At 68.0% G+C, this 55,448-nt stretch carries 52 protein-coding genes, 4 tRNA genes and 2 pseudogenes (1 of these 58 running past the window's edge); 29 read left to right on the top strand and 29 right to left on the bottom strand.

Going from position 1 to position 55,448, the window contains the following annotated elements; genetic code table 11:
* From A3AG_RS0118975 to A3AG_RS0118990, 4 genes and pseudogenes are all read left to right on the top strand, one after another.
* Positions 1 to 379 (top strand): annotated as a pseudogene (locus A3AG_RS0118975) (allantoinase); the annotation flags it as partial.
* Positions 376 to 894, top strand: coding sequence for a 2-oxo-4-hydroxy-4-carboxy-5-ureidoimidazoline decarboxylase (gene uraD / locus A3AG_RS0118980; protein WP_018006953.1), 519 nt, complete (start codon positions 376 to 378; stop codon positions 892 to 894). The pseudogene A3AG_RS0118975 and the gene uraD, both read left to right, overlap by 4 nt.
* Positions 895 to 1,074: 180 nt before the next feature.
* The gene (locus tag A3AG_RS0118985) at positions 1,075 to 2,142 is read left to right on the top strand and encodes a porin (RefSeq protein WP_018006954.1); all 1,068 of its coding nucleotides are present in this window, start codon (positions 1,075 to 1,077) and stop codon (positions 2,140 to 2,142) included.
* 240 nt (positions 2,143 to 2,382) lie between these two features.
* Entirely contained in the window at positions 2,383 to 2,628 is a 246-nt protein-coding gene (locus A3AG_RS0118990; RefSeq protein ID WP_012352285.1) for a hypothetical protein, read from the top strand.
* Between the two features lie 103 nt (positions 2,629 to 2,731).
* Here A3AG_RS0118990 and A3AG_RS0118995 read toward each other — a convergent pair whose 3' ends face one another.
* Together A3AG_RS0118995 and A3AG_RS0119000 are read right to left on the bottom strand one after the other, a co-directional pair.
* The gene (locus A3AG_RS0118995) at positions 2,732 to 5,053 is read right to left on the bottom strand and encodes an NADP-dependent malic enzyme (protein WP_018006955.1); all 2,322 of its coding nucleotides are present in this window, start codon (positions 5,051 to 5,053) and stop codon (positions 2,732 to 2,734) included.
* Positions 5,054 to 5,437: 384 nt separating this feature from the next.
* Entirely contained in the window at positions 5,438 to 6,064 is a 627-nt protein-coding gene (locus A3AG_RS0119000) for a DUF4136 domain-containing protein (protein ID WP_026164306.1), read from the bottom strand.
* A gap of 285 nt (positions 6,065 to 6,349) precedes the next feature.
* Here A3AG_RS0119000 and pepN point away from each other — a divergent pair, with 285 nt between their 5' ends.
* From pepN to A3AG_RS0119015, 3 genes are all read left to right on the top strand, one after another.
* Positions 6,350 to 9,061, top strand: coding sequence for an aminopeptidase N (pepN, locus tag A3AG_RS0119005; protein WP_018006957.1), 2,712 nt, complete (start codon positions 6,350 to 6,352; stop codon positions 9,059 to 9,061).
* A 99-nt stretch (positions 9,062 to 9,160) separates the two neighbouring features.
* Positions 9,161 to 10,177, top strand: a complete 1,017-nt coding sequence (locus tag A3AG_RS0119010; RefSeq protein ID WP_018006958.1) for a class 1 fructose-bisphosphatase — start codon at positions 9,161 to 9,163, stop codon at positions 10,175 to 10,177.
* A gap of 144 nt (positions 10,178 to 10,321) precedes the next feature.
* Positions 10,322 to 10,397: transfer RNA gene (locus tag A3AG_RS0119015), tRNA-Thr, on the top strand.
* 40 nt (positions 10,398 to 10,437) lie between these two features.
* On the opposite strand, the gene A3AG_RS33525 is transcribed toward A3AG_RS0119015, so the two are convergent.
* From A3AG_RS33525 to A3AG_RS0119025, 3 genes are all read right to left on the bottom strand, one after another.
* Positions 10,438 to 10,701: a hypothetical protein gene (locus A3AG_RS33525; protein ID WP_081610755.1), complete on the bottom strand. Its 264-nt coding sequence runs from the start codon at positions 10,699 to 10,701 to the stop codon at positions 10,438 to 10,440.
* A 68-nt stretch (positions 10,702 to 10,769) separates the two neighbouring features.
* Positions 10,770 to 11,687 (bottom strand): polyphosphate kinase 2, encoded by a 918-nt coding sequence (ppk2, locus tag A3AG_RS0119020; protein ID WP_018006959.1) that lies wholly within the window; start codon positions 11,685 to 11,687, stop codon positions 10,770 to 10,772.
* Positions 11,688 to 11,807: 120 nt separating this feature from the next.
* Positions 11,808 to 13,196, bottom strand: coding sequence for an FAD-binding oxidoreductase (locus tag A3AG_RS0119025; RefSeq protein ID WP_018006960.1), 1,389 nt, complete (start codon positions 13,194 to 13,196; stop codon positions 11,808 to 11,810).
* Positions 13,197 to 13,421: 225 nt separating this feature from the next.
* Between A3AG_RS0119025 and A3AG_RS31785 the strand changes: the two are divergent.
* Positions 13,422 to 14,532, top strand: a pseudogene (locus tag A3AG_RS31785) (CapA family protein).
* A 270-nt stretch (positions 14,533 to 14,802) separates the two neighbouring features.
* Here the strand turns inward: A3AG_RS31785 and A3AG_RS0119035 are convergent.
* The gene (locus A3AG_RS0119035) at positions 14,803 to 16,416 is read right to left on the bottom strand and encodes a DUF342 domain-containing protein (RefSeq protein ID WP_018006961.1); all 1,614 of its coding nucleotides are present in this window, start codon (positions 16,414 to 16,416) and stop codon (positions 14,803 to 14,805) included.
* Positions 16,417 to 16,603: 187 nt separating this feature from the next.
* Between A3AG_RS0119035 and A3AG_RS0119040 the strand changes: the two genes are divergently transcribed.
* Positions 16,604 to 17,446: a class I SAM-dependent methyltransferase gene (locus A3AG_RS0119040; protein ID WP_018006962.1), complete on the top strand. Its 843-nt coding sequence runs from the start codon at positions 16,604 to 16,606 to the stop codon at positions 17,444 to 17,446.
* On the opposite strand, the gene A3AG_RS0119045 is transcribed toward A3AG_RS0119040, so the two are convergent.
* Positions 17,447 to 18,058, bottom strand: coding sequence for a DUF1415 domain-containing protein (locus A3AG_RS0119045; protein ID WP_035849272.1), 612 nt, complete (start codon positions 18,056 to 18,058; stop codon positions 17,447 to 17,449). It lies immediately after the preceding gene.
* Positions 18,059 to 18,148: 90 nt separating this feature from the next.
* On the opposite strand from A3AG_RS0119045, the gene A3AG_RS0119050 reads away from it, so the two are divergent.
* On the top strand, positions 18,149 to 19,432 hold the full coding sequence (locus A3AG_RS0119050; protein WP_018006964.1) for a TIGR03862 family flavoprotein: 1,284 nt from the start codon (positions 18,149 to 18,151) through the stop codon (positions 19,430 to 19,432).
* Here the strand turns inward: A3AG_RS0119050 and A3AG_RS0119055 are convergent.
* Positions 19,429 to 21,054, bottom strand: a complete 1,626-nt coding sequence (locus tag A3AG_RS0119055; RefSeq protein ID WP_018006965.1) for an NAD(P)/FAD-dependent oxidoreductase — start codon at positions 21,052 to 21,054, stop codon at positions 19,429 to 19,431. The genes A3AG_RS0119050 and A3AG_RS0119055 overlap by 4 nt on opposite strands.
* A 67-nt stretch (positions 21,055 to 21,121) precedes the next feature.
* On the bottom strand, positions 21,122 to 21,493 hold the full coding sequence (locus A3AG_RS0119060; RefSeq protein ID WP_018006966.1) for a hypothetical protein: 372 nt from the start codon (positions 21,491 to 21,493) through the stop codon (positions 21,122 to 21,124).
* Between the two features lie 176 nt (positions 21,494 to 21,669).
* Here A3AG_RS0119060 and A3AG_RS0119065 point away from each other — a divergent pair, with 176 nt between their 5' ends.
* Positions 21,670 to 23,106, top strand: coding sequence for an aminotransferase-like domain-containing protein (locus A3AG_RS0119065; RefSeq protein ID WP_018006967.1), 1,437 nt, complete (start codon positions 21,670 to 21,672; stop codon positions 23,104 to 23,106).
* 194 nt (positions 23,107 to 23,300) lie between these two features.
* Positions 23,301 to 24,812 (top strand): sensor domain-containing diguanylate cyclase, encoded by a 1,512-nt coding sequence (locus A3AG_RS0119070; RefSeq protein WP_240619891.1) that lies wholly within the window; start codon positions 23,301 to 23,303, stop codon positions 24,810 to 24,812.
* Between the two features lie 25 nt (positions 24,813 to 24,837).
* On the opposite strand, the gene A3AG_RS0119075 is transcribed toward A3AG_RS0119070, so the two are convergent.
* The 4 genes from A3AG_RS0119075 to A3AG_RS0119090 all read right to left on the bottom strand — a co-directional run bounded on the left by A3AG_RS0119075 (position 24,838) and on the right by A3AG_RS0119090 (position 27,228).
* Positions 24,838 to 25,113 carry a putative hemolysin gene (locus A3AG_RS0119075; protein ID WP_018006969.1) on the bottom strand — a complete coding sequence of 92 codons (276 nt, stop codon included), beginning with the start codon at positions 25,111 to 25,113 and terminating at the stop codon, positions 24,838 to 24,840.
* Between the two features lie 68 nt (positions 25,114 to 25,181).
* Positions 25,182 to 26,084 (bottom strand): lipid A hydroxylase LpxO, encoded by a 903-nt coding sequence (lpxO, locus tag A3AG_RS0119080; protein ID WP_018006970.1) that lies wholly within the window; start codon positions 26,082 to 26,084, stop codon positions 25,182 to 25,184.
* 162 nt (positions 26,085 to 26,246) lie between these two features.
* A complete protein-coding gene (locus A3AG_RS0119085) occupies positions 26,247 to 26,558 on the bottom strand; it encodes a hypothetical protein (RefSeq protein ID WP_018006971.1) in 312 nt (103 codons plus the stop codon).
* Between the two features lie 226 nt (positions 26,559 to 26,784).
* Positions 26,785 to 27,228: a carboxymuconolactone decarboxylase family protein gene (locus tag A3AG_RS0119090; protein ID WP_018006972.1), complete on the bottom strand. Its 444-nt coding sequence runs from the start codon at positions 27,226 to 27,228 to the stop codon at positions 26,785 to 26,787.
* Between the two features lie 162 nt (positions 27,229 to 27,390).
* Here A3AG_RS0119090 and pdxR point away from each other — a divergent pair, with 162 nt between their 5' ends.
* Together pdxR and A3AG_RS0119100 are read left to right on the top strand one after the other, a co-directional pair.
* Entirely contained in the window at positions 27,391 to 28,839 is a 1,449-nt protein-coding gene (gene pdxR / locus A3AG_RS0119095; protein WP_018006973.1) for a MocR-like pyridoxine biosynthesis transcription factor PdxR, read from the top strand.
* Between the two features lie 154 nt (positions 28,840 to 28,993).
* Positions 28,994 to 29,302 carry a hypothetical protein gene (locus A3AG_RS0119100; protein ID WP_018006974.1) on the top strand — a complete coding sequence of 103 codons (309 nt, stop codon included), beginning with the start codon at positions 28,994 to 28,996 and terminating at the stop codon, positions 29,300 to 29,302.
* Positions 29,303 to 29,360: 58 nt separating this feature from the next.
* On the opposite strand, the gene A3AG_RS0119105 is transcribed toward A3AG_RS0119100, so the two are convergent.
* Positions 29,361 to 30,044, bottom strand: coding sequence for a Fe2+-dependent dioxygenase (locus A3AG_RS0119105; protein WP_026164308.1), 684 nt, complete (start codon positions 30,042 to 30,044; stop codon positions 29,361 to 29,363).
* A 149-nt stretch (positions 30,045 to 30,193) separates the two neighbouring features.
* On the opposite strand from A3AG_RS0119105, the gene A3AG_RS0119110 reads away from it, so the two are divergent.
* On the top strand, positions 30,194 to 30,475 hold the full coding sequence (locus tag A3AG_RS0119110; RefSeq protein WP_018006976.1) for a hypothetical protein: 282 nt from the start codon (positions 30,194 to 30,196) through the stop codon (positions 30,473 to 30,475).
* Positions 30,476 to 30,613: 138 nt separating this feature from the next.
* Here the strand turns inward: A3AG_RS0119110 and A3AG_RS0119115 are convergent.
* From A3AG_RS0119115 to A3AG_RS0119130, 3 genes are all read right to left on the bottom strand, one after another.
* Positions 30,614 to 30,689, bottom strand: a tRNA-Met gene (locus A3AG_RS0119115).
* Positions 30,690 to 30,829: 140 nt separating this feature from the next.
* Entirely contained in the window at positions 30,830 to 31,090 is a 261-nt protein-coding gene (locus A3AG_RS0119125) for a hypothetical protein (protein ID WP_018006978.1), read from the bottom strand.
* 191 nt (positions 31,091 to 31,281) lie between these two features.
* A tRNA-Arg gene (locus A3AG_RS0119130) sits at positions 31,282 to 31,358 on the bottom strand.
* A gap of 159 nt (positions 31,359 to 31,517) precedes the next feature.
* On the opposite strand from A3AG_RS0119130, the gene greB reads away from it, so the two are divergent.
* Positions 31,518 to 32,081, top strand: coding sequence for a transcription elongation factor GreB (gene greB / locus A3AG_RS0119135; protein ID WP_018006979.1), 564 nt, complete (start codon positions 31,518 to 31,520; stop codon positions 32,079 to 32,081).
* Between the two features lie 15 nt (positions 32,082 to 32,096).
* Here greB and A3AG_RS0119140 read toward each other — a convergent pair whose 3' ends face one another.
* The 4 genes from A3AG_RS0119140 to A3AG_RS0119155 form a co-directional block, all read right to left on the bottom strand.
* On the bottom strand, positions 32,097 to 34,511 hold the full coding sequence (locus A3AG_RS0119140; RefSeq protein WP_026164309.1) for a RelA/SpoT family protein: 2,415 nt from the start codon (positions 34,509 to 34,511) through the stop codon (positions 32,097 to 32,099).
* A gap of 205 nt (positions 34,512 to 34,716) precedes the next feature.
* On the bottom strand, positions 34,717 to 34,920 hold the full coding sequence (gene rpoZ / locus A3AG_RS0119145; protein WP_006578656.1) for a DNA-directed RNA polymerase subunit omega: 204 nt from the start codon (positions 34,918 to 34,920) through the stop codon (positions 34,717 to 34,719).
* A 105-nt stretch (positions 34,921 to 35,025) separates the two neighbouring features.
* Positions 35,026 to 35,712: a guanylate kinase gene (gene gmk / locus A3AG_RS0119150; protein ID WP_018006981.1), complete on the bottom strand. Its 687-nt coding sequence runs from the start codon at positions 35,710 to 35,712 to the stop codon at positions 35,026 to 35,028.
* A 22-nt stretch (positions 35,713 to 35,734) separates the two neighbouring features.
* Entirely contained in the window at positions 35,735 to 36,670 is a 936-nt protein-coding gene (locus tag A3AG_RS0119155; RefSeq protein WP_018006982.1) for a YicC/YloC family endoribonuclease, read from the bottom strand.
* A 228-nt stretch (positions 36,671 to 36,898) separates the two neighbouring features.
* On the opposite strand from A3AG_RS0119155, the gene A3AG_RS0119160 reads away from it, so the two are divergent.
* The 5 genes from A3AG_RS0119160 (at position 36,899) to hemW (ending at position 41,621) form a co-directional block, all read left to right on the top strand.
* Positions 36,899 to 37,951, top strand: coding sequence for a serine/threonine protein kinase (locus tag A3AG_RS0119160; protein WP_018006983.1), 1,053 nt, complete (start codon positions 36,899 to 36,901; stop codon positions 37,949 to 37,951).
* A 71-nt stretch (positions 37,952 to 38,022) separates the two neighbouring features.
* On the top strand, positions 38,023 to 38,937 hold the full coding sequence (locus A3AG_RS0119165) for a PP2C family protein-serine/threonine phosphatase (protein ID WP_018006984.1): 915 nt from the start codon (positions 38,023 to 38,025) through the stop codon (positions 38,935 to 38,937).
* A 102-nt stretch (positions 38,938 to 39,039) separates the two neighbouring features.
* A complete protein-coding gene (gene rph, locus A3AG_RS0119170; protein ID WP_018006985.1) occupies positions 39,040 to 39,759 on the top strand; it encodes a ribonuclease PH in 720 nt (239 codons plus the stop codon).
* Between the two features lie 15 nt (positions 39,760 to 39,774).
* Positions 39,775 to 40,392 (top strand): RdgB/HAM1 family non-canonical purine NTP pyrophosphatase, encoded by a 618-nt coding sequence (gene rdgB, locus A3AG_RS0119175; RefSeq protein WP_018006986.1) that lies wholly within the window; start codon positions 39,775 to 39,777, stop codon positions 40,390 to 40,392.
* Positions 40,389 to 41,621, top strand: a complete 1,233-nt coding sequence (hemW, locus tag A3AG_RS0119180; protein ID WP_018006987.1) for a radical SAM family heme chaperone HemW — start codon at positions 40,389 to 40,391, stop codon at positions 41,619 to 41,621. The genes rdgB and hemW overlap by 4 nt, the downstream gene beginning before the upstream one ends.
* 79 nt (positions 41,622 to 41,700) lie before the next feature.
* Here the strand turns inward: hemW and A3AG_RS0119185 are convergent, their stop codons facing one another.
* A complete protein-coding gene (locus tag A3AG_RS0119185; protein ID WP_018006988.1) occupies positions 41,701 to 42,210 on the bottom strand; it encodes an outer membrane lipoprotein in 510 nt (169 codons plus the stop codon).
* A gap of 284 nt (positions 42,211 to 42,494) precedes the next feature.
* Between A3AG_RS0119185 and A3AG_RS0119190 the strand changes: the two genes are divergently transcribed.
* Positions 42,495 to 42,584 (top strand) — tRNA-Ser (locus tag A3AG_RS0119190).
* Between the two features lie 45 nt (positions 42,585 to 42,629).
* On the opposite strand, the gene A3AG_RS0119195 is transcribed toward A3AG_RS0119190, so the two are convergent.
* The 5 genes from A3AG_RS0119195 to A3AG_RS0119215 form a co-directional block, all read right to left on the bottom strand.
* Positions 42,630 to 43,004, bottom strand: a complete 375-nt coding sequence (locus A3AG_RS0119195) for a hypothetical protein (protein WP_018006989.1) — start codon at positions 43,002 to 43,004, stop codon at positions 42,630 to 42,632.
* A 62-nt stretch (positions 43,005 to 43,066) separates the two neighbouring features.
* Positions 43,067 to 44,242 carry an osmoprotectant ABC transporter ATP-binding protein OsmV gene (locus A3AG_RS0119200; protein ID WP_018006990.1) on the bottom strand — a complete coding sequence of 392 codons (1,176 nt, stop codon included), beginning with the start codon at positions 44,240 to 44,242 and terminating at the stop codon, positions 43,067 to 43,069.
* Positions 44,239 to 44,889, bottom strand: coding sequence for an ABC transporter permease (locus A3AG_RS0119205; RefSeq protein ID WP_018006991.1), 651 nt, complete (start codon positions 44,887 to 44,889; stop codon positions 44,239 to 44,241). The genes A3AG_RS0119200 and A3AG_RS0119205 overlap by 4 nt, the downstream gene beginning before the upstream one ends.
* A 10-nt stretch (positions 44,890 to 44,899) precedes the next feature.
* Positions 44,900 to 45,835, bottom strand: coding sequence for a glycine betaine ABC transporter substrate-binding protein (locus tag A3AG_RS0119210; protein WP_026164311.1), 936 nt, complete (start codon positions 45,833 to 45,835; stop codon positions 44,900 to 44,902).
* Positions 45,836 to 45,863: 28 nt separating this feature from the next.
* Positions 45,864 to 46,580 carry an ABC transporter permease gene (locus A3AG_RS0119215; protein WP_018006993.1) on the bottom strand — a complete coding sequence of 239 codons (717 nt, stop codon included), beginning with the start codon at positions 46,578 to 46,580 and terminating at the stop codon, positions 45,864 to 45,866.
* A 278-nt stretch (positions 46,581 to 46,858) separates the two neighbouring features.
* On the opposite strand from A3AG_RS0119215, the gene A3AG_RS0119220 reads away from it, so the two are divergent.
* From A3AG_RS0119220 to A3AG_RS0119250, 7 genes are all read left to right on the top strand, one after another.
* Positions 46,859 to 47,197 carry a hypothetical protein gene (locus tag A3AG_RS0119220; protein ID WP_018006994.1) on the top strand — a complete coding sequence of 113 codons (339 nt, stop codon included), beginning with the start codon at positions 46,859 to 46,861 and terminating at the stop codon, positions 47,195 to 47,197.
* A gap of 64 nt (positions 47,198 to 47,261) precedes the next feature.
* Positions 47,262 to 48,188, top strand: coding sequence for a pirin family protein (locus tag A3AG_RS0119225; protein ID WP_018006995.1), 927 nt, complete (start codon positions 47,262 to 47,264; stop codon positions 48,186 to 48,188).
* A gap of 428 nt (positions 48,189 to 48,616) precedes the next feature.
* Positions 48,617 to 50,179 (top strand): ABC transporter ATP-binding protein, encoded by a 1,563-nt coding sequence (locus tag A3AG_RS0119230; protein WP_018006996.1) that lies wholly within the window; start codon positions 48,617 to 48,619, stop codon positions 50,177 to 50,179.
* Complete coding sequence (locus A3AG_RS0119235) at positions 50,172 to 51,281, top strand: ABC transporter permease (RefSeq protein WP_018006997.1); 1,110 nt, start codon at positions 50,172 to 50,174, stop codon at positions 51,279 to 51,281. Before A3AG_RS0119230 ends, A3AG_RS0119235 begins: the two co-directional genes overlap by 8 nt.
* Before the next feature lie 18 nt (positions 51,282 to 51,299).
* A complete protein-coding gene (locus tag A3AG_RS0119240) occupies positions 51,300 to 52,220 on the top strand; it encodes an ABC transporter permease (RefSeq protein ID WP_018006998.1) in 921 nt (306 codons plus the stop codon).
* A gap of 53 nt (positions 52,221 to 52,273) precedes the next feature.
* Positions 52,274 to 53,419, top strand: coding sequence for a BMP family ABC transporter substrate-binding protein (locus tag A3AG_RS0119245; protein ID WP_018006999.1), 1,146 nt, complete (start codon positions 52,274 to 52,276; stop codon positions 53,417 to 53,419).
* Positions 53,420 to 53,774: 355 nt separating this feature from the next.
* Positions 53,775 to 54,068 (top strand): YkvA family protein, encoded by a 294-nt coding sequence (locus tag A3AG_RS0119250; protein ID WP_018007000.1) that lies wholly within the window; start codon positions 53,775 to 53,777, stop codon positions 54,066 to 54,068.
* Positions 54,069 to 54,136: 68 nt separating this feature from the next.
* On the opposite strand, the gene A3AG_RS0119255 is transcribed toward A3AG_RS0119250, so the two are convergent.
* Both A3AG_RS0119255 and A3AG_RS0119260 read right to left on the bottom strand, forming a co-directional pair.
* Positions 54,137 to 55,114, bottom strand: a complete 978-nt coding sequence (locus A3AG_RS0119255) for a quinone oxidoreductase family protein (protein WP_018007001.1) — start codon at positions 55,112 to 55,114, stop codon at positions 54,137 to 54,139.
* A gap of 50 nt (positions 55,115 to 55,164) precedes the next feature.
* Positions 55,165 to 55,448 carry the 3' portion of a methylglyoxal synthase gene (locus A3AG_RS0119260; protein WP_018007002.1) on the bottom strand. 115 nt of this gene lie beyond the right edge of the window, so only the last 284 of its 399 coding nucleotides appear in the window; its start codon lies beyond the right edge, outside the window; its stop codon occupies positions 55,165 to 55,167.

Below are 55,448 nucleotides of genomic sequence, written 5' to 3' on the forward strand. Positions count from 1 at the left end.
CGACCTGCCGTTCTGGACCGAAGTGGAAGTCAGCGGCGGCGAGAAGAAGCCGCACCTGGTGGTGCCGTACACGCTGGACTCGAACGACATGCGCTTTGCCACGCCGCAGGGCTTCAACACCGGCGAGCAGTTCTTCCAGTACCTGAAGGACGCGTTCGACGTGCTGTATGAAGAAGGCGATCCCGCAGGGCTGGACAGCCCCAAGATGCTGTCGATCGGCATGCACTGCCGCCTGCTCGGCCGCCCGGGCCGCTTCCGCGCGCTGCAGCGCTTCCTCGATTACGTGCAGGGGCACGACCAGGTGTGGATCTGCCGCCGTGTCGACATCGCCCGGCACTGGGCCGCCACCCACCCCTACACTCCCCGGAATCAAGCATGAGCCAGACCTACACCCTCGCCCAACTCAACACCATGCCGGTCGCGGAATTCGTGCAGGTGCTGGGCGGCATCTACGAACATTCGCCGTGGTTTGCCGAGACCGCCGCCGCGCAACGGCCCTTCGCCGATGCCGCCGCGCTGGCGCAGGCGCTGCGTCGTGCCGTCGACGAGGCCGGCGAAGCGGCGCAGCTGAAGCTGGTGCGCGCCCACCCCGAACTTGCCGGCAAGGCCGCCGTGCGCGGCGAGCTGACCGCCGAGTCGACGCGCGAGCAAAGCGGCGCCGGCCTGAACCAGTGCACGCCCGAGGAGTTCGACCGGCTGCAGTCGCTCAACGCCGCGTACAACCAGAAATTCGGCTTCCCGTTCATCCTGGCGGTGCGCGGCTACGATCGCCACGGCATCATCGCCGAGTTCGCGCGCCGCATTGAAAACACGCCGCAGCAAGAGTTGCAAACTTGCATCAACCAGATCCATCGCATTGCACAGTTCCGTCTTGACGACTTAGTATCCGCCTGAGCAAAAAAGCGTCACCTGTATAACAAAAAAACGCTGTACCCCGATGCTGCCGGCCCCCATGCAACACCACACCGAGCCCCGGCCAGGCGGCACGAACAAAAGCACAAAGACATGACAAGAACCCGTCAGGGACCCAGTACACAACGTTCCAAGCAGGATCAAAACCACGGAGGTCTAACAATGCAGAAGCAGTACAAGCCGGCGCTCAAGCTGGCGGCGGTAGCGGCTACCCTTTTTTCCGGCGCAGCCATGGCCCAGTCCAGCGTCACGCTGTACGGCCAGGCTGACATGTTCGTCGGCGGCGTGAAGAGCCCGGGCTCGGGCGAGCGCGCATGGGTGGCCAACTCGGGCGGCATGCAGACGTCTTACTGGGGCATCAAGGGCACCGAAGACCTGGGCGGCGGCACCAAGGCCATCTTCGACCTGAACGGCTTCTTCCGCACGGACGCCGGCCGCAGCGGCCGCTTCGACGGCGACTCGATGTTCAGCCGCAACGCCTATGTCGGCCTGCAGAACGACAAGGCCGGCACCATCAAGCTGGGCCGCAACACCACGCCGTACTTCATTTCGACCATCCTGTTCAACCCGCTGGTCGACTCGTACGTGTTCTCGCCGACGATCTTCCACACCTACTTCGGCGCGGTCAGCGGCGCCGTCGCCGATCCCGGCATCATCGGCGATTCGGGCTGGAACAACTCGGTGGTGTACAGCACGCCGAACTTCGGCGGCCTGACCGCCAACTTCATCTATGGCTTCGGCGAGCAGCCGGGCGCCGCCGGCAAGCAGAAGTTCGGCGGCAACGTCCTGTACTTCAACGGCCCGTTCGCCGCGACCGTGGCCTACCAGCAGGTCCGCTTCAACAGCGTGCCGACCGACATGTCCGCCCTCGGCCTGTCGCGCCAGGACGCCGCCCAGATCGGCCTGTCCTATGACTTCAAGGTGGTCAAGCTGTTCGCGCAGGGCCAGTACATCAAGACCCGCGCCACCACCGCGCCGTCGGGCGACATCAAGCACGTCGACGGCCAGTTCGGCGCGTCGGTGCCCATCGGCGCCGGCAACCTGCTGGCGTCGTACGCCTACGGCAAGGTCGACAACTCGCTGGGCGACTTCAAGCGCAATACCTTTGCCGTCGCCTACGACTACAACCTGTCCAAGCGCACCGACGTGTACGCCGCCTACTACTACGACAAGATCACCGGCATCGAGCACGGCGATACCTTCGGCGTGGGCGTGCGCCACAAGTTCTGATGCGCTGAGCGCGTCACCGCCAGCACTGGAGCCCGCCTTTCCGGCGGGCCTTTTTCATTGGGCGGCAAGGCGCAGCGGACGCCACCCGCGCGCGCCGCAATGCTGCGCTGCGCTACACCACGGCCGGTCCCGGCCCGGATGAGAAACTGCCACTCCATAGGCGGATTCAATTGGATTGGCCCCGGCGCGCTTCCTAGATTGGTGTTCCAGGCCTCAAAAACCATGACAGCGAGGTGACACATGCGGCGATACGCGAAGACCCGTTCGGAACTGATGGCCATCCTGAACCAGTGCCTCGACAACAACCCCGAGTGCGGCGAATGCGAGCTGCACGCGGTGCGAATGCACCAGCCTGACCATACCGGTTGCAACTGGAGCGCCGAAGTCGATTTCCCGCAGGAGTCCGTCGACAACCTGGGCCATCAACTCGCAGCGGCAAAATCCATCATCGTGGTCATGCGCGAGCAGTACAACGTGCTGCAATAGCCACAACCCAAAGTGCCCGTTGCCGCGCGGATGCGGCAGGGCAACAAACAAAAAAGCCGGGTCATCGACCCGGCTTTTTACATGGCGGAGGGTGCGCGGCGGCTCAGCGCACCGCGTTGCACTCGGCCACGGCGACCGCCGTCATATTGACGATCCGGCGCGTGGTGGCCTGCGGGTTGAGGATGTGCACCGGCTTGGCCGCGCCCAGCAGGATCGGGCCCACCGTCACGCCCTGTCCGCCCGTGATCTTGAGCAGGTTGAAGGCAATGTTGGCGGCGTCCAGCGTCGGCATCACCAGCAGGTTGGCGCTGCCGGCGAGCTTGGTCGACGGCAGGAAGTGGCGGCGCACGTCTTCGACCAGCGCGGCATCGCCCTGCATCTCGCCTTCGACTTCCAGGTGCGGCGCCTCGCGCGCGAGGATCTGCGCGGCCTCGCGCATCTTGCGCGCCGACGGGCGCGTCGACGAGCCGAACATCGAGTGCGACATCAGCGCCACCTTGGGCTGCAGGCCGAAGCGCGCGATCTCTTCCGCGGCCAGCTGGGTGATGGCCGCGAGCTGTTCCGCGCTGGGGTCGTCGTTGACGAAGGTGTCGGTGATGAACAGCGTGTACTTCTCCAGCATCAGCGCATTCATCGCGGCGAACACATGCGCGCCCGGCGCCAGGCCGATCACGTCGCGCACATGCTCGAGGTGCGCCTCGAAGCGGCCCACGGTGCCGCACAGCAGCGCGTCGGCGTCGCCCATGTGCATCAGCATGGTGCCGATCAGCGTGTTGGAGCGGCGCAGCGCCACCTTGGCCATGTCCGGGGTCACGCCGTCGCGGCCGCGCAGCGCGTGATAGGCCTCGTGGTAGGCGCGGTAGCGCGGATCGTCCTCGGGGTTGATGAGCTCGAAGTCCACGCCCGGCTTCAGGCGCAGGCCGGCCTTGTCGATGCGCATCTGGATCACGTGCGGGCGGCCGATCAGGATCGGACGGGCCAGGCCTTCGTCGACCACCGACTGCACCGCGCGCAGCACGCGCTCTTCCTCGCCCTCGGCATAGGCCACGCGCTTGGGCGCGGCCTTGGCGGCCGAGAACACCGGCTTCATGATCAGGCCGGTGTGGTAGACGTAGGTCGACAGCTGCTGGCGATACGCTTCCAGGTCCTTGATCGGACGCGTGGCCACGCCGGACTCTTCGGCGGCCTTGGCCACCGCCGGCGCGATCTTCTCGATCAGGCGCTGGTCGAACGGCGTCGGGATGATGTAGTCGGGGCCGAACTTCAGCTCGCGGCCGCCGTAGGCCGCGGCCACGGCGTCGTTCAGCTCGGCTTCGGCCAGCTCGGCGATGGCCTTGACGCAGGCCAGCTTCATCGCTTCCGTGATCTTGGTCGCGCCGCAATCGAGCGCGCCGCGGAAGATGTACGGGAAGCACAGCACGTTGTTGACCTGGTTCGGGTAATCCGAACGGCCGGTGGCGATGATGCAGTCCGGGCGCGCGGCCTTGGCCACTTCCGGGCGGATCTCGGGCTCGGGGTTGGCCAGCGCCAGGATGATGGGCCGCTCGGCCATGGTCTTGACCATCTCGGCGGTCAGCACGCCGGCGGTCGAGCAGCCCAGGAAGACGTCGGCGCCCTTGACGATGTCGGCCAGCGTGCGCGCCGAGGTGTCCTGCGCGTAGCGGGCCTTGTTGGCTTCCATGTTGGCGTCGCGGCCGACATAGATCACGCCCTTGGAATCGACCACCGAGACGTTCTCGCGCTTCACGCCGAGGCTGACCATGGTGTCGAGGCAGGCGATGGCGGCAGCGCCGGCGCCCGACACCGCCATCTTCACCTTGGCGATGTCCTTGCCGACCACCTTCAGGCCATTGAGCAGCGCCGCCGCCGAGATGATCGCGGTGCCGTGCTGGTCGTCATGGAAGACGGGGATGTTCATGCGCTCGCGCAGCTTCTGCTCGATGTAGAAGCACTCGGGCGCCTTGATGTCTTCCAGGTTGACGCCGCCCAGCGTGGGCTCCAGCGCGGCGACGATCTCGACGATCTTGTCCGGGTCGCGCGCGTCGAGCTCGATATCGAACACGTCGATGCCGGCGAACTTCTTGAACAGGCAGCCCTTGCCCTCCATTACCGGCTTGCCGGCGAGCGGGCCGATGTCGCCCAGGCCCAGCACGGCGGTGCCGTTGGTGACCACGGCCACCAGGTTGGCGCGCGAGGTGTATTCGGCGGCGGTGGCGGGATCCTTGGCGATCTCCTCGCAGGCGTAGGCTACGCCCGGCGAATAGGCCAGCGACAGGTCGCGCTGGTTGGACAGCGCCTTGGTCGCGGTGACCTGGATCTTGCCCTTGGTGGGGCTGCGGTGGTATTCCAGCGCGGCGAGGCGCAGCTGCGCTTCAGGACTGTTCGGGGCATGTTGCGGTGCATCACCGCTGGTCTTGCTGCTCATTGGCTCGTCCGGAAAATGGCCCGGACCGGAAGCGCCCCTCTCCCGCCATGGTTCGACCCGGCTCAAGCGACAAGCCGGCAGCGAAGGACTAGCTTTGGCAGCGAAACTGACGACTCCGGCAGCCAGGCCGGAAAAATCGAGCAGCTATTCTAGCCCACGCGCCCGCGCAAAGTACCACCACGTCACGCCCGCAGGCCGCAATTTGCGCGGATTCTGGCCGTTAAACAGCTTTTACCATTGGGTATGCAATGGCGGTGCAGAAGCATGCTCCTGCATGCATCCGCACGCATTGCATCCGGGCGGCCGCCGGGGCCGTCTTTGCCGCTGGTTGCCGCCCTCGTTGCCGCCCTGGTTTTTCACCCTGGTTGCCGCGCCGGTGTCGCCCTACTTGGCGCTCTTCTCCACCTCCAGCGTCACCCGGCGCGGACGGCCGCTGTCGGACGGGAAGTCGGTGAAGGCGCTGCGGATCAGGTACGGCATCATCGCCGGCAGGCTGCCATTCTCGACCTGGTTCTGCGCGGTGACCTGCCAGACCCGCTTGCCGCTGGCCGCGTCCTTGAAATACACCCTCAGGCTGGAGAACGTCACCGGCACGTCGCGCACCACCGTCTGCGGCGGCCAGTAGCCCGGGCCCCACGGCCCCCAGGGGCCCCACGGCCGGTAGTAGCCCGGTCCCCAGTACGGGCCCCAGTACGGGCCCCAGGGGCCGTACCACGGGTCCGGGTAGACCGTCTCGGCCACGCGCACCAGCCCCGGCACCGAGTCGTAGTCCATGCTGACCAGGTAGCGCGCCTGCCGGGCCGGCACCTGCTCGAAGCCGACCCCGGCCAGCGTCGCCGCCAGCCACTGTTCATAGGTCTGCCGGTCGAGCTGGGCCGCCTGCTCGGCGCTGCGCTCGAAGCTGTAGGTGCGCGGCGCGTCGTTCTGCCAGCCGGGCTGGCGGAACGACGTGACATCGGTGGTCACGGTGCTGGCGCACCCGGCCAGCAGCAGCGCCGCCAGCAGGGCCAGCGCTGCCCACGTCCCGCGCAGCCCGGGCCATCGGCCCGCTGCCCCTAGATTGCCGACACCGCCTGCGCGCTGCCACATAGTGCTACCTCGCTCTTCTGTCTGCTGAAACCCTGCGTGTCTCTGAGACCACGCCGGCGCCGTGGAAATTCCCCGCACCGCTTGGTGCGGCGCCCGCCAGACCACGCCCCGACCCCTTGGCTACAATGAGGACTTCAGCGCCATGCTGCTTGCACGCGCGTGGCCGCCCCCCTTTTCCTAACGGTCTTCCGAAGACAGGATCCCTCCATGCTGCGCACCGACACGCCCGTTACCGTCTATCGCAAGGACTATACCCCGCCGCCGTTCGCCATCGACCACGCCGCGCTGGTGCTGGAGCTCGATCCCCAGCGCACCGTGGTCACCAGTACGCTGCGCTTCGCGCGCACGGCGGGCGCTCCCGATGCGCCGCTGGTGCTGGCCGGCGAAGAGCTCGAACTGATCGGCGTCAGCCTGGACGGCAAGCCGGTGGCCAACGCCACCCAGGACGGCGGCACGCTGACGCTGCCCGGCCTGCCGGCGCAGGGCACGCTGGAAATCACCACCGCATGCCAGCCCGCGGCCAACACCACGCTGTCCGGGCTCTATGTCTCCAACGGCAACTTCTTCACCCAGTGCGAGGCCGAGGGCTTTCGCCGCATCACCTATTTCCTGGACCGCCCCGACGTGATGGCGACCTACCGCGTCACGCTGCGCGCCGACCGCGCCGCCTATCCGGTGCTGCTGTCCAACGGCAACCTGATAAGCCAGCGCGAACTGCCCGATGGCCGCCACGAAGCCGTCTGGGAAGACCCGTTCCCCAAGCCGTCCTACCTGTTCGCGCTGGTCGCGGGCAAGCTCGAATGCATCGAGCAACGGATCCGGTCCGCCTCCGGCAAGGACAAGCTGCTGCAGGTGTGGGTCGAGCCGCGCGACCTCGACAAGACCCGTCACGCGATGGATTCGCTGGTCCATTCGATCCGCTGGGACGAGCAGCGCTTCGGCCTGGAACTCGATCTCGACCGCTTCATGATCGTCGCCGTCGGCGACTTCAACATGGGCGCGATGGAGAACAAGGGCCTGAACATCTTCAACACCAAGTACGTGCTGGCCAATGCGGAAACCGCGACCGACACCGACTTCGCCAATATCGAGGCGGTGGTCGGCCACGAGTACTTCCACAACTGGACCGGCAACCGCGTGACCTGCCGCGACTGGTTCCAGCTGTCGCTGAAGGAAGGCCTGACGGTGTTCCGCGACCAGGAGTTCTCGGCCGACATGATGGGCTCGGAATCGGGCCGCGCGGTCAAGCGCATCGAGGACGTGCGCGTGCTGCGCCAGGTGCAGTTCCCCGAGGACGCCGGCCCGATGGCGCATCCGGTGCGCCCCGACAGCTACGAGGAGATCAACAACTTCTACACCGTCACCGTGTACGAGAAAGGCGCAGAGGTGGTGCGCATGTACCAGACCCTGCTGGGCCGCGACGGCTTCCGCAAGGGCATGGACCTGTACTTCGAGCGCCATGACGGCCAGGCCGTGACCTGCGACGACTTCCGCGCGGCCATGGCCGATGCCAATGGCCGTGACCTCAGCCAGTTCGGCCTGTGGTACAGCCAGGCCGGCACGCCCGTGGTGACCGCGCGCACCGCGTGGAACGGCGACGACGGCAGCCTGACGCTGACGCTGTCGCAGCGCTGCCCCAAGGTCGGCATCGAGACCCGCGCCGGCACGCCCGACAAGCAGCCGTTCCATATCCCGTTCGCGCTCGGCCTGCTGGGCGCGGATGGCAACGACCTGCCGCTGCAGCTCGAGGGCGAGAGCGCGCCGGCCGGCACCACGCGCGTGCTCGACTTCACGCAGGCCGAGCAGAGCTTCCGCTTTATCAACCTGCCGCGCGGCGCCGAGGCGCCGCTGCCGTCGCTGCTGCGCAATTTCTCCGCGCCGGTGATCGTCGATGCCGAGTACACCGACGCGCAGCTGACCTTCCAGCTGTCGCACGACAGCGACGCCTTCAACCGCTGGGAAGCCGGCCAGCGCCTGGCCACGCGCGCGCTGCTGCAGCTGGTGGCCGACGTGCAGGCGGGGCGCGAGCTCAGGCTCGATCCCGCGCTGGTGCGCGCCATGCGCGCGGTGCTGACCGACGACACGCTCAATCCCGCCTTCCGCGAGCAGGCCCTGGTGCTGCCGGCCGAGGCCTACCTGGCCGAGCGCATGGGCGTGGCCGATCCCGCCGCCATCCACCGTGCCCGCCAGTTCATGCGCGAAGGCCTGGCGCGCGCGCTGCAGGCCGACTGGCTCGCCGCCTATGAAGCCAATGCCACGCCGGGCCCGTATTCGCCCGATGCCGCCTCGGCGGCGAAGCGCGCGCTGCGCAACCTTGCGCTCGGCTATCTCGCCGACAGCGGCGACGCCGCGATGCAGGCGCTGGCCGACCAGCAATACCAGCACGCCGACAACATGACCGACCGCTTCGCCGCGCTGTCGGCGCTGGTCAACAGCTTCGCCCCCGGGCGCGAGCACGCGCTGGCGGACTTCTACCAGCGCTTCGAAGACGATGCGCTGGTGATCGACAAGTGGTTCTCGCTGCAGGGCATGCAGCGCGGCAGCGTCGGCCCGCAGCCCGGTGGCCCGCATGCCGGCAAGCGCACCATCGATACCGTGCGGGCGCTGATGGAGCATCCCGCCTTCAACCTGCGCAACCCCAACCGCGCGCGCTCGCTGATCTTCAGCTTCTGCTCCGGCAACCCGGCGCAGTTCCACGCCGAGGACGGCTCGGGCTACCGCTTCTGGGCCGACCAGGTGCTGGCGCTGGACGCCATCAACCCGCAGGTGGCGGCACGCCTGGCGCGGGTGATGGACCGCTGGCAGAAGTACGAACTGGCGTTGCGCGACCGCATGCGCGCCGAGCTGGAACGCGTCGCTGCCTGCAGCACGCTGTCGCGCGACGTGCGCGAGATCGTCGGCAAGGCGCTGGCCGGCTGAGCGCGCCGGCGACGGGACAGGCAGCCCGGCCCACGCCCCCGATGCCGGGCCCCGCGCGGCCGGGCATGTAGAATTGCGGCCATCCAAGGAGAACCAACCATGACTCGCATCAGCCTGACCCGCTACCTGGTCGAGGAACAGCGCAAGCACAACACCATCCAGCCCGAACTGCGGCTGCTGATCGAAGTGGTCGCGCGTGCCTGCAAGGCCATTTCCAACGCCGTCAGCAAGGGCGCCCTCGCCGGCGTGCTGGGCTCGGCCGGCACCGGCAACGTCCAGGGCGAAACCCAGCAGAAGCTGGACGTGATCGCCAACGAAGTGCTGCTCGACGCCAACGAATGGGGCGGCCACCTGGCCGCGATGGCGTCGGAAGAAATGGAATCGTTCTACGAGATTCCCAACCGCTACCCGAAGGGCGAATACCTGCTGATGTTCGACCCGCTCGACGGCTCGTCGAACATCGACGTCAACGTCTCGATTGGCACCATCTTCTCGGTGCTGCACATGCCCAAGCCCGGCCAGACCGTGACCGAGGCCGACTTCCTGCAGCCCGGCACGCACCAGGTTGCCGCCGGCTACGCCGTGTACGGCCCGCAGACCACGCTGGTGCTGACGGTCGGCAACGGCGTGCACATGTTCACGCTGGATCGCGAGGCGGGCAGCTTCGTGCTGACCCAGTCCAACGTCACGATTCCGGAAGACACCAAGGAATTCGCCATCAACATGTCGAACATGCGCCACTGGGCCCCGCCGGTGCGCAAATACATCGACGAGTGCCTGGCCGGCGACGAAGGCCCGCGCGGCAAGAACTTCAACATGCGCTGGGTCGCCTCGATGGTTGCCGACGTGCACCGCATCCTGACCCGCGGCGGCATCTTCATGTACCCGTGGGACAAGCGCGAGCCGGAAAAGCCGGGCAAGCTGCGCCTGATGTACGAAGCCAACCCGATGGCGATGCTGGTCGAGCAGGCCGGCGGCGCCGCCACCAATGGCGAGCAGCGCATCCTCGACGTGCAGCCGACCAAGCTGCACCAGCGCGTCTCGGTGATCCTGGGCTCGAAGAACGAGGTGGAGCGCGTCACCCGCTATCACCAGGAAGCGCAGGCCAAGGCCTGATCCGGCCAGGACCGCGTTGAACGGGGCGCGCCGCGCCCCGTTTTTTTCATGCCGGCGCCAGATGGCATCGGCGACACAAAGGGCTTCACACGGCGGGAGAACGCTGCTACTATTGCGGGCTGTTCCAGTTCACCGGAACATGTTGCCGAAGTAGCTCAGTCGGTAGAGCAGCTCATTCGTAATGAGAAGGTCGGGGGTTCGATTCCTCTCTTCGGCACCATCGGAATGCCAGGGCCCAGCCCGCACAAACCCGGACAGCGTCACGCTCTCCGGGTTTTTTGTTGCGCGCGTTCCGGCGATGACGGCGGCACAGAAGGTGGCACAGAAGGCGGCAATGCCACCGGCTGGCGCCCCAGCCGCTGCGCCCACCAGTAGCGGAAGGGGTGTTCCAGATCGGGATAGAGCACCGGCTGGCTGAAGCAGCCGGCACGCTTCATCAGGAGATAGGCGGCAAGCATGGCCGCCCAGAAAGCTAGCAGTTCCACGATCACGGCCGCCGCGGATGTCGGGGTGGCCGCTTTCATTATAGGTAGCCGCCTCCGGCATGGGGCCGATGGCGCACCCCGTGGATACCCTAGGCGCCGGGCATCGATCAGTACACTTCCGGCACGATCATCTCCTTCGGCACCGGCTGGCGCACGTAGTCCTGATGGCGTTCGCGGCCGGGCAGCACCACCGTGGGCGTGTCTACCTCGGCATACGGCACCAGGCCCAGCAAGTGATGGATGCAGTTCAGCCGCGCGCGCTTCTTGTCGTCGGCCTGCACCACCCACCACGGCGCTTCCGGGATGTGGGTACGCTCGAGCATGATCTCCTTGGCCCGCGTGTAGTCTTCCCAGCGGCGCTGCGATTCCAGGTCCATCGGGCTGAGCTTCCACTGCTTGAGCGGGTCATGGATGCGGCTGAGGAAGCGCAGGCGCTGCTCGTCGTGCGTGATCGAGAACCAGTACTTGATCACCTGGATGCCGGAGCGCACCAGCATTTTTTCGAATTCGGGCACGGAGCGGAAAAATTCCTCGTACTGGTCGTCGGTACAGAAGCCCATCACGCGCTCGACGCCGGCGCGGTTGTACCAGCTGCGGTCGAACAGCACGATCTCGCCGGCGGCGGGCAGGTGCGCGACGTAGCGCTGGAAGTACCACTGGGTGCGTTCGCGGTCGTTGGGCGCCGGCAGCGCGGCAACGCGGCAGACGCGCGGATTGAGCCGCTGGGTGATGCGCTTGATCACGCCGCCCTTGCCGGCGGCGTCGCGCCCCTCGAACAGGATCACGACCTTGTGCCCGGTGGCGGCGACCCAGCTTTGCAGCCGCACCAGTTCGCCCTGCAGCCGGAACAGCTCGCGGAAATATTTCCGGCGGCTGTCCTGCTCGGCCTGGTCGTCCAGGTGCACAGGATCGCCGAAGGCTTCGCTGGCTTCGCGGTCGTCCAGTTCCAGTTCGATCTCTTCGTCGTAGTAGTCGGCCACCTCGTTGTGGATGCGCCGCACCAGTTCTGCTTCGCCCGGTCTCATCTGATCTGCTCTCCCTGTGGATACAACGCGGTCGCGGCAATGCTGGCAGGCCCGCATTGCAGCCGCGTGAAGGCGGAGCAGGTCGCCCTGCCCCGCTCCGGACCGCCACGTGATACGCCTTCAGCCAGCGGGATTGATGTTGTGGTTGTGGCGGAACAGGTTGTCGGGATCGTAGCGCCGCTTCACTTCCACCAGCCGGTCGTAATTGGGTCCGTAGGCGGCGCCGACGCGGTCGACCTCCTCCTGCGTGAGGAAGTTGACATAGACGCTGCCCAGCGCGAACGGCGCCGCCGCGCGGAACACCTCGCGCGCCCAGCCGATGCAGCGGTCGTCGTCCGCAGGGCTGTCCCAGCGCCCGTGCAGGTTCATGATGAACTTGGCGTCGCGGTTGGCGTAGGCGGTGGCGTCGGGCGCGACGCGGTTGGTCTGCCCGCCCATCGCGCCGATAAACACCTCGCATTGCGGCGACGGCAGCTTGCCGATCTGCTCGATCAGCATCGCGATCAGCCCGTCGTCCAGGCCCGCGAAATTGTGCGACTTCCAGTAGTTGCGCGCGCCCGGCGTCAGCAGCGGATCGAAGGCCTGCTGCCACGCGGTGAGCGGCATCGGCCCCAGGTGCTCGCCATACGGGGTGCCGAGCTTGCGCAGCGGCTCGACCAGTTGCGGCCCCTGCTCCGGCGGACCGATATAGCAGATCGCCAGTGCCGCGACCGGCTTGCCATGCGCCTCGGGCGGCAGGAACGGCAGCGGCGGCGCCTGGCGCAGCACCACCCACACGGTCAGTTCGTCGGGCATCGATTCATACAGCTCGCGATAGGCGGGCAGCACGCTGGCGGCCTGCTCCAGCGGATAGACGATCAGTCCGCCATAGACCTGCGGCCCCACCGGATGCAGGCGGAACTCGAACATCGTCACCACGCCGAAGTTGCCGCCGCCGCCGCGCAGCGCCCAGAACAGGTCGGCGTTCTCGTCGCTGCTGGCGCGCACCAGCTTGCCGTCGGCGGTGACGACCTGCGCCGATACCAAGTTGTCGACGGTGGTGCCGAACTTGCGGCTGAGCCAGCCAAAGCCGCCGCCCAGCGTCAGCCCGGCGACGCCGGTGGTGGAGTTGATGCCGAGCGGCGTGGCCAGGCCCTGCGCCTGCGCCTCGTGGTCGAAGTCGCGCAGCGTGGCGCCCGGCTCTACCCATGCGCGTTGCGCGTGGGGATCGATGCGCACCGAGCGCATCGTCGACAGGTCCAGCACCATGCCGCCCTCGCAGATCGCCAGCCCGCCGATGTTGTGGCCGCCGCCGCGTATCGACAGCAGCACGCCGTGCTCGCGCGCGAAGTTCACCGCCGCCATCACGTCGGCAGCGCCCGCGGCCTGCACGATCCACTGCGGATGGCGGTCGATCATCGCGTTCCAGATCCGGCGCGCGTCGTCGTAGCCGCTGTCGGCCGGCTGCAGCAAGCGTCCGCGCAGCTGCGCCTTGAGTGCCTCAATATGTTCCTGCGATGGCTGGGCCATGATCTGCCTCCCGATGCTGGTTGGAAACATCGGACGACACGCGGCGTCACGGGCAAAAAAATGGCCACGAGGACCGATGATTCCATCATTTAAGGCAGGCACCGGGGGAATGTAAATGCGCGCTGTGCGCGGCGCATTGCGCGGGTGGGCCCGACTCCTGCCGTGGCAGCGCGGCCTATCATGGAGGCACGGCGGCACGGTGCCCGCGCGCCGTGCGCCTGCACAATGGAACCTGCCAGCCAACCTCCCCTGTTCCTGTGCGGCGACGTGATGACGGGTCGCGGCATCGACCAGATCCTGGCGCATCCCAGCCAGCCGCTGCTGCATGAATCGTATGTGCATTCCGCGCTCGACTACGTGCGCCTGGCGGAACGCAAGGCCGGCCCGATCGCGCGCCCGGCCGGCCCGGACTATCCGTGGGGCGATGCGCTGGCGGAACTGGCAAGCCGCGCCGCGCGGCCGCGCATCGTCAACCTGGAAACCGCCATCACCACCAGCGACGATGCCTGGCCCGGCAAGTCAGTGCACTACCGCATGCATCCGCGCAATGTCGATTGCCTGCAGGCCGCCGGCATCGATTGCGCGGTCCTAGCCAACAACCATGTGCTCGACTGGGGCCGCGCGGCTGGCCGATACGCTCGATGCACTGGACGGCGCGCAGATCGCGCACGCCGGCGCGGGCCCCGACGAGGCCAGCGCGGCAGGCGCAGCGGTGCTGCCACGGCCCGGCGGTGGCCGCGTGGTGGTGCTTGCCTTTGCCATGACCAACGCCGGCACGCCGGCGGCGTGGCGCGCCACCGCCGGGCACTCGGGCGTGAACCTGCTGGACGACTGGTCCGTGGCCTCGCAGCAACGCATTGCCGCGCAGGCCCATCAGCTGCGGCGCCCCGGCGATGTGATGGTGCTGTCGATCCACTGGGGCCCGAACTGGGGCTACCACATCGACCCCGCGCAGCGCGCCTTCGCCCGCGCGCTGGTCGAGCACGCCGGCATCGACATCGTGCACGGGCATTCCTCGCATCACCCGCTCGGCATCGAGCTGCATGCCGGCAAGCCGATCCTGTACGGCTGCGGCGATTTCATCAACGACTACGAGGGCATCGGCGGATACGATGCCTACCGCCCGGACCTGGCGCTGATGGCATTCGTCGGGTTCGATCGCGGCGACAGCGCGGAGCTGCGCCTGGTGCCCATGCGGCGCAGCCACTTCCGGCTGGCACATGCGCGCGAAGTCGACATGGCATGGCTGCAAGCCATGTTCGAAACACAGGGACGCGCGCTTGGCACACGCGTGGCGCGCAGCGGACTGCACGAGTTGCGGCTATGGGCGGCATAAGCCGCAAGCCGCCCCCGCCACGATTCCGGTACTTGCGGTACTTGTGAAATGGCCGGCGCACAAACAGAAAGGCCAGCGCGATGGCTGGCCTTCCCGTTCATTCAAGTGCCACGTGTGTCGGTTCGGTGTAACGCTTCCACAGAGTGCTGATCCGCTTCTGCATTCATTGCCCAACGCTAGCTCGGTCGCCCATCCTGCGGCACCCCAGGACATACCTGCAGGATAGTACAAATCTCCGCGGATCAAAGCGGGATCAAGAGGGCGCGCGTCTCAGCCGACCGTGATGCGGTCGTCGAGCAGCCGGATCTGGCCGCCGGGCTTGTCTTCCATCACTTTGAGCACGCGGCTGCCCACCTGCAGCGTGACCCCGCCATGGATGCGCCGCGGGGCGTCGATGACGGCATCGGCGGCGGGCTGCATCTGCTGTCCCAGTTCGGTCAGGCGCGCCTCCAGCTCGAACAGGTCGCGCGACAGCTTGAACAGCGTCGCGCGCGCCTTTTCGCGCAGGTCGCCGACGGCGCGCTCCGGGTGCTTGGCAAAGAAGTCCACCAGTTGCCTGACCTTGTTCTGCTCTTCCAGCATGCGCCGGCGCTCGGCCTCGAGCGCGCCGCGCTGCGCGTCGGCATAGGGATTGAGGCCCACCTGGATGCTGGTGGCGGTGCCGGCCGGCGCGCCCAGCACCGCGGCCCGCACCGCCAGCAAGGCGCGGCTGCGGCCGCCGCTGATGCTGCCCTGCACGCCGGTGCCCCCCACCACGATGCGCTGGCCCGCGGCGACGTCGCTCTGGCGGATGCCGCTGTCGACGGTGACCTCGGTGCCGGCCTCGACCACCGCATTCTCGATGAAGCGCGCCTTCACCGCGCCCTTGCAGCGCACGCTGGCGCGGCTGATGCCGCCTTCGGCATGGGCGCTTTCGGACTTGCCGATAATGCCGCCCTTGACGATGACGTTGCCGCCGGCCTCGACACTGGCGGCTTCGATGGTGCCTTCGACCACCACGTCGCCGCTGACATTGACCGACATGCCGGTGCGGATGTCGCCCGACACGCGCAGCGTGCCGTCGAATGCCACGTTGCCCGAGTGCAGGTCCACCGATTCCACCTGCACCACGGGACTGACCGAGATGCCGTAGACGCCGACCACCGGCGAGCCGGCTATCACCGCGCGCAGCAGTCCGGGGTCGTCCGCATCCGCTGCCGCGCCGGTCAGGCCCTCGGAGAACGGCGGGTCGTCGACCGCATCGGCGGCAATCGGCTTGCCGAACACGTCGACGCCGGCATGGCCCGGCACCGCCGCGATGCGCCGCATCAGCGGTGTGCCGGGACTGACCAGCAGCAGGTTGCCCAGCTCGCGCAGGTCGACCTTGCCGGCATCGTCGTCGCCGTGCGCCGGCTTGCGCGGCTCCAGCAGGTTGATGAAGCGCGCCGGTTCGCCCTGCCGCGGCGCAATCCCCGCGGCGATGGTGCGCAATTCGCAGCCGCCTTCGGCCAGTGCGGCGTCCAGTGCGAGCGCCCGGATCGGCGCCACCACGCCGCGCTCCGCCACGGCGCGGCGGATCTCGTCCGCGCTGACCGGCCGCCCGCCCTCCGGCGGCATCAGCGTCAGCCGCACGGCCAGGCCGTCGGCGCTGATGTCGAGCTCGAACGCACCGTCGATCAGCGCGCCGATGGTGGCATCGATCTCATGCTCGGCCCGCTGGCATTGCGCCAGGAACTGCGCCACCGCGCGCGCGTCCAGCCGCGCGCCGGACCAGCCCAGCCCCTCCAGGCACTGCTGCAGGCTGGCCGGATCCGGCGGCAGCCGGCCCGGCTGCGGCGTGTAGCGTGCATGCACCTGGTCGCCCGGTTCGGCAAGCTCCAGGCGCAGTCCCGATTCATGCGTCATGCGTCCCCTGAATCGTCTGGCGGCGACGGCGGGTGCCGGCGCTCTGCTTGTTATCGATACATCACCAACGGCAGGCGCGCCGGGAACTTTAGCGCACCGGTGCGCCGCGGCGGGCATCGCGCGACTTTTCGGTAAACTGTCGCCATTCCGGGGTGCGCCGCGCCCCGCCGCCTGTGCAGTCCCCTCCATGTCAAATACCCACGAAATCCGCCCCGGCCAGTCCATCGAGCTGCTCAAGGAACTCCATATCCTGACGCGCGACGGCAAGATGAACCAGGACAGCCGGCGCAAGCTCAAGCAGGTCTACCACCTGTTCCAGTTCATCGAACCGCTGCTGCAGGAGGTCAAGGCCGCGCGCGGCCGCGTCACGCTGGTGGACCACGGCGCCGGCAAGTCCTATCTCGGTTTCATCCTGTACGACCTGTTCTTCAAGGCCCTGCAGGACGACTCGCACATCTACGGCATCGAGACCCGTGAAGAACTGGTCAAGACCTCGCAGGCGCTCGCGGCGCGGCTGGGCTTTGCCGGGATGTCGTTCCTGAACCTGTCGGTAGCGGACTCGATCACCTCGCCGCAGCTGCCGCCTACCGTTGACGTGGTCACCGCGCTGCATGCTTGCAATACCGCCACCGACGACGCCATCCGCTTCGCTCTGGCCAAGCACGCGCAGCACATCGTGCTGGTGCCCTGCTGCCAGGCCGAGGTGGCCAGCGTGCTGCGCAAGCACAAGGGCAAGCTGCTGGCGGGCAATCCGCTGACGGAGATCTGGCGCCACCCGCTGCATACGCGCGAGTTCGGCAGCCAGGTGACCAACGTGCTGCGCTGCCTGCAGCTGGAAGCGCACGGCTACCAGGTCAGCGTGACCGAACTGGTGGGCTGGGAACACTCGATGAAGAACGAGCTGATCATCGCCCAGTACAAGGACCTGCCGCGCCGCCGCCCGGCGGAGCGGCTGGAAGAGGTGCTGGAGCGGCTGGGACTGGAAGAGCTGCGCGAACGCTTCTTCACCGCGCCGGTGGCGGTGGCGTAACTACGCCTTGCCGGGCTCGAATCCGGGCCCGAACCCCGTTTCATCCTCGCCCGCCATCCAGCGCCGCCAGCCCTCGTGGCCAAGGCGGCGCATGACCGCCTGGTTGCGCTCGTAGATGTCCGCCGCATCGGGAAAGGCCGCCGCCGCGCGCGCGATCGAGTCTTCGCGCAGCAAATGCAGGATCGGATACGGCGCGCGGTTGGTGTAGTTCTCGATATCGTCCGGCTCGGTCCCGGCAAACTGGTAGTGCGGATGGAAGCTGGCGATCTGCAGCGTGCCTTCCAGCCCCAGGCTGGCAAGCAGGCGTTCGGCGAAGTACAGCAGGTCGTTGAAGTCGAGGAAATCGGCCATCGCGTGCGGCAGGATCAGCAGCGTGGTGTCGATCTGAGCCGGATCGGCATCGGCCAGCAGGCGCAGTTCGCGCTCCAGGTCATCGATCACGTCGGCTGCCTCGGTGGCGGGACTGACCACATAGCGCACCTGCTCCTTCACGTACACGCTCTTGGCGAACGGGCACAGGTTGAGCCCGATCACCGCGCGCTCGAGCCAATGGCGGGTGGCGGCAATGACGGCATCGTCGGGCTGGCTGGCGGGGTGCGTGGTGGAAGACATGATGGCAAGGCGCGGCAAAGCCTCATTCTAGCGCTGCCGCAGGCTCTATAATCCGCGGCGGAAACACCCCCGCCATGCCGAGCCCCGCCGATGCCCTCTACCGCCACGCCCACCCCTGACCATGCCACTGCCGACGTTGCCGTCATCGGCGGCGGCCCGGCCGGCCTGATGGCGGCCGAAGTGCTCGCGGCACAGGGCGCCAGCGTGGCGGTCTATGACGCGATGCCGTCGGTCGGGCGCAAGTTCCTGATGGCGGGCAAGGGCGGCATGAACCTGACCCATGCCGAGCCCGAGCCGGCCTTCCTGGGACGCTACGGCACGCGCGCCGCGCAGCTGGCGCCGATGCTGGCGGGCTTCGGCGCGCAGGCGCTGCGCGACTGGGTCCATGGGCTGGGCATCGAGACCTTTGTCGGCAGCTCCGGCCGCGTCTTCCCGATCGACATGAAGGCCGCGCCGATGCTGCGCGCGTGGCTGCATCGCCTGCGCGAGTCGGGCGTGCAGTTCCATATGCGCCATCGCTGGCTGGGGTGGGACGGTGGCGACAGTGGCGACCGTGGCAGGCATGCGCTGCGCTTTGCCACCCCGCACGGCGACACGGTCGTGCACGCGCGCGCCGTGGTGCTGGCGCTGGGCGGCGCCAGCTGGGCAAGGCTTGGTTCCGATGGCGCATGGGTGCCGCGGCTGGCCGCGCGCGGTGTCGAGATCGCGCCGCTGCGCGCGGCCAATTGCGGTTTCGATGTGGCATGGAGCGAGGCCTTCGCGGAGCGTTTTGCGGGTGCGCCGGTCAAGCCGGTGGCGATCGCGCTGAATGACCGTGACGGACACGCGCACTATCGCCAGGGTGAATTCGTGATCAGCCGCGACGGCATCGAAGGCAGCCTGGTCTATGCACTGTCGGCACCGATCCGCGACCGCATCGAGGCCGATGGCGAGGCCACCATCCACCTCGACCTGCTGCCGTCGCACAGCGCCGAACAGGTCAGTGCGCAGGTGGAGCACCCGCGCGGCTCGCGTTCCTTGTCGAGCCACCTGCAGAGCCGGCTCGGCATCACCGGGGTCAAGGCCGGCCTGCTGCGCGAATGCCTGTCGCGCGACGCCATGCTCGACCCTGGCACGCTGGCCCTGTCGCTGAAGGCGCTGCCGTTACGCGTGCTGCGCCCGCGCCCGATCGACGAGGTCATCAGCAGCGCCGGCGGCGTGCGCTTCGAAGCCATGGATGCCAGCCTGATGCTGCGCGCCCTGCCCGGCGTGTTCTGCGCGGGCGAGATGCTGGACTGGGAAGCGCCGACCGGCGGCTACCTGCTGACGGCCTGCTTCGCCAGCGGCCGCACCGCGGCGCTGGGGGCCGCGGCTTATCTGAAGCAACAGGATTAGGCAGGCCTGCCACCAACGATGCTCAGCGCCACCGCCTCGGCCACTTCGATGCCATCGATCGCCGCGGAATAGATGCCGCCCGCATAGCCAGCGCCTTCGCCGGCCGGGTACAGGCCCTTGACGTTGATGCTCTGGTAGTCGTCGTGGTTGCGGCGGATGCGCAGCGGCGACGAGGTGCGCGTCTCGACCCCGGTCAGCACCGCGTCGTGCAGCGCGAAGCCCGGCAGCTTCTTGTCGATCTCGGGAATGCCTTCGCGGATCGCCTCGATCACGTAGTCGGGCAACGACGTGCTCAGGTCGGTCGGGGTCACGCCCGGCTTGTAGGAGGGCTCGACCGAGCCCAGCGAGGTCGACGCGCGGCCGGCGATAAAGTCGCCCACCAGCTGCCCCGGCGCATTGTAGTTGCGCCCGCCCAGCTCGAACGCGCGCTCTTCCCACTTGCGCTGGAACTCGATGCCGGCCAGCGGGCCGCCCGGATAGTCTTCCGGCGTGATGCCGACCACGATACCGGCATTGGCATTGCGCTCGGCGCGCTTGTACTGGCTCATGCCGTTGGTCACCACGCGGCCCGGCTCCGATGCCGCGGCCACCACGGTGCCGCCCGGGCACATGCAGAAGCTGTACACCGAGCGGCCATTGTTGCAGTGGTGCACTACCTTGTAGTCGGCCGCGCCCAGCAGCTTGTTGCCGGCGAACTTGCCGAAGCGGCTGCGGTTGATCAGCCCCTGCGGATGCTCGATGCGGAAGCCCAGCGAGAACGGCTTGGCCTCCATGAACACGCCGCGCTCGTGCAGCATCTGGAAGGTGTCGCGCGCGCTGTGGCCCACCGCCATGATGACGTGGTCGGCCTCGAGATACTCGCCGTTGGACAGCTTCAGCCCGCGCACCCGGCCGCCGTCGATATCGATATCATCGACGCGGGTCTCGAAGCGGATCTCGCCGCCCAGCTCGATGATCTCGGCGCGCATCTTCTCGACCATGCTGACGAGGCGGAAGGTGCCGATATGCGGACGCGCCTTGAACAGGATGTCTTCCGGCGCGCCGGCGCGCACGAACTCGTTGAGCACCTTGCGGCCATAGTGCTTGGGATCCTTGATCTGGCTGTACAGCTTGCCGTCCGAGAACGTGCCGGCTCCGCCTTCGCCGAACTGCACGTTGGACTCGGGATTGAGCACGCTCTTGCGCCACAGGCCGAAGGTGTCCTTGGTGCGCTCGCGCACTTCCTTGCCGCGCTCCAGGATGATGGGGCGGAAGCCCGACTGCGCCAGGATCAGGCCGGCCAGCAGGCCGCACGGGCCCATGCCGATCACCACCGGGCGCGGATGCGTGCCGCCTTCCGGCGCGCGCGCGACGAAGTGGTACGCCATGTCGGGCGTCACGCTCCAGTTCGGCTTGCCGGCCATGCGGCGGATGGCCGCGGCCTCGTCGCGCACCTCGATATCGATGATGTAGGTCAGCTTGATATCCGAGCGCTTGCGCGCATCGTGGGCACGGCGGAATACGGTATAGCCGATCAGGCCGTCTCCCTTGACGCCGATCTGCGCGGCACCGGCGCGCACGGCGGCGTCGAGGTCGCTTTCGGTATGGTCGAGCGGGAGTTTGACTTCACTTAGACGTAGCATGGGGAACCCGGGAACTGCGGCCGGGGGGTTGGGCACACCAATGTGCCAGGCCGGCCGGAGCGCAATTTTATCGTCTTTGGCGCGCCGGGTCGGGAATCCGCAGCGGCGCAGGCCGGGCGGCCGGACGCGGACGGTGCCAGGGCAATACAAGGCGCGCCCGCAACCGTGCCAACCACCCCGGCGGCACCGTGACCGACAGCGCCCCGCCCCGGATCGCCGATACCGTCAGCCAGCCGCGCGCGGGCACGATCCAGGTATCGCCGGCGCGCACGCGGCGCCGCGGCATGTGGCAGTGGCCCGCGAGCCATTGCATCGGCCCGGCCAGCACCAGCTCGCCAGCGGCGGCGTGCAGCACGGTGCCGGCCGCCACGTGCAGGCGCAAGGCCTGGCCGGCCGGCACTGGCATCATGGTCGGGGTGTCGTCGAGATCGCTTGGCATGGCAGGGCTCCGGGTAACAGGCACAGGACTCCAGCCTATCGATCGGCTCGCGCGCGCGGCAGGCACACGGCCGCGTCGCGGTGACCGCAACAGCAACCGGGATTTTCGCCTGTTACGATACAGAGCCCCCGCCTCTGTATCTGTACCGATGCGGCCAGCCACGCCACGATGCCGCCATGGACACCACCCCGCTCTATCGCCAGCTTGCCGGTCATTACCGCCGCGCCATCGACTCCGGCACGCTCGCCGCCGGCGACCGCATGCCGTCGGTGCGCGCGCTGATGGCGCTGCATGGCGTGAGCCTGTCGACCGCGCTGCAGGCCTGCCGGCAACTGGAAAGCGACGGCCTGCTCGAAGCGCGGCCGCGCTCGGGCTACTTCGTTGCCGCACCGCGGCGCGCAGCGCTGGCCGCGCTGTCCGAGCCCGCCGCCGCGCTGCCCGACCCGGCCCAGTACGTCGGCATCCACCAGCGCATTTCCGGCCTGCTCGCGCGCGGCCAGCACGAGCACGTGCACACCAACCTCGGCGGCGCCTACTGCGCGCCCTCGCTGTACCCGACCGAGGCCCTGCGCGGCGCCGCGGCGCGCGCGCTGCGCCGGCATCCGCAGCTGTTCGGCGAGGGCGTCGAGCCCGACGGCTACCAGCCGCTGCGCGCCGCGATCGCACGGCAGGCGCTGCACAACCGCGTGCAGCTGGCGCCGGAGCAGATCGTCATCACCAACGGCTGCACCGAGGCGCTGAACCTGGCGCTGCGCGCGGTGGCGGGCCCGGGCGATGTGATCGCGGTGGAGTCTCCCACCTACTACGGCCTGCTGCAGATCCTGGAAAGCCTGGGCATGCGCGCGCTGGAGATCCCGTGCAGCCCGCAGACCGGCATCTCGCTCGAGGCGCTGGAGCTGGCGGCGCAGCACTACGACAACATCCGCGCGGTCGCGGTGGTGCCGAACCTGCAGAACCCGCTCGGCTGCATCATGCCCGACGCGCACAAGGCGCGGCTGGTGCAATGGTGCGAGACGCGCGGCATCGCGCTGATCGAGGACGACTGCTTCTCCGCCACCGCCGACAGCGACGCGCCGCCGGCGGCGGCCAAGGCCTGGGACGGCAGCGGCAACGTGATCCACTGCGCTTCGCTGCACAAGGTGCTGGCGCCCGGCATGCGGCTGGGCTGGATCGCCGCGGGCAAATGGCAGGCGCGCGTCGAGATGCTGAAGTTCGGGCTGTCGCGGCCCAACGAGATGCTGTCGCAGATGGCGGCAGCCGACTTCCTCGCGTCGGGCGCGCATGACCGCCACCTGCGCCGGCTGCGCACGCGGCTGCGCGCGCAGCGCGAATGGTTCGCGCAGGCCATCGCCGCCGGCTTTCCCGCCGGCACGCGGCTGGGCGCGCCGCGCGGCGGCATGCACTTGTGGGTGGAGCTGCCCGCGCAGGTCTCGTCCGAGGCGGTGTTCGGCCAGGCGCTGCAGGCCGGCATCCGCGTGATGCCGGGCGTGATGTTCTCCAACGCCGGGCGCTTCGACCACTGCCTGCGCATCAACTGCGGCGCGCCGCGCTCGGCGCAGATCGAGCGCGCGCTCGGCACGCTCGCCGCGATCGTGCAGCGGCTGGCGGGCTGAACGCTGCCGACGCTGGCGCCGCGGTTTGCGCCGGTGTGGCGCCGATTTGCAACAACCCTCCCCTTTTGCCGGCGCCTCGCCTATCCTACTGCGCTGGTGTGCACGCGCCCGTCCGGCTGGTCCCCGGAGGCCTGATGCCCGATCGCATCGGTTGCCCGCGGGCGCCGCGCACCTTCACAACAAGAACAAGGAGAATGGCCTTGACCAGTACATCTGTGGCGCCATCCGCTGGTCAGGGTATCGGCGACCCTGCCCGCACCCTTCCCGACGATTACCAGGCCCTGTTCCAGCTGGCGCCGGTGTCGCTGTGGCTGGAAGACTTCAGCGCGGTGCGCGAGTGCTTCGCGCAATGGCGGCAGCAGGGCATCACCGACGTGCGCGCGCACCTGCGCGCCGACCCGCGGCGGGTGGCGCAGTGTTCCGCGCTGATCGGCGTGATCGCGGTGAACCGGCGCACGCTGGAGCTGTTCCGCGCGGCCGACCTCGACGACCTGGTGGCCAACCTCGACACCGTCTTCCGCGATGACATGTTCGAACAGCATGTCGAAGAACTCGGCCAGCTGTGGGACGGCGCCAACGGCTTTGCCAGCCAGACCGTCAACTACGCGCTGGACGGCACGCGGCTCGACATCCAGCTCGAGGCCACGGTGATGCCGGGCCACGAACAGACCTGGGAGCGCGTACTGCTGTCGATCAAGGACATCACCCCGCGCCTGCGCACCGAGCGCGAACTGCGCCGCAGCGAGCAGTATGCGCTGGGCCTGTTCGAGCATTCGCCGGTGTCGCTGTGGGTCGAAGACTTCAGCGCGGTCAAGGTGCTGATCGACGAGGTGCGCGCCGCCGGCATCACCGACTTCCGCACCTTCCTCAACGTCCACCCTGACTTTGTCTCGCGCTGCATGCAGGAAATCCGCGTGCTCGACGTCAACCGGCAGACCCTGCTGATGTTTGGCGCCGACAGCAAGGCCATGCTGCTGTCGCGGCTCGGCGACGTGTTCCGCGACGACATGCGCATCCATTTTGCCGAGCAGCTGATCGACCTGTGGCATGGCCGGCTGTGGCAGCAGCGCGAGGTCATCAACTACGCGCTCGACGGCAGCGCCGTCGACGTGTTCATGCAGTGGTCGGTGTTCCCCGGGCGGGAGGCGGACTGGGACCAGGTGCTGGTCTCGCTGACCGATATCACGGCGCGCAAGAAGGCCGAGGCCTATGTCGAATTCCTCGGCAAGCATGACGTGCTGACCAAGCTCTACAACCGCGCCTACTATGAGGACGAACTGGCGCGGCTGGGCCGCAAGGGCCCGTGGCCGGTCAGCGTGGTGGCGGTCGACCTGAACGGGCTCAAGCTGGTCAACGACCAGTTCGGCCACGCCGACGGCGACAGCCTGCTGCGCCGCACCGGCGAGGTGCTGAAGAAGGCCGTAGGCGAGCAGGCCTGCGTGGCGCGCACCGGCGGCGACGAGTTCATGGTGCTGCTGCCCGGCCGCGACGAGCGCGGCGCCGCCACCGTGGTCGAGCAGATCGACAAGGTGGTGGAGCTGAACAACCAGTTCTACCCCGGCACGCGGCTCAGCTTCTCCATCGGCCACGCCACCTGCCAGGCAGGCGAACGCCTCGGCGACATCGTCAAGCTGGCCGACAGCCGCATGTACCAGGCCAAGCGCGGCCACTACGCCGCGCTTGCCAACGAACGGCGCCGCGACTGAAGGCCGGGCGCTACAGGACCACGCTTCAGCCAGGCGTGCACTCGCCGCGCATCAGCGCCCATTCCTCGCACTGCCTGCCCGACGGGAAGGTGCAGAGGCCGGTCTGCCCCGCCGGCGTCGTCACGATCTGCAGCTTGCCGCCGCGCTGCGCGCAGTTGACCGAGGCAGGGTTGGCCATGCCGATGGCGGGCCCGGTGCCGGTGGTGCTGGTGGTGCTGGCGGAGCGCCCGGCAGGCGTGCTGGTGCAGGCGGCCGCGGCAAGGCCGACAGCCAGCCCGAGGGTTACGGGAAGAAAGCGCATCGGCATCTCCGACAGGAAGCAAACAGGGCCGCAAAACGAAAGAGCCGGCTGGCGCCGGCTCTTGCTGCTTACAGATAAACGATCAAACCCACGCCCAGCACAATCAGGCCGAACTTGGTCACATAGTAGAGCTGGCGGTTCCACGCCTTTAAGCGGCGGCGATACTGGCCGCCCAGCCAGACAAAGCGGAACAGGCGGTTGATCATGCCGGTCTGGTCGTGCTCGTCGTTGGGCGAGCTGGCCGCGGTCATGACCTTGCGGCCCATCCAGTGGTTGAACTTCGCGGCCCAGCCATAGCGCATCGGACGCTCGATATCGCAGAACAGGATCAGCCGGTTGGCGTCGCTGCGGTTCTCGGCCCAGTGCAGGTAGGTTTCGTCGAACACCACGCCCTCGCCGTCGCGCCAGCTGTGGCGCTCGCCGTCGACCTCGATAAAGCAGCGGTCATCGTTGGGCGTGGCCAGGCCAAGGTGATAGCGCAGCGAGCCGGCAAACGGGTCGCGGTGCGGATTGAGCTTGCCGCCCGGCGGAAGCTCGGCGAACATCGCCGCCTTGACCGTGGGCAGCTCGCGCAGCAGCGCCACGGTCTTGGGGCACAGCTGCTCGGCCGACGGATGCTGGGCCTCGTACCACTTCAGGTAGAAGCGCTTCCAGCCGTATTTGAAGAAGGAATTGAAGCCGGCGTCGTCGTTCTTGTCGGCGGCCTTGATCTTGCGCATCGCCGCCAGGGCCAGGCCTTCATCGCGGATCTCCGGCCAGGCGGCGCGCAGCTTTTCCAGGTCAGGGAAATTGTCGACCGGGATGTACGGGGTGCGCGGCACGCCCGAGAACGCGTACATGAAGCAGTTGATCGGCGCCACCAGGGCCGAATGGTCCAGCAGCTGGCGCCACAGGCGCAGGCGCACCTTGCCGCGGAAGTGCACATACAGGATGGCACCGAGGTAGCCCGCGACGATTATCCACTTGATCACCGAAATCCTCCTGGTCAGCCGCGGCCACCGCATGGCACGCCGCGGCCCGCTGGGTGAAAACCGGTATTTTAGCGAAACGGCGGGGGCACCGCAGCTTGCGCCGGCTGCGGCACACTGCAGGGCGACGGCGGCGCCGGGGCAGTCGACGCCCCGCGGGCGGGCTCAGGCGTCGCCGCGGGACTGGCGCGCGATGCGGTCGATCAGCGCGCGGGCATCGTCCGGCAGGCCCTGCAGCGTCAACAGGCGTGCGTTGAGCACCAGGTTCTCAAGCACCAGCTTGGCGGTCGAGGCCCACATCGTGGCCAGCAGCGCCTCCACTGGCAGCCCGGAAGCTTCCAGCTCGCTGGAGCGTTCGGCGATCAGGCGGCAGGCCAGCCGGCGCAGCGCGGCGTCGTCGAACGGCAGGTCGGCGTAGTCGATCGGGTCTTCCTTCTCGACTTCCGTCATCAGTTGCAGCAGGGTGTCTTCGGTCATGGGCAGACTCCTGGCGAGGGGACGTCACACTACACGCGGAAAGCCATTGGCATAGCCTATCATCACGTCGGCCATGCGGTCGCTGCTGCCCGGGAACCACGCCTCCCAAGCCGCCGCCGCGGGCCGTAGCCAGATGTGCAGTCGCTGCAACCGAACCTAATGCAGCGCGCGCCGGCTTGTCAATCGACAAGCCGGCGCGCGCGTCAGGCAGGCGGGAGAGCGCGTTTCAGAGCGCCGGCGGCTGGCGGCGGAAGCCGACGCCAAAGCGATTCCACGCGTTGATGGCCGAGATCAGCAGCGTCAGGTCAGCCATCTCCTTCTCCGAAAACTGCTCGCGCAGGGCCTGGTAGTCGGCATCCGGCGCCTGGCTTTGCGGCAGCAGCGTCAGCGCCTCGGTCCACGCCAGCGCGGCGCGCTCGCGCGGGGTGAACCAGCTTACTTCCCGCCACGCCGGCAGCAGGCTCAGGCGGCGGTCGCTTTCGCCATGCTTGCGCGCGTCGGTCACGTGCATGTCCAGGCAGAAGGCGCAGCCGTTGATCTGCGAGGCGCGGATCTTGACCAGTTCCTTCAGCGTGGTCTCCAGCGAGCAGCGCGCCAGGTAGACCTCGACACCGACGAGTGCCTTGTAGGCGTCCGGGGCCACGTCTTGCCAGTTCATCCGTTCTTCCATGATCGATCTCCTTAAGCAGGTTGAGCAGGTTGGATTCAGGTTCGATTGCTGCGGGCGCTGAGGCGGCGCCCGACGGAATGAAAGATAGAACCTCGCATTGGTCCCGTACACTGCCAATTTCCGGCAGAATCAGTAGACCAATCGAAATCGACGCCACCCGCCATGGAACTGCACCTGGCCCTCGACCACGCCGGCGACCTGACCGCGCAGATCGTCCGCCACATCCGCGACGCGATCCAGGGCGGCCGGCTCGAAGCCGGTGCGCGCATGCCGCCCTCGCGCCTGCTCGGCACGCAGCTGGGCGTGGCGCGCAAGACCGTGACCACCGCCTATGAGCGGCTGGTGGCGGAGGGCTGGCTGCATGCGCGCGTCGGCGACGGCACCTATGTCGCGCCGGGGCTGGCGCGGCCTGCGGTGCGCATCGCCGCGGCGCCGGTGCTGCCGCCGGCGGTGCAGCGCTGGCTGGCCGTGCCGACGCCGTTCCTGGCCCCGGCGGGCGGCGCCCGCTATGCCTTCCAGCCGGGCCAGGCCGATACCACCCGCTTTCCGCACGAAGCCTGGGCGCGCTGCGTGCGCGCGGCGCTCGCGGCCGAGCGCACGCGCGCGCCCGGCCCGGCCGATGCCGCCGGCGAGATGCCGCTGCGCCAGGCGATCGCGCGCCATATCGCCTTTACCCGCGGCGTGCAGAGCGCACCGACCGACATCCTGGTCACCAGCGGTGCGCAGCAGGGCATCGACCTGCTGGCGCGGCTGCTGCTCGGGCCGGGCGCGGTGGTGGCGATGGAGGATCCCGGCTATCCGATGGCACGCGCCCTGTTCCAGGGCCTGGGCGCGCGGGTCGTGCCGGTGCCGGTCGACGACGAAGGACTGGTGGTGGCGGCGCTGCCCAACGACGCCAGCCTGGTCTATGTCACGCCCTCGCACCAGTCGCCGCTGGGCGTGCCGATGAGCCTGGCGCGGCGCCAGGCGCTGCTCGACTGGGCCGCGCGCCGCCATGCGGTGATCCTGGAAGACGACTACGACAGCGAGTTCCGCTACGGCGGCCAGGCGCTGGACGCGCTGCAGACGCTGGACCGGCACGGCCGCGTGGTCTACCTGGGCACCTTCTCCAAGACCCTGGCGGCCAACCTGCGTGGCGGCTATGTGGTGGTGCCGCCCTGGCTGATGCCGGCGGCGCGCAAGGTCAAGCACCTGATGGACTGGTACACGCCGACGCTGCTGCAGCAGGCGCTGGCGCGCTTTTTGTCCGAGGGTCACCTGCTGCGCCATATCCGGCGTTCGCATGCGCGCCATGCCCAGCGCCGCGCGCGCTTGCTGGCGCGACTGCAGGGCGACCTGTCGCCGTGGCTGGAGCCGCTGCCCGCGGTGGCCGGCTTCCACCTGGCGGCACGGCTGCGGGTGCCGGTGGCCACCGAGGCGCTGGTATCGATGGCGCGGCTGGCGGACCTGGAGCTGGCCACGCTGGACCCCTGCTATGCCAGTCCGCCCCCCAGCTGCGCCGGGCTGCTGCTGGGCTTCGGCGCGATCGACCTGCTCGATATCGACCCTGCCCTGGACCGGCTCGCGATGGTACTCTCTGCCTTGGCTCCCGCCCCGCCGCACACCGCGTGATGCGGCCGGCACCGGGAGACGCCAGCCACGCACGGCAGGCAGGTGACACACCTGCGACATGGCGCCTCAGTCATCCTTGCCGGGCGAATTTGCTGTGAACAAATCGGATGTACGAAAGTCTGATTCGCACTTCCAAACAACCCGAGTCGCGTTCATGACCAAGCGTTTGTTGTCCGCCATGCGTCAGTACGCATGGTTTGCAGGGGTGAAGCACCATGTCGTGCAGGGCGTCGAAGCCCTGGCGGAGCTGCTCAAGTCCCCGTCCGCCGCGGCGCGCGCCGTCGCGGCCATCGTTGCCGAAACCGAGCAGGGCGTACAGGTCTGGGTCTCGTACTTCGGCAAGCCGCTGGATCCGCACACCAACTATGTGCTGTGGCCGAACCGGGCGCTGCGTCCGGCGCGACGGCGCATCCAGCCCTCTCCCATCGAGCTGCTGCAGAACCAGCGACGGCGCGACGACTAGTCGCCCGGCGCATCCTGCCCGATGCAACGCCGCGCCCCCATGTGGGCGCCGGCAGCGCTCACGCGTCCGCCCAGCGCCGCAGCAGGTTGTGATAGACGCCGGTCAGGCCGATCACCGATTCATGCGCCTGCCCGAGCTCCTGCGCCACCTGGCGGATACGCCCGTCGAGCTCGAACAGCATGGCGCGCTGGCCGTCGTCGCGGACCATGCTCTGGATCCAGAAGAACGACGCCACCCGCGCCCCGCGCGTGACCGGTGTCACGTGGTGGATGCTGGTGGCCGGGTACAGCACCATGTGCCCGGCCGGCAGTTTCACGCGCTGCTGCCCGTAAGTGTCCTCGACCACCAGTTCGCCGCCGTCGTAGTCTTCCGGCTCGGTCAGAAACAGTGTCGCCGACAGGTCGCTGCGGATGCGGAAGCCGGTGCCGCGCAGGTAGCGGATCGCGTTGTCGACATGGTTGGCGAAGGTATGCCCGCCCTCGTAGCGATTGAACAGCGGCGGATAGACCTTCAGCGGCAGCGCCGCCGAGAAGAACAGCGCATGGTTGCCCAATGCATCCTGGATCAGGTCGCCGACCTGCCGCGCCGCCGGCGAGCCCTCGGGTAGCTGCAGGTTGCGCTTGGCCAGCGCCGACTGGTGGCCCGAGGTCTCATTGCCGTCGGCCCAGGGCGCCGCGTCGATGATCTCGCGCACCTGCGCCACCTGGGCCTTGGTCAATACGTCGGGGATCTGCAGCATCATGATGGCTTCTACGTCGGGATAAATCGGCAGGCGCCCATTGTATGGGAAGCCCGCGCAGCCCCAGAACAAGAATCATTATTGTTTGATCCCGGGCAGGCGGCGCCTTCACTACAATGGTTGGGGTATGCCGTCATCGACAAGGAGCAGACATGTCCGAACCGCTACACGACGAAGCGCTGGTCAATCTCTACCTGGAACGCATCTCGGCCCTTTCGGTCAGCGCCTTCGATGGCGCCGACGTCAGCGGCGAACTCGATGCGGTGATGCGCGAAGCCGTGACCAAGTGCCAGGCCGCGGGCGGGCCGCAGGCACAGGGAACGCTGACGGTGCTCGCCGCGCGCTTGCGCGATCGCGCCGAGGCAGCCGAACGCGAAGACCAGCCGCTGGTGCGCGATACCTTCAGGCTTGCAGCGGAACGCGTGCCAGCCTGACGTTGTGCGCTGCGATTCCATGCGTGCACTGGCCGCATCGGCATCGAGATCAAAACACCAAGGGAAGCTGGCCGGTCGGCCTGTGGAACAACGCTTGAGAGATCGCGGCGGTTGCCGCGGCTGGCGGATGCCAGGTGGTGGTTGCGGGGGCAGGACTTGAACCTGCGACCTTCGGGTTATGAGCCCGACGAGCTGCCAACTGCTCCACCCCGCGTCTGAAGGAGATGGATTATGGGTGATCCGACGGCGCATGGCAAGCACTATTTGCGTCGGCACAGCAAATCGTTCACCGCCGCGGACAAGTCGATGCATCACAACGTGATATAAACCGCTGCGCGCGACGGCTTGCCGCAATTATTCAGCAGGTCCCAGCAGGCGATCGACCAGCGCATAGCCCGCGCCGAACGCGGCAACCTCGGCTGCATGGCGCGTGGCGAACTGCTGCGGCCCGCTGGCGAGCAGCTCGGTATCGCCCGCATCGGCCGGATCGGCACCTTCCTGCGAAACGCGCACCTCGTAACCCCAACGGCCGATGCTGCCCTGCCCCTGCGGCGATACCAGGACGTAGACGTCCATGCCGCGATATGCCTCGACGCGCCAGTCTGCGTTGTCCATGCATCCGACTCCCGGTTAGTGATGATGTTTCGAGACTAGGAGGCGACACGCGCGACCGCAAGACATAACGCGAGCACGCGGGAAGACGGCATGCGTGCCGGAGCGGCGATGCGAACCACAAGGAAGGCAGCAACCAAAGCAGCAAAGAAAAAGGGCTTCCGTTTCCGGAAGCCCTCTTCTTTCTGCATAGGTGGCGCGGCTGGCAGGATTCGAACCCACGACCCCTTGGTTCGTAGCCAAGTACTCTATCCAACTGAGCTACAGCCGCACGCGAGAAAAAGATTATAACCCAGTTTTCGTTTTTGGGAAGCCCCTTTCCAACTTTTTTGCGATCTTTATGGGACGGGGGTCGAAGCGGCCCGGCCGCGAGGGTCAGCCTGCCAGCGAGCTTTTCCTATAATGGCAGACTGAAGAAGTGATCCGGACCATGAACAAGGCATTTGTCAAAGAGTCCTCGGGCGACGAGGACGACGATCTTCCCGAAGGCGCAGCGCCGCTGCCACCCGGCACCAAGAACTACATCACCGCGCAAGGCTATGCGCGCCTGCGCAATGAGCTGATGCAGCTGATCGATGTCGAGCGTCCCGACGTGGTGCAGATCGTGTCGTGGGCGGCGTCCAATGGCGACCGCTCCGAGAACGGCGACTATCTCTATGGCAAGAAGCGCCTGCGCGAGATCGACCGTCGCATCCGTTTCCTGACGCGCCGCCTGGACAAGGCCGAAGTGGTCGACCCGTCCCTGCAGGGCGACAACGACCAGATCTTCTTTGGCGCCACCGTTACCTACGCGCATGCGTCGGGCGAAGAAACCACCATCACCATCGTCGGCATGGACGAGGTCGACCTCGACCACAACCACGTCAGCTGGATCTCGCCGATCGCCAAGGCGCTGCTCAAGGCGCGTGAAGGCGACACCGTGGCGTTGCGCACGCCGGCCGGCGTCGAGCAGATCGATATCCTGGAAGTCCGCTACCCGGCGCGCAAGCAGTAGGCCGGCGCCGGCGCTTCAATTGTCGTTGCGGTCGCGGAAGATGCGGATGACGTCCGGGTTGCGGCGCAGCCCGCGCATCACGTTGGCCAGGTGCAGGCGGTTCTGCACCTGGATGATGAACTGCATATAGGTGGCTTCCTGCTGGCCGGCGTCCTGCTGCTCCATCGCCACGTGGGCGACGTTGGCGTCGGCCGCGGTCAGGTCCGCCGCCACGCGCGCGACGATGCCCTTGACGTTGCGCACCATCACCTTGATCGACACATCGAAGGCGCGCGTGGTCTTCTTCGCCCACATCACGTCGATCCAGTGCTCGGGATCCTTGCTGTGCAGGCGCTTGGCGATCTTGCAGTCCTGCACGTGGATCTGCAGCCCCTCACCCTTGCCCAGGTAGCCGACGATGGAATCGCCGGGGATCGGGCGGCAGCACGCCGAGAAGATCATCGACATGCCCTCGTCGCCGGTAATCGGGACCGCGGGCGCTTCCTCGCCGGCAAAGGTCTGCACCGCGGCCAGCAGCGCGCTGTCGACATCGCCGGACAGCTCCTGCAGCAGGATCTCCATGCGCTTGGCCACCACCGCCGGCACGCGCCGGCCCAGCGCCAGGTCGGCGAAGATGTCTTCGCGCTGCTTGTTGCCGGTCCACTGGATCATGCGGTCCCACACCGATTGCGGCACCGCCTTCAGCTCGATGCCGAGCTGGCGCGCGGACTGCTCCAGCAGGCGCTCGCCCAGCTGGATCGCCTCGTCCAGCTTGGTGGTCTTGAGGTAGTGGCGGATCGCCGCGCGCGCCTTGCCGGTGCGCACGAACGACAGCCAGGCCGGATTGGGCTTGGAGTAAGGGGCCGTCACCACCTCGACGATGTCGCCGCTCTTGAGCTCGGTGCGCAGCGGCAGCATCTCGTTGTTGATCTTGACCGCGACGCACTGGTTGCCCAGGTCGCTGTGCACCGCGTAGGCAAAGTCCAGCGCGGTGGCGCCGCGCGGCAGCGCGCGGATATGGCCCTTGGGCGTGAACACGTAGACCGCGTCCGGGAACAGGTCGATCTTGACGTGTTCGAGGAATTCCTGCGAATCGCCGGTCTGGCTCTGGATATCGAGCAGCGACTGCAGCCACTGGTGCGCCTGCTGCTGGATATCGTTGGCGTGGTCGGCCTGGTGCTTGTACATCCAGTGCGCGGCCACGCCGGCCTCGGCGATCTGGTGCATGTCGCGCGTGCGGATCTGGAACTCCACCGGCGTGCCGAACGGCCCCACCAGCGTGGTGTGCAGCGACTGGTAGCCGTTGATCTTGGGGATCGCGATGTAGTCCTTGAACTTGCCGGGCATCGGCTTGTACAGGCCGTGCAGCGCGCCCATCGCCATGTAGCAGTGCATCTGCGTTTCCACCACCACGCGGAAACCGTAGACATCCAGCACCTGAGAGAACGACAACTGCTTGTCGTGCATCTTGCGGTAGATGCTGTACAGCGTTTTCTCGCGGCCAGACAGTTCGGCGACGATGCCGGCATCGGCCAGCGCCTTCTGCGCGGCCTCGAGGATGCGCTTGACCACTTCGCGCCGGTTGCCGCGCGCGGCCTTGACGGCTTTTTCGAGCGTGGCGTAGCGGAACGGCGAGCCGACCTTGAACGACAGCTCCTGCAGCTCGCGGTAGATCGTGTTGAGACCGAGACGGTGCGCGATCGGCGCATAGATCTCCATGGTCTCGAGCGCGATGCGGCGGCGCTTCTCCGGCGGCACGAAGTCGAGCGTGCGCATGTTGTGCGTACGGTCGGCCAGCTTCACCAGGATCACGCGCACGTCGCGCGCCATCGCCAGCAGCATCTTGCGGAAGCTTTCCGCCTGCGCCTGCTCGCGGCTCTGGAATTCGAGCTTGTCCAGCTTGGTCAGGCCATCGACCAGTTCGGCGACCTTGGGGCCGAATTTCTCGGCCAGTTCGCTCTTGGTGATGCCCTGGTCTTCCATCACGTCGTGCAGCAGCGCCGCCATGATGGATTGCACGTCCAGCTTCCAGTCCGCGCACAGCTCGGCCACCGCCACCGGATGGGTGATGTAGGGCTCGCCGCTCTGGCGGTACTGGCCCAGGTGGGCCTCGTCGGAAAACTGGAAGGCCTCGCGTACGCGCGCCAGGTCCGGCACCTTCAGGTACGCCAGCTTCTCCATCAGCCGGGTGATGGAGATGACCTGCTGGCGCGGCGGCACCGCCGGCTGCGAGGTCGGGCCGAAGAAGTGCCGGTATGACTGCGCCAGCACTGCATCGATAAACAGGCTGTCGGCTGCCGGCGGCGCCACTTGCTGCACCGCGGCCAGTTCATCGGGCAGCGCCGCGCCGCGCGCCTTGCCCGGTGCCAGCGCGGGCGCGACGGCGCGCTCGCCGACGACATCGTCGCCGAGCGGATCGGGAAGATTGGGAGCGCCGGTGCGCGCGTTCACGGAAGACTGGCCCGGAATGGTGCGCTTACGCGCCGCGGGCGGGGCCGCATCGCCAGGCGCCGGCACGACCGCGGTCGGCGACGGCTGGGATGGAGGCTTGGAGGGCGGATGCGGCGATGGCATGGCGGCGGCCCGGGAAATCCGGCTGGGTAGCCTGGAACAGTGCTGGCACGATACAGGGATGAGCCATGGGCCGCCTGGTCGATCAGGTCGGGACCTTTTTCAGCATCTCGATGCCGACCTGGCCCGACGCGATCTCGCGCAGTGCCACCACGGTCGGCTTGTCCTTCGCTTCGACCTTGGGCGTGTGGCCCTGCACCAGCTGGCGCGCACGATACGTGGCCGCCAGCGCGAGCTCGAAACGATTCGGAATGTGTTTCAGACAATCTTCGACGGTAATACGCGCCATATCAAATCCACCTTGGGACAAAACCTTACGTTGGGTTGCTATTTTACAGCACGCGGCGGGAAACGCCGGCGGCGCCCCGCGCGGCTGTCATCGGCAGGCATCGTTTCAGTGGATGCCAAGCTCGATAAACAGCTCCGCATGGCGCGCCTTCTGCGAGGAAAAGCGCAGCCGCGTGGCGCTGATGACGTTGCGCAACTGCTCCAGCGCATCGTCGAACACCTCGTTGATGATGACGTAGTCCGACTCCGAGGCGTGGGCCATTTCGCTGCCCGCGGCCAGCAGGCGCCGCACGATCACGTTGGGCTCGTCCTGGCCGCGTTTTTTCAGGCGCTCTTCCAGCGCGGTCAGCGACGGCGGCAGGATGAAGATCTCCACCGCGTTGGAAAAGCGCTGGTGCACCTGCTGCGCGCCCTGCCAGTCGATCTCGAGCAGCACGTCGTTGCCTTGCGCCATCTGCTGCTCGATCCACACGCGCGAGGTCGCGTAGTAGTTGCCGTGCACCTCGGCCCACTCCAGGAACTCGCCGCGGTCGCGCGCGGCGCGGAAGGCGTCGACCGTGACGAAGTGGTACTCGCGGCCGTCCTGCTCGCCCGGGCGCGGCGCGCGCGTGGTGTGCGAGATCGACAGGCGGATGGCCGGGTCCTGCGCCAGCAGTGCGTTGACCAGCGTCGACTTGCCCGCGCCCGAGGGCGCCACCACCATGAAGAGGTTGCCGGGGTAGACGGTGTCGATGGCAGTGTGGGTGGTCGCGTTGGAGGTCGGACCGGCGGCCGACGGAGAAGTTTGGCTCATGATGATTCGGTGACTGACTGTCTTACTCTAGATTCTGGACCTGCTCGCGCATCTGCTCGATCAGCAGCTTGAGCTCCATCGAGGCATCGGCCAGCTCCTTGGCGGCGGCCTTGGAGCCCAGCGTGTTGGCCTCGCGGTTGAGCTCCTGCATCATGAAGTCCAGGCGCTTGCCCACCTGGCCGCCCTTCTTCAGGATATGACGGGTTTCGTTCAGGTGCGCCTGCAGCCGCGACAGCTCTTCGGCGATGTCGATGCGGATGCCGTAGACGGTGGCTTCCTGGCGGATGCGCTCGGCGATCTCGTCGCGGCTCATCGACGGCATGCCGTTGGGCGCGGCCAGGTTGAATGCTTCCTGCAGGCGCTCGGTCAGCTTTTCCTGGTGGTGCGCGATCAGCTGCGGGATGGTCGGGGTCAGGCGCTCGACGATCGCCAGCATGGCATCGATGCGCTCGGTCAGCGTGGCCTTGAGCGCATCGCCCTCGCGGCGGCGCGCTTCCAGCAACTGGCCGAGCGCCTCGCGCGCGGCGCCGAGCACGGCCTCGCGCAGCGCCTCCTGCGACAGCTCCGGCTCGACCAGCACGCCGGGCCAGCGCAGGATCTCGCCCATGCGCAGGGTGCCGGCGCTGCTGAAGGTGGCGGCCACAGTGGTTTCCAGCGCGCGGATCTGCGCCAGCAGCCCGTCGTTGAGCGCCAGCGTGGCGCCGCCGGCATCGGTGCGCTGCAGGTTGATGCGGCATTCCAGCTTGCCGCGCGACAACTCGGCCATCAGCATTTCGCGCAACGCCGGCTCGAACGCGCGGCACTCTTCGGGGGCGCGGAACAACAGGTCGAGGAAACGCGAATTGACAGTGCGGAATTCCACCGAGACGGACGCGGTGCGCCCGCTGGGCTCGCCCTGCGCGTTGGTCAATGGCGCCTGGCGCGTCGCCAGGCCGTAGCCTGTCATGCTGTGGATCATTGGTTGTTCTCGTGATTGGCGCCGCGCCACCGGATGCGGGCCGCGGCCTGCCGGCGGACGCCCGCCCGGCCAGCGCGCGGCGCAGCCTGTGGGGGCGCCCTCAAAACGTTGAAAGGCGGGCAATAACGCCCGTATTTGTGTTCTTTACAAGTGACCGATTAGCCCGGACAATCCGGAGGCAAATCCGTCCGGAGGCAAATCCGCGGGGGCAACTCCGGTCCTATTCCCATGACAGAGCCAAAGGGCACGCCACAACCGAAGAGTGCACCGCTGCCCGTCGGCACGCTGCTGTCCAACTATCGTATTGTAAAGAAGTTGGCCAGCGGGGGGTTCAGTTTCGTCTACCTGGCCACCGACGAAACCGGCGCGCCGGTCGCCATCAAGGAGTACCTGCCGTCGTCGCTGGCGCGGCGCAACCCGGGCGAACTGATCCCCGTGGTGCCCGACGAAAACGCCGCCGCGTTCCGGCTGGGCCTGAAGTACTTCTTCGAAGAGGGCCGCTCCCTGGCCCGCATTTCCCATCCCAGCGTGGTGCGCGTGGTGAACTTCTTCCGCGAGAACGCCACCGTCTACATGGTGATGAACTACGAGCTGGGCAAGACGCTGCAGGAGCACGTGCTGGCGGCCCGGCAGCAGGGGCGCGCCAAGGTGCTGCGCGAGCATTTCATCCGCAAGGTCTTCCACGACCTGATGAGCGGCCTGCGCGAGGTGCATATCCACAAGCTGCTGCACCTGGACATCAAGCCCGGCAACATCTACCTGCGCGAGGACGAGTCGCCGATCCTGCTGGATTTCGGCGCCGCGCGGCAGACCCTGACGATGGAGGCGGCGCGCTTCCAGCCGATGTACACGCCGGGCTTTGCCGCGCCGGAACTGTACGGCAAGCACACTGACCTGGGCCCGTGGACCGACATCTACAGCCTGGGCGCGACGCTCTATGCCTGCATGGCCGGGCTGCCGCCGCAGGAAGCCAACCAGCGCGAAAAGGACGACCGCATGGGCGAGGCGCTGATGCGGCTGCGCAGCAGCTACACCAACGGCCTGGTCGACCTGGTCGAGTGGTGCCTGCGGCTGGAGCCGTCGGGCCGCCCGCAGAGCGTGTTCCGGCTGCAGAAGGAACTGCGCGAGCAGACCAACGCGCTGGGCGAGCAGGCGCTGGCGCCGCCGACCCAGGCGCCGGTTGCCGCCCCTGCTCCGCCGGAAAAGGCGCCCGCGCCCTCGCGCTTGCGCACGCTGCTGCGCCGGCGTGACGAGCCGGCATCTGGCGCAAGCGTCGACTGAATCACACCCCCGGCCGCGGCGCCTTCGTGCCCCGACCGGGCCATCGAACCCGAGAAAGCCAATTAGCCAACATGCGATTCTCTGTCTACCAGGAAAGCAGGAAGGGCGGCCGCCGCGTCAACCAGGACCGCATGGGCTATTGCTTCACGCGCGATGCGCTGCTGATGGTGCTGGCCGATGGCCTGGGCGGCCACGCCCACGGCGAAGTCGCCGCGCAGCAGGCGCTGCAGACGCTGGCGCGCCAGTTCCAGCTGCAGGCGCGGCCCGCGGTGCGCAATCCGGCCGAATTCCTGCAGGACACCATCATGCTGGCGCACCGCGAGATCCACCGCTATGCCGAAGCCAACCAGATGGCCGACGTGCCCCGCACCACGGTGGTCTGCTGCCTGGTGCAGCACGGCAAGATCCACTGGGCCCACGCCGGCGATTCGCGCTATTACCTGCTGCGCAAGGGCCAGTTGCTGACGCGCACGCGCGACCACTCTAAGATCGAGAACCTGCTGCAACAGGAACGCGTGCTGCCGATGGAGGTGGCCAACCACCCCGAGCGCAACAAGCTCTACAACTGCCTGGGTTCGCCCAACCTGCCGCTGATCGACCTGGGCGGGCCGGTGCGGCTGGAACCCGGCGACGTCGCGCTGCTCTGCTCCGACGGCCTGTGGGGCCCGCTGGACGAGCCCGTGCTGGTGGACAAGCTGTCGCGGCTGTCGGTGGTACAGGCGGTGCCGGCGCTGATCGACCAGGCGCTGCAGCAGGCCGGCGAGGGTGCCGACAACACCACCGGCATCGCCATGATGTGGGAACTGGACAACAACACCGCCAGCCAGGATGCGGTGATGACCGACACCCTGCCACTCAATGCCTTCACCACCTCGATCCTGGAGCGCAACGGCACCGAAAGCGACCTGCTGTCCGAGGAAGAGATCGAGCGCTCGATCGCCGAGATCCGCGCCGCCATCGACAAGACCAGCAACCTGATGCGTTGATGGCCCCGCAGGGGCGGCATGGGGCCGGGCGCCAGCGCGTACGGGCCGGCAGCGGTAGAATCGCGGTCTCTTCCCCTCTACCCCTTGCGGACAATCCATCTCATGCGACCCAGCGGCCGCGCAGCCGATGCGCTGCGTTCCATCAGCCTTACCCGCCACTACACCCGTCACGCCGAAGGCTCCGTCCTGTGCGCCTTTGGCGATACCAAGGTGCTGTGCACCGCCAGCGTGCTGGCCAAGGTGCCGCCGCACAAGAAAGGCAGCGGCGAGGGCTGGGTCACGGCCGAATACGGCATGCTGCCGCGCGCCACGCATACGCGTTCCGACCGCGAGGCGGCGCGCGGCAAGCAGACCGGCCGCACCCAGGAAATCCAGCGCCTGATCGGCCGCGCCATGCGCTCGGTATTCGACCTGGCGGCGCTGGGCGAATACACGCTCCACCTCGACTGCGACGTGCTGCAGGCCGACGGCGGCACCCGCACCGCGGCCATCACCGGCGCCTTTGTCGCCGCGCATGACGCGGTCGCGACCATGCTGCGCGACGGCCTGATCGCCGCCAGCCCGATCCGCGACCATGTCGCCGCGGTCTCGGTCGGCATGGTCGACGGCGTGCCGGTGCTGGACCTGGACTACGCCGAGGACAGCAACAGCGACACCGACATGAACGTGGTCATGACCGGCAGCGGCGGCTTTGTCGAGGTGCAGGGCACCGCCGAGGGCGCGCCCTTCAGCCGCGCCGACCTCGACGCCATGACGCGCCTGGCCGAAGCCGGCATCGCGCGCCTGGTGCAGCTCCAGCGCCAAGCGCTGGGCCTGGCCTGAGCTCCGGAGCCCCCCATGCGACGCCTGGTACTGGCCTCCAACAATCCCGGCAAGCTGCGCGAATTCGGCGCGCTGCTGGCCCCGCTCGGCTTTGACGTGGTGACGCAGGGCGAGGTTGGCATCCCCGAGGCCGACGAGCCCTTCGCCACCTTTGTCGAGAACGCGCTGACCAAGGCCCGCCACGCCAGCCGGCTTGCCGGCCTGCCCGCGCTGGCGGACGACTCCGGCATCTGCGTGCAGGCGCTGGGCGGCGCGCCCGGCGTCTATTCGGCGCGCTATGCGCAGATGGCGGGACAGGCCAAGTCGGACTCGGCCAACAACGCCTACCTGGTCTCGCAGCTGGCCGGCAAGCTGAACCGGCACGCGTACTACTACTGCGTGCTGGTGTTCGTGCGCCACGCCGATGACCCGTGCCCGATCATCGCCGAAGGCGCGTGGCATGGCGAGGTCGTCGACGCGCCGCGCGGCGCGGGCGGCTTCGGCTACGACCCGCACTTCCTGCTGCCGGCGCTGGGCAAGACCGCTGCCGAGCTGCCGCCGGAAGAAAAGAACCGCGTCAGCCACCGCGCCCAGGCGCTGCGCGCACTGGTGGCCCGCCTGCAGACCGAGGCCGCGGAGCCTGACACCCGATGATTCCGATCGTACCGGCCTCCGCGTCCGTGCCAGTGGACAGCAAGCAGCTGTGGCTCAAGCCCGGGCAGATCAGCCTGCCCGGCTCGCCGCCGCTGTCGCTGTACGTGCATATCCCGTGGTGCGTGCGCAAGTGCCCGTATTGCGATTTCAACTCGCACGCCGCGCCCGGCGCCGACAACCACGAGATCCCGGAAGACCTCTACCTGGACGCGCTGCGCGCGGACCTGGAGCAGTCGCTGCCGCTGGTATGGGGCCGCCCCGTGCATACCGTCTTCATCGGCGGCGGCACGCCGAGCCTGCTGTCGGCGGCGGGCATGGACCGGCTGCTGTCGGATATCCGCGCCCTGCTGCCGCTCGACGCCGATGCCGAGATCACGATGGAAGCCAATCCCGGCACCTTCGAAGCCGGCAAGTTCGCCAGCTACCGCGCCAGCGGCATCAACCGGCTCTCGATCGGCATCCAGAGCTTCAATGACCGGCACCTGCAGGCACTGGGCCGCATCCACGGCGGCACCGAAGCGCGCCGCGCCATCGACATCGCCCAGGCCAGCTTCGACAACATCAACCTCGACCTGATGTACGCGCTGCCGGGCCAGACCCTGCAGGAATGCCAGGCGGACGTCGAAGCCGCGCTGGCCTGTGGCACCACGCACCTGTCTCTGTACCACCTGACGCTGGAGCCCAACACGCTGTTCGCGAAGTTTCCGCCGGCATTGCCCGACGACGACACGGCATACGAGATGCAGGACTGGATCGAAGCGCGCACCGCCGCGGCGGGCTATCGGCACTACGAGACCTCGGCCTATGCAAAGCCGCATCGCGAGGCGCGCCACAACCTCAACTACTGGCGCTTCGGCGACTACCTTGGCATCGGCGCCGGCGCGCACGGCAAGCTGTCGTTCCCGCAGCGCGTGCTGCGCCAGATGCGGCACAAGCATCCCGCAACCTACATCGCGCAGGCCATGGCCGGCAACGCGGTGCAGGAAGCGCGCGACGTCGGCGCCGACGAGCTGCCGTTCGAGTTCATGCTCAACGCGCTGCGCCTGACCGACGGCGTGCCGGCCTCGAGCTTCCACGACTACACCGGGCTGCCGCTGCACACCATCAGCAAGCAGCTGGCCGAGGCCGAGAAAAAAGGCTTGCTGGAAGCCGACCTGACCACGATCCGCCCCACCGAACTTGGCCGGCGCTTCCTCAACGACCTGCAGGAAATGTTCCTGAAGGACTGAGCGGCCCGCACGCCGGCAGTAAAAAAAAGGCCACGCAAGCGCGTGGCCTTTCACTTCTGGCAAACGTCTGTCCGGCAGGTCAGTACGGTGTGGCCATGTCATTGGCGACGCGCGCGCGCATGCCCACCTGCAGGCTGCCCAGGTTGGACTGCGTCACCGTGGCGAGGCGGCCGTCATCGAGCCGCACGTTGACGCGATAGACCGTCTGCGTATTGCTGCCCGCGCGCTTCTCGATCTGGTTGCCGGCCACGGCGCCGACCACGGCACCGCCGATGGTCGCCGCGGTCTGGCCGCGCCCGCCGCCGATCTGGTGGCCCAGCAGGCCGCCCGCTGCGCCGCCGATCACGGTGCCGAGCAGGCCCGAGCTGCCCTGTGTAGTGGTGATCGGCTCGATCGATTCGACGCGGCCGTAGTAAACCGCGCCGGCCGGTGCCTGCGAGGTATGGGGGTTCTGGTAACCCGGGGGCGGCGCGTTGTAGCCGGTGTTGTAGCCCTGGTCGTAGCCGCTGTTGTACGGCGCCGCACAACCGGCCAGCGCGGCCGCCGCGGCCACCGGAACGATGAGCCATGTCTTACTTGGGATTCGCATTTTGAGTTCTCCTCTGTTGCCAGGCGAAAGCCGGGGATGCGGCACACACCGCAGTGCCCGGTACGACCATATGAGCGCTGGCGCGATATGAAGGTTCCGCCTTGTCAGACAGCGCCCGACAGCACAGCAGAAGATATGGCAGGAACAACGGCCGCGCACTTGCCGCGGCCCAAGTCCCATCAGGGCGCCCGGGCCTTGTATAATGCGCGGCCAGACCGTAGCGTCTGCATGCGGCATTGCGCCGGAGGCCCCGCCCTTTCGCGCTACAATGCCCGCACTTTTCCGGAAGCGTGGCCGAGTGGTTTAAGGCAGCAGTCTTGAAAACTGCCGATGGGGTGACCCATCCGTGAGTTCGAATCTCACCGCTTCCGCCAAACAATGAAAAACGGCCCGCACCATCGACTGGTGCGGGCCGTTTTTCATCCGGCGTCGTCGTGCAGGCCTTGCTTCAGCAGCCGGTAGGCCTCGGCCTCGGAGATCCGCAGCCGGTATTTCGTCGCCAGCACGCGTGCCAGCCCGCGGGCCGCGCCGGGAGGGCTGTAGCGCAGCTGCTCGCGGTAGGCCTCGACCTCATAGCGCAGGCGCCAGCGCCGGCTGGCCAGGTAGAGCACGCCCATCAGGCCCCAGCTGCGCCAGAACTGGCGCACGTGGACCTTCTCATGCTCGATCAGCGCCTGGCTGGCGCCGGGGCGCAGGAGGATCAGCGGACCGGGCGTGAAGCCGTCAAACCCGCGTGGGATCAGCCAGCGGGTTTCGATGACCAGGCACAGGGGCGAGCGGCAATAGCGGAGCATGCCTCTAGCATAGCGCGCCAGCCGCGCTCGCGCCGCGCTCGCGCCGCGGCGTGGCGACGCGCTCAGGCGGCTGCACGCAGCGGCGCGGCGGCTGCGGCCGGGGTCGCCGGCGCGCCAGCCTGGCCGCGCGAACGGCCGGAGCTCAGGTAGCCGGCGATCGATTCCTGCGTGACCTCGCCCAGGTAGGCGCCATCGGCGCCCATCACCGGCAGCCAGCTGGTGTTGTGCTGGTACATGCGCGACAGCACGATGCGCAGGTGTTCGTCGAACGCCGCGGTGGCGGCGAACGGGCGCATCACGTCGCTGCACTGGCCCTGGCCCGAACGCGCGTCGCGACGCGTTACGTAGCCCTGCGCCACCTGCGCGTCGTCGACCACCGGCAGGTGGCGCACGTCGGCGTCGTCCATCACGCCCAGCGCCTCGGCCAGCGCCATCCCGGGGCGGCAGCTCGGCGGCATGGTGGCGGCATCGCCGGCGCGCACCAGCAACAGGCGCTTGAGCGTGTTGTCGTGGCCGACGAAGGCCTGCACGAACTCATCGGCCGGGTGCGCCAGCAGCGCGTCGGGATGGTCGAACTGCACCAGCTTGCCGCGGCGGAACACCGCCACCTTGTCGGCCAGCTTGATGGCTTCGTCGATATCGTGCGATACCATGATCACGGTCTTGCCGAGCTGGCGCTGCATCTGCAGGAATTCGTTCTGGATGCTCTCGCGGTTGATCGGGTCGACCGCGCCGAAGGGCTCGTCCATCAGCAGCAGCGGCGCGTCGGCCGCCAGCGCGCGGATCACGCCGATGCGCTGCTGCTGCCCGCCCGACAGTTCGCGCGGATAGCGCGACAGCAGGCGGTTGGGATCGAGCTGCACCATCGCCATCAGTTCGCGCGCGCGTTCGCGGCACTGCTTTTTGTCCCAGCCCAGCAGGCGCGGCACCACCATGATGTTCTCTTCGATGGTCATGTTGGGGAACAGGCCGATCTGCTGGATCACGTAGCCGATCTTGCGGCGCAGCGTCACGCCATCGAGGCCGCGCGTATCCTCGCCTTCGATGCGCACCGTGCCCGAGGTCGGCTCGATCAGCCGGTTGATCATCTTCAGCGTGGTGGTCTTGCCGCAGCCCGACGGCCCCAGGAAGACGCAGATCTCGCCGCGCGGCACCGTCAGCGACACGGCGTCGACGGCGCGCATCTCGGTGCCGTCTTTCTGCGGGAAGGACTTGGTGAGTTGGTCGAGTTCGATCATAGACGGATTCCCTTCGGCGTCAGCGCCCGCTGCAACCACTGCAGGAAGGCATCCGCCACGATGGCGAGCAGGCTGACCAGGACCGCGCCCACCGCCAGCTTGCTCATGTTGCTCTGGCTGATCGCCTGCAGGATCAGCACCCCGAGGCCACCCGCGCCGATGATGGCGGCAATGGTGGCAACCCCGATATTCATCACTACGGCGGTGCGCACGCCGCCCAGGATCACCGGCACCGCCAGCGGCAGGTCGACCAGCCGCATCCGTTGCCAGGCGGTCATGCCGATGCCGCGGCCCGCCTCCTGGATGCCGGCGTCGACATTGGCCAGCGCGGTGTAGGTATTGCGCATGATCGGCAGCAGCGAGTACAGGAACACCGCCGTCACCGCGGGCACGTAGCCGAGCGCATGGCCGAAGCGCGCGAAGACCGGGATCATCAGCCCGAACAGCGCGATCGACGGCAGCGTCAGCACGATCGTCGCCAGCGCCAGCAGCGGCGTGGCCAGCGCGCGGAAGCGCGTGATCACGATGCCCAGCGGCACCCCGATCAGGATCGCCAGCCCCACCGCCGATCCCACCAGCGCGAGATGCTCGCCGGTCAGCTTCAGCAGCGTGGGCCAGCTGTGTTGCAGGTATGCGTACAAGTCCATGCGGCCCTCCTCAGATCAGTCCGTGGCCGCGCAGGAAGTCCTCCGCCACCTTGTCCACCGGCTGCTGGCCGATGTCCACCTTGTAGTTCATCTCGGTCATGCTCTGGTTGTCGAGCCTGGCCGCGAGTGCATTGAGCAGGTCCGCCAGCTCGGGATGCTTGTCGAGCACGGGCTTGCGCACCACCGGCGCCGCGTTGTACGGCGGGAAGAAGTGCTGGTCGTCCTCGAGCAGCACCAGGTCGAAGCCCTTGACCCGGCCGTCGGTGGCGTACACCAGCCCCAGTTCCACCTGATTGTTTTTCAGCGCGGTGTAGACCAGGCCCGGATCGAGCTGGATCACGTCCCGGCGCGAAAATGGCAGCTGGTACAGCGCCTTGAGCGGCTCCAGCCCGTCCGGACGCGCGGCGAATTCCATATCGACGGCGAACGGGTGGCTGGCGTCGGCGCCCGCCTTGCGCATCTGCGCGGCAAAGGCCGACAGCGTGGTCGCGCCGCTGGCGGCCGCGCGCGCCTTCGGCATTGCCAGCGCGTAGGTGTTGTTGATGCCAGAGGCATCGAGCCACACCAGCCCGCGCGCGCCGTCCATCTGCTTGACGCGCGCATAGCTTTCCCGGGCGTCGAGCTTTTCCTCGACCTTGTTGAACACGATCAGCGCGGTGCCGGTGTAGTCCCACACCACGTCGAGCTGGTCGTTCTCCATGGCCTGGCGCATCAGCGTGCTGCCCAGGCCGGCGGTCAGCTCGGCGTCGAAGCCCTTGGCACGCAGGTACTTGGTGGTCATCGACGACAGCAGCAGCTGTTCGGTGAAGTTCTTGCCGCCCACGCGGATAGGCGCGCCCGCGGCCCGGGCCTCGGGCGCGGTGGCCAGCGCCAGGCCGGCGGCGAAGGCGGTGACCGCCGCCACCAACAGCACCGCGCGGCGGGCGCGGCGGCGCAGGTATTGCATCTGCTTTTCCATGTCGGTGTGTTCCAGTTCAGCGCGCCAGGCCGCGGCGGCGCAGGTACAGCTGGCCGGCGGCGGCGAACAGCGCATCCAGCGCCAGCGCCAGCAGCGCCGTGGCGGCGGCGCCCAGCAGCAGCAGCGGCTGGTTGTTCAGGTAGATGCCCGGGAAGATCAGCTCGCCCAGGCTGTTGGCGCCGATCAGAAACGACAGCGGCACGGTGCCGACGTTGATCACCAGCGCGATGCGGATGCCGGCCAGCATCACCGGCAGCGCGTTGGGCAGCTCCACCCGCAGCAGGCGCTGGGCCGGGGTCATGCCGATGCCGCGCGCCGCCTCCAGCAGCGTGGGCGAGACATTGCGCAGGCCCTCGTAGGTGTTGCGCACGATCGGCAGCAGCGAGGCCAGCCACAGCGCCAGGATCGCGGGCCGCTCGCCGATGCCTAGCACGGCCAGCGCCAGCGCCAGCACCGCCAGCGACGGCACCGTATTGCCGACATTGAAGACCTGCATCAGCCGGTCGGCCCAGCGGCGCATGCACGGCCGACTCAGCGCGATCCCCGCCGGGACGCCGGTGGCCAGCGCCAGCGCCATCGACAGCACCACCAGCCGCAGGTGATCGGCGACGTCGTAGAGCAGGCGCTCCTGGTACTGGCGAATCACCTCGACGCCGATCCATGCCACCAGTGCGGCCAGCGCGGCAAGCGTCAGTCCTGCCCAGGCCAGCGCCCGTGCCGGTTGCTTTGACATACTCTCCCCTTCTCCGGGCCAAAAAAGCGCGCAGCAAGCCACTTTCCGGCGACGGAAAACAATATGGGCTGGTGCGTGCGGAGATGGGGCGCCACCAGGCCCGGTTCAGATTGCATTGCCGCCATGACCGGCACGATTGCCGGCGGACGGTCTGTGGATTCGTCCGCCGTGGGCGGGGAATCTCGATTGACGGGATGCCGTGTTGGCGGCGGTCCCTGAAGCGGCGCAACCGGCGGTGCGAGCACGTCGCGAGCGGTTGGCCAGTGGCAGCGCAAGTATTGAAGTTTTCCGACGCGCCGCCGGTCCATCGGCCGTTGACTGACAAGGGCTGGCGGGGTTTCCCCACCCTGCTTCTCGCATCAACGGATGACAAAGAGAGCGCTATTATAGCGATCTTCACCGATCTTGTCATCTTTGGCCCTTCCGGGCGCGATCTGGCACCGATCTTCGTTCTTCATGCCGCCCCCGCGGCCGCCACTGCGCAGGCCCCGGACGCGGCACACGCCGCACGCCGATCGTTCCGAAAACAGTTCAGCGATTGGAAAGACTTGGCGCACCAGCAGAACAATCTGTTGCCCCTGCGCCTCTACTCTTTCCCCGCCAAAACACTAAATTGACGAGGTAGCCGAAACGACGGACCGGCCGCCATCGCCGCGCCGGACCGCCCCACAGGAGCAAGACATGGATACCCGTACCCTCGCCACCATTCCCGCCGCCGCTGCGGAAAACGTGCAGCGCTCGCGCACCGTCGACCGCGTGGTGCGCGGCATCGCCACCTCGGACGGCGCCGGCGTCAAGCTGACGCGCGTGCTGACGCAGAACCTGCAGCGCCGGCTCGACCCGTTCCTGATGCTCGATGCCTTCGGCACCGACAGCAAGGACGACTACATCGGCGGCTTCCCGGATCACCCGCACCGCGGCTTCGAGACCATCACCTACATGCTCGCCGGGCGCATGCGCCATCGCGACAGCGCCGGCAACGAGGGCCTGCTGCAGAACGGCGGCGCGCAGTGGATGGTGGCGGGCGCCGGCGTCGTCCACTCGGAAATGCCCGAGCAGGAAGACGGCCGCATGGAAGGCTTCCAGCTGTGGCTGAACCTGCCGGCCGCCGACAAGATGACGGCGCCGTGGTACCGCGACCTGCCCGCCGCCGAGATCCCGACGGTGGCGCTGGAGCATGGCGCCACGGTGCGCGTGCTGGCCGGCGCCAGCCATGGCGTGGCCGGCGCGATCACGCGCCCGGTGACCGAGCCGGTCTACCTGGACGTCGAGCTGCCGGCCGGCCAGGCCTTTGCGCAGGCGCTGCCGGCCGGGCACAACGCCTTTATCTACGTGTACCGGGGCGAAGTCTCGGTCGGCGCGGGCGACGACCGCGCCGTGGTCGAGGCGCAGCGCATGGGCGTGCTGGACAACGCCGGCCAGTCTGACGGCGTCATCGTCAGGGCCGAGACCGACGCGCGCTTCCTGCTGATCGCCGGCCGCCCGCTGAACGAGCCGATCGCGCAGTACGGCCCGTTCGTGATGAACACGCAGGAGCAGATCTACCAGACCCTGGCGGATTTCCGGGATGGGAGGTTTGCGACGAGCGTGGCTGGCAGCCAGGCGTAAAAGACCCGCTGGTGCGCTCCCCTCTCCCGCGTGCGGGAGAGGGGCTGGGGGAGAGGGCCGGCGCTGGCAATAGCGACGGCATTGACTTCGTGGAAACTCCTGCCCTCTCCCTCGCCCCCTCCCATAAATGGGCGAGGGGAGAAAATCTTCGCAGGTACGACCCAAAGCCGCCGCCTCCACCAGAGGCGGCGGTTTTTTTCGTGCTGCCGCCGGCATGCGACTTGCAACCACCCGCCAACCGTTGCACGGACTGGACACCGCCCCGATTCGGGCCTTGCCGACCCCGCGCACTTATATAATTCGTCACCAATATCCGGCATCACGAAACCATGATGAATGCTGCAATGCGTCGCGGCGATGCTGCGCCACGCACTGCCGCGCTTTGACGCATCCCCGTTGCTGCCACAACAACAACCCGAGCCGCCTCAGTGACACCACAACTTCCTCCCCGGCTGGCGCTGGCCCATATCAGCAAGCGTTACCCGGGCGTCGTTGCCAACGACGACGTCAGCCTCAGTGTTGCACCCGGCGAGATCCATGCCGTGCTGGGTGAAAACGGCGCCGGCAAGTCCACCCTGATGAAGATCATTTTCGGCGCGGTCCGTCCGGATGCCGGCGAGATGCACTTCAACGGGGCGCCGGTCAGCATCGGCAGCCCGCACGACGCCCGCAACCTGGGCATCGCCATGGTGTTCCAGCATTTCTCGCTGTTCGACACGCTCACCGTCACGGAAAACATCGCGCTGGGCCTGCCGGCCGCGCAGCAGGGCAACATGAAGCAGCTGGCCGAGCGCATCCGCGCCACCGCCGAGCGCTACGGCCTGCCGCTGGAGCCGAACCGCCATGTGCACACGCTGTCGGTGGGCGAGCGCCAGCGCGTCGAGATCGTGCGCGCGCTGCTGGCCAGCCCGCAACTGCTGATCCTGGACGAGCCTACCTCGGTGCTGACGCCGCAGGCGGTGGAAACGCTGTTCGTCACGCTGCGCCAGCTGGCCGCCGAAGGCACCAGCATCCTCTACATCAGCCACAAGCTCGACGAGATCCGCGCGCTGTGCCATCACGCCACCGTGATGCGCATGGGCAAGGTCACTGGCGTATGCGATCCGCGCCAGGAAACCGCGGCATCGCTGTCGCGCCTGATGATCGGCGGCGAACCGCCGCGCGAGGCGCGCGTGGCCGCGCAGCGCGGGCCGGTGCGCCTGAGCGTGCAGGGCCTGTCGCTGCCGCGCGCGCATGCGTTCGCGACCGAGCTGAGCCAGGTTGCGCTCGATGTCCACACGGGCGAGATCGTCGGCATCGCCGGGGTCTCGGGCAACGGCCAGCAGGAGTTGCTGGCCGCGCTGTCCGGCGAAGACACGCGCGCCGACGCCACCTCGGTGCTGCTGGATGGCAAGCCCGCGGGCCGCCTCGATGCGCGCCAGCGCCGCCGCGCCGGGCTGGCCTTTGTGCCGGAAGAGCGCCTGGGCCGCGGCGCGGTGCCCGGCATGAGCCTGGCCACCAATATCCTGTTGTCGCACCAGACCCCGCCCTATGTCCGGCAAGGCATGATTTCGCCCGGCGCGGCCAGCGGGCTGGCGTCGGCGGTGATCAACCGCTTCCGCGTCAAGGCCAGCGGTCCGCAGGCGCTGGCGCGCAGCCTGTCGGGCGGCAACCTGCAGAAATTCATTGTCGGCCGCGAGATCGAAAGCGGCCCGAGGGTATTGATCGTGGCGCAACCCACCTGGGGTGTGGACGTGGGCGCCGCGGCGCAGATCCACAACGAGATCCTGGCGCTGAAGGCCACCGGCTGCGCCATCCTGGTGGTGTCGGAAGAGCTCGACGAGCTGTTCGCGATCTGCGACCGGCTGCACGTGATCGCCAAGGGCCGGCTGTCGCCGTCGCTGGCGACCGAGACCGCCACGCGCGAGCAGGTCGGGCTGTGGATGAGCGGCTTGTGGCAAGGCGGACCGGCTCAGGCCCCTGCAGGCACGGAGGTGGCAAGCCATGGCTGATGTGCGCGCCCTGCTGCCCCGCTCCCCCCTGACGCTGGCGCCGCGCGGCATGCCCTCGCGCGCGATGGCCTACGCCTCGCCGGTACTGGCGCTGGCGCTGACGCTGCTGTTCGGGGCACTGCTGTTCCTGGCGCTCGGCAAGGATCCCGTGGCCGCGCTCAAGGTGTTCCTGGCCGATCCGCTGCGCGACAAGCGCGCGATCGGCGAGGTGCTGCTCAAGACCGTGCCGCTGGTGCTGTGTGCGCTCGGCCTGTCGGTGTGCTACCGCGCCAACGTGTGGAATATCGGCGCCGACGGCCAGCTGATTGCCGGCGGCATCTGCGCCGGCGCGGCGGTGCTGGTTTTCGATGTGCCGGGGCAGGCCATGAACGGCACCGTGGTGCTGGTGCTGGCGTCGCTCGCCGGCATCGCCGGCGGCATGGCGTGGGCCTCGCTCACCGCGCTGCTCAAGGACCGCTTCAACGCCAACGAGATCCTGGTATCGCTGATGCTGACCTATATCGCGCAGCAGCTGCTGCTGTGGGTGGTCAACGGGCCGCTGAAGGATCCCAACGGCATGAACTTCCCGCAATCGAAGGTGTTCTCGTCCGAGTACCTGCTGCCCAACCTGCTGTCGGGCTCGCGGCTGCACGTCGGCTTTGTCGTGATGCTGGTGCTGGTGGCGGTGATGACGGTGTTCGTGTTCCGCAGCTTCGCCGGCTACCGGCTGCAGGTCGGCGGCACCGCGCCGGCGGCGGCGCGCTATGCGGGCTTCTCGGCGCGCAGCGCGCTGTGGAGCGCGCTGCTGATCTCGGGCGCAACGGCGGGACTGGCGGGCGCGTTCGAAGTGGTGGGGCCGATCGGGCAGCTGCTGCCGTCGATCTCGCCGGGCTATGGCTTCACCGCCATCATCGTCGCCTTTATCGGCCGGCTGCATCCGGTCGGCACCGTGTTCGGCGGCATCATGATGTCGCTGTTCTATATCGGCGGCGAGATGGCGCAGTCGCGCCTTGGCCTGCCCTCGGCAATCGGCTGGGTGTTCCAGGGCATGCTGCTGTTCTTCCTGCTGGCGTGCGACACGCTGATCGACAACCGCCTGCGCTGGCGCGCCACCACGGCCTGAGCGGAGCACACCAAGACCATGGAACAACTCGCCCCCCTCATCGCCACCGCCATCAACGCCGGCACGCCGCTGCTGCTGGCCGCGCTGGGCCTGCTGATCAACGAGCGCTCGGGCGTGCTCAACCTGGGCGCCGAAGGCATGATGCTGGTCGCCGCGGTGGCCGGCTTCATGGTCGGCTACCAGACCCAGTCGCCGCTGCTCGGCTTTGCCGCCGGCGCGCTGGCGGGCATGCTGATGGCCACGCTGTTCTCGTGGCTGGCGCTGGTGCTGGCCACCAACCAGGTCGCCACCGGACTGGCGCTGTCGATCTTCGGCACCGGCCTGTCGGCCTTCATGGGCCAGCGCTTCGTCGGTTTCGCCATGCCGGCGCAAGCCAAGGCCGTGCCGGGCCTGGCCGACCTGCCCTTCGTCGGTCCGGCGTTCTTCCAGCATCACTGGATGGTGTATTTCAGCCTGCTGCTGTGCTTCGCCATCATGTGGTTCCTGTTCCGCACGCGCGCGGGGCTGACGCTGCGCGCGATCGGCGAATCGCCGGAATCCGCGCATGCGCTGGGCTACCCGGTGCGCACCATCCGCTTCGGCGCGCTGCTGTTCGGCGGCGCCTGCTGCGGGCTGGCGGGCGCCTACCTGTCGCTGGTCTACACCCCGATGTGGGTCGAGAACCTGGTGGCGGGCCGCGGCTGGATCGCGCTGGCGCTGACCACCTTTGCCACCTGGCGCCCGGGCCGCGTGCTGGTGGGCGCGTGGCTGTTCGGCGCCGTGACCATCCTGCAGTTCTATCTGCAGGGCGTGGGCGTCTCGGTGCCGTCGCAGTTCCTGTCGATGCTGCCCTACGCCGCCACCATCGTGGTGCTGGCGCTGATCTCGCGCAATCCGGCGTGGATACGCCTGAACATGCCGGCGTCGCTGGGCAAGCCGTTCCGCCCCGGCAACGCCTGATCGCTTTTCTGACGGAAATCCCCGAGCTACAACCATTCACACAAGGAGAAATCATGATCGTCACGCGCAGGAAGACCCTGGCGGCGCTGGCCGCCACCGCCGTGCTGGCCCTGGCCGGCTGCGGCAAGAAAGAGGCCGACAAGCCCGCCGAGCCCGCCGGCGCCGCTTCCGCGCCCGCCGCCGGGCAGGCCGCGGAGCCGCTCAAGGTTGCGTTCGTCTATATCGGCCCGGTCGGCGATGCCGGCTGGACCTTCGCGCATGACAACGGCCGCAAGGCGGTCGAAGAGAAGTTCGGCAGCAAGGTCAAGACCACCTTCGTCGAGAATGTGCCCGAGTCCGCCGCCGACGCCGAGCGCGTGTTCCGCGACCTGGCCAGCCAGGGCAACAAGCTGATCTTCGGCACCACGTTCGGCTACATGGAGTCGATGCTCAAGGTGGCGAAGGAATTCCCGGACGTGAAGTTCGAGCACGCCACCGGCTTCAAGACCGCCGACAACCTGGCCCAGTACGACGTGCGCACCTATGAAGGCGCCTACCTCGCGGGCGTGGTCGCCGGCAAGATGAGCAAGACCGGCAAGATGGGCGTGGTGGCTTCGGTGCCCATCCCCGAGGTGATCCGCAACATCGACTCGTTCACGCTGGGCGCGCGCAGCGTCAACCCGAACGCCACGGTCAAGGTGGTGTGGGTCAACAAGTGGTTCGATCCGGGCAAGGAGCGCGAAGCCGCGACCACGCTGATCGGCCAGGGCGTCGACATGCTGATGCAGAACACCGACTCCGCCGCCGTGGTGCAGACCGCGCAGGAAAAAGGCGTGCATGCCTTCGGCTGGGACAGCGACATGACCAAGTTCGGCGACAAGGCCCACCTGGCCGCGTCGGTGATCTCGTGGGGCGTCTACTACAACAAGGTGGTCGAAGACGTGCTCAACAACCAGTGGAAGAACAGCACCACGTGGTGGGGCCTGAAGGAAGGCATGATCGACCTGAAGAGCTACAACGCCGACGTGCCGGCCGACGTCAAGGCGCTGGTCGACGAGCGCAAGAAGGGCATCATCGACGGCACCGCGCCGATCTGGAAGGGCCCGATCAAGGACAACACCGGCAAGGAACAGCTGGCGAGGGACCAGGTCGCGGACGACAAATTCCTGCACGGCGTGAAGTTCTATGTCGAGGGCGTGGAAGGGAAGATTCCGGGGTGATTCGTTGCGCAACCGCGCTCGGCTGGCCACAGTGAGTTGCACCCAGGCCGCTCGAGCTGGCCTGAGCAAGGTGTTCTCCCTCTCCCCTCACGGGGAGAGGGTCGGGGTGAGGGGCGGTTTGGCTGGGAACCACATCAAGCGAGGCCAACGGTTTTAACCCCCAGGCTTCAAGCCTTTGACCCTCCTGCCCTCCGCCCGCCCCTCTCCCGCTCGGGGGAGGGGGGAGCAAATCCGCAGCGTGGAAAAGCGCCCAAGGCACCTTCCCGCACCTCCGGAACTTGAAGCCCCTGAGACCGGCCCAACCTCTCTGCGTATGCGCCAGTGTCAGGCGCGCGCCATGTGAAGGAGGCCTCTCATGTTGAAGCGTTTTTCGGCCCTGTGGACGCTGGTTCGCCGCGACGGCAGACTGTTCTGGTATGCGCTGCGCCACCCGGACGCGCCGGCGTGGCTCAAGCCGGCCGCCATCGGCCTGCTGCTCTACGCGATCTCGCCGATCGACCTTGTGCCCGACCTGGTCGCAGGCCTGGGGCTGGTCGACGACGTGGTGCTGATCCCGCTCGCCGTCCACCTGATCCTCAAGCGCCTGCCGCCGCATATCCTGCGGCAGGCGCAGGCGCGCGCCACTGCGACCACGGTCCGGCCGCACTGACGCCACCAACAAAAAATCCCCGGGACACCGAGTGCCCCGGGGATTTTTCATGCCCGCGCGGAACGCTTTCAGTGCGGCAGCAGGATGGTCGAGCCGGTGGTCTTGCGCGCTTCCAGGTCCCGGTGCGCCTGCGCCACCTCGGACAGCGCGTAGCGCTGGCGGATGTCGACCTTGACCTTGCCGGTGGTGACGGCGTCGAACAGGTCGGCCACCATCGGCTCGAGCAGTTCGCGGTGCACCACGTAGGTCATCAGCGTCGGCCGCGTCAGGCGCAGCGAGCCCTTGTTGCCCAGCACCGACAGGTCGAACGGCGGCACCGGCCCCGAAGCGTTGCCGAAGCTGACCATGGTGCCGCGCGGCGCCAGGCAGTCGAGCGAGCCGCGGAAGGTATCGGCGCCGATCGAGTCATAGACCGCCGGCACGCCCTTGCCGTTGGTGATCTCCCGGACCCGCTCGACGAACGACTCGCGCGTATAGACGATGGTGTGGGCGCAGCCGTTGGCGCGCGCCAGTTCAGCCTTCTCGTCGCTGCCGACGGTGCCGATCACGGTCACGCCGAGCGCCTTCAGCCACTGGCACGCAATCAGTCCGACCCCGCCCGCGGCCGCGTGCAGCAGCACGGTGTCGCCCGGCTGCACCTTGTAGCTGTCGCGGATCAGGTACTGTGCCGTCAGGCCCTGCAGCATCATCGCCGCGGCGGTGTCGAACGGGATCGCGTCGGGCAGCCGCACCACGATGTCGGCCGGCATCACCCGCACCTGCGCATAGGCGCCGGTGGGACGGCCGGCATAGGCGACGCGGTCGCCCACGGCCACGTGGCGCACGCCCTCGCCCACCGCCTCGACCACGCCGGCGCCTTCCATGCCGAGCCCGCCCGGCAGCGGCTGCTTGTACAGCCCGGTGCGGAAATACACGTCGATGTAGTTCAGGCCCACCGCCTCGTGGCGCACGCGCACTTCGCCGGGGCCGGGCTCGCCCACCTGTACATCGACCCACTGCATGACTTCGGGACCGCCGGTCTGCTCGATCCGGATGGCTTTGCTCATCTGCGTCGCTCCTTGTTTTGGTGAGGCATCGATCGGGAATGCGGAGTGCTTCAGCCGGCCTGCGCCGCGCCGTTCTCGCGCGCAAGCCCGGCCAGCAGCAGCTCGGCGCTGGCCACGTTGGTGGCGCACGGCACGTTGTGCACGTCGCAGGCGCGCACCAGCGCGTTGATATCGGGTTCGTGCGGCTGCGGCGTCATCGGGTCGCGCAGGAACACCACCGCGCTGACGCGGCCTTCGGCCAGCTGCGCGCCGATCTGCAGGTCGCCGCCCCACGGGCCCGACAGCATGCGCGTGACATCGAGCCCGACTTCGTCGATCAGGCGCCCGCCGGTGG

Origin of the sequence: Cupriavidus neocaledonicus, assembly GCF_000372525.1 — a bacterium.
Classification (GTDB): Bacteria; Pseudomonadota; Gammaproteobacteria; order Burkholderiales; family Burkholderiaceae; genus Cupriavidus; species Cupriavidus neocaledonicus.

Coding starts and splice junctions, on each gene's coding strand:
- A3AG_RS33525 (WP_081610755.1), bottom strand. CDS start 10,701: ATGAAAGCGGCCACCCCGACATCCGCGGCGGCCGTGATCGTGGAACTG.
- pdxR (WP_018006973.1), top strand. CDS start 27,391: ATGGAACTGCACCTGGCCCTCGACCACGCCGGCGACCTGACCGCGCAG.
- A3AG_RS0119200 (WP_018006990.1), bottom strand. CDS start 44,242: ATGATCGAACTCGACCAACTCACCAAGTCCTTCCCGCAGAAAGACGGC.
- A3AG_RS0119010 (WP_018006958.1), top strand. CDS start 9,161: ATGACTCGCATCAGCCTGACCCGCTACCTGGTCGAGGAACAGCGCAAG.
- A3AG_RS0119215 (WP_018006993.1), bottom strand. CDS start 46,580: ATGTCAAAGCAACCGGCACGGGCGCTGGCCTGGGCAGGACTGACGCTT.
- A3AG_RS0119100 (WP_018006974.1), top strand. CDS start 28,994: ATGACCAAGCGTTTGTTGTCCGCCATGCGTCAGTACGCATGGTTTGCA.
- A3AG_RS0119225 (WP_018006995.1), top strand. CDS start 47,262: ATGGATACCCGTACCCTCGCCACCATTCCCGCCGCCGCTGCGGAAAAC.
- pepN (WP_018006957.1), top strand. CDS start 6,350: ATGCTGCGCACCGACACGCCCGTTACCGTCTATCGCAAGGACTATACC.
- A3AG_RS0119105 (WP_026164308.1), bottom strand. CDS start 30,044: ATGATGCTGCAGATCCCCGACGTATTGACCAAGGCCCAGGTGGCGCAG.
- gmk (WP_018006981.1), bottom strand. CDS start 35,712: ATGAGCCAAACTTCTCCGTCGGCCGCCGGTCCGACCTCCAACGCGACC.
- A3AG_RS0119040 (WP_018006962.1), top strand. CDS start 16,604: ATGTCAAATACCCACGAAATCCGCCCCGGCCAGTCCATCGAGCTGCTC.
- A3AG_RS0119085 (WP_018006971.1), bottom strand. CDS start 26,558: ATGACCGAAGACACCCTGCTGCAACTGATGACGGAAGTCGAGAAGGAA.
- A3AG_RS0119050 (WP_018006964.1), top strand. CDS start 18,149: ATGCCCTCTACCGCCACGCCCACCCCTGACCATGCCACTGCCGACGTT.
- A3AG_RS0118995 (WP_018006955.1), bottom strand. CDS start 5,053: ATGAGCAGCAAGACCAGCGGTGATGCACCGCAACATGCCCCGAACAGT.
- A3AG_RS0119240 (WP_018006998.1), top strand. CDS start 51,300: ATGGAACAACTCGCCCCCCTCATCGCCACCGCCATCAACGCCGGCACG.
- A3AG_RS0119235 (WP_018006997.1), top strand. CDS start 50,172: ATGGCTGATGTGCGCGCCCTGCTGCCCCGCTCCCCCCTGACGCTGGCG.
- A3AG_RS0119110 (WP_018006976.1), top strand. CDS start 30,194: ATGTCCGAACCGCTACACGACGAAGCGCTGGTCAATCTCTACCTGGAA.
- A3AG_RS0119060 (WP_018006966.1), bottom strand. CDS start 21,493: ATGCCAAGCGATCTCGACGACACCCCGACCATGATGCCAGTGCCGGCC.
- A3AG_RS0119035 (WP_018006961.1), bottom strand. CDS start 16,416: ATGACGCATGAATCGGGACTGCGCCTGGAGCTTGCCGAACCGGGCGAC.
- A3AG_RS0119195 (WP_018006989.1), bottom strand. CDS start 43,004: ATGCTCCGCTATTGCCGCTCGCCCCTGTGCCTGGTCATCGAAACCCGC.
- A3AG_RS0119165 (WP_018006984.1), top strand. CDS start 38,023: ATGCGATTCTCTGTCTACCAGGAAAGCAGGAAGGGCGGCCGCCGCGTC.
- A3AG_RS0119245 (WP_018006999.1), top strand. CDS start 52,274: ATGATCGTCACGCGCAGGAAGACCCTGGCGGCGCTGGCCGCCACCGCC.
- rdgB (WP_018006986.1), top strand. CDS start 39,775: ATGCGACGCCTGGTACTGGCCTCCAACAATCCCGGCAAGCTGCGCGAA.
- A3AG_RS0119090 (WP_018006972.1), bottom strand. CDS start 27,228: ATGGAAGAACGGATGAACTGGCAAGACGTGGCCCCGGACGCCTACAAG.
- A3AG_RS0119250 (WP_018007000.1), top strand. CDS start 53,775: ATGTTGAAGCGTTTTTCGGCCCTGTGGACGCTGGTTCGCCGCGACGGC.
- A3AG_RS0119210 (WP_026164311.1), bottom strand. CDS start 45,835: ATGCAATACCTGCGCCGCCGCGCCCGCCGCGCGGTGCTGTTGGTGGCG.
- A3AG_RS0119205 (WP_018006991.1), bottom strand. CDS start 44,889: ATGGACTTGTACGCATACCTGCAACACAGCTGGCCCACGCTGCTGAAG.
- A3AG_RS0119025 (WP_018006960.1), bottom strand. CDS start 13,196: ATGGCCCAGCCATCGCAGGAACATATTGAGGCACTCAAGGCGCAGCTG.
- A3AG_RS0119065 (WP_018006967.1), top strand. CDS start 21,670: ATGGACACCACCCCGCTCTATCGCCAGCTTGCCGGTCATTACCGCCGC.
- A3AG_RS0119055 (WP_018006965.1), bottom strand. CDS start 21,054: ATGCTACGTCTAAGTGAAGTCAAACTCCCGCTCGACCATACCGAAAGC.
- A3AG_RS0119070 (WP_240619891.1), top strand. CDS start 23,301: ATGGCCTTGACCAGTACATCTGTGGCGCCATCCGCTGGTCAGGGTATC.
- hemW (WP_018006987.1), top strand. CDS start 40,389: ATGATTCCGATCGTACCGGCCTCCGCGTCCGTGCCAGTGGACAGCAAG.
- A3AG_RS0119045 (WP_035849272.1), bottom strand. CDS start 18,058: ATGTCTTCCACCACGCACCCCGCCAGCCAGCCCGACGATGCCGTCATT.
- A3AG_RS0118990 (WP_012352285.1), top strand. CDS start 2,383: ATGCGGCGATACGCGAAGACCCGTTCGGAACTGATGGCCATCCTGAAC.
- A3AG_RS0119075 (WP_018006969.1), bottom strand. CDS start 25,113: ATGCGCTTTCTTCCCGTAACCCTCGGGCTGGCTGTCGGCCTTGCCGCG.
- A3AG_RS0119125 (WP_018006978.1), bottom strand. CDS start 31,090: ATGGACAACGCAGACTGGCGCGTCGAGGCATATCGCGGCATGGACGTC.
- rph (WP_018006985.1), top strand. CDS start 39,040: ATGCGACCCAGCGGCCGCGCAGCCGATGCGCTGCGTTCCATCAGCCTT.
- A3AG_RS0119160 (WP_018006983.1), top strand. CDS start 36,899: ATGACAGAGCCAAAGGGCACGCCACAACCGAAGAGTGCACCGCTGCCC.
- greB (WP_018006979.1), top strand. CDS start 31,518: ATGAACAAGGCATTTGTCAAAGAGTCCTCGGGCGACGAGGACGACGAT.
- A3AG_RS0119255 (WP_018007001.1), bottom strand. CDS start 55,114: ATGAGCAAAGCCATCCGGATCGAGCAGACCGGCGGTCCCGAAGTCATG.
- A3AG_RS0119185 (WP_018006988.1), bottom strand. CDS start 42,210: ATGCGAATCCCAAGTAAGACATGGCTCATCGTTCCGGTGGCCGCGGCG.
- A3AG_RS0119155 (WP_018006982.1), bottom strand. CDS start 36,670: ATGATCCACAGCATGACAGGCTACGGCCTGGCGACGCGCCAGGCGCCA.
- ppk2 (WP_018006959.1), bottom strand. CDS start 11,687: ATGAGACCGGGCGAAGCAGAACTGGTGCGGCGCATCCACAACGAGGTG.
- rpoZ (WP_006578656.1), bottom strand. CDS start 34,920: ATGGCGCGTATTACCGTCGAAGATTGTCTGAAACACATTCCGAATCGT.
- uraD (WP_018006953.1), top strand. CDS start 376: ATGAGCCAGACCTACACCCTCGCCCAACTCAACACCATGCCGGTCGCG.
- A3AG_RS0118985 (WP_018006954.1), top strand. CDS start 1,075: ATGCAGAAGCAGTACAAGCCGGCGCTCAAGCTGGCGGCGGTAGCGGCT.